General features: G+C 43.1%; 33 protein-coding genes, 1 tRNA gene and 1 rRNA gene. 4 read left to right on the top strand and 31 right to left on the bottom strand.

Going from position 1 to position 40,967, the window contains the following annotated elements; all coding sequences use genetic code 11:
* Positions 1-195: 195 nt before the first annotated feature.
* Positions 196-1,419, top strand: coding sequence for an MFS transporter (locus tag JEQ21_RS04495; RefSeq protein ID WP_199364213.1), 1,224 nt, complete (start codon positions 196-198; stop codon positions 1,417-1,419).
* Positions 1,420-1,631: 212 nt separating this feature from the next.
* Here JEQ21_RS04495 and JEQ21_RS04490 read toward each other — a convergent pair whose 3' ends face one another.
* The 9 genes from JEQ21_RS04490 to JEQ21_RS04450 all read right to left on the bottom strand — a co-directional run bounded on the left by JEQ21_RS04490 (position 1,632) and on the right by JEQ21_RS04450 (position 13,411).
* The gene (locus JEQ21_RS04490; RefSeq protein ID WP_199364211.1) at positions 1,632-2,774 is read right to left on the bottom strand and encodes a mannitol-1-phosphate 5-dehydrogenase; all 1,143 of its coding nucleotides are present in this window, start codon (positions 2,772-2,774) and stop codon (positions 1,632-1,634) included.
* Between the two features lie 13 nt (positions 2,775-2,787).
* Positions 2,788-3,225 (bottom strand): PTS sugar transporter subunit IIA, encoded by a 438-nt coding sequence (locus tag JEQ21_RS04485; protein WP_199364209.1) that lies wholly within the window; start codon positions 3,223-3,225, stop codon positions 2,788-2,790.
* Between the two features lie 2 nt (positions 3,226-3,227).
* Positions 3,228-5,180, bottom strand: a complete 1,953-nt coding sequence (locus JEQ21_RS04480; protein ID WP_199364207.1) for a BglG family transcription antiterminator — start codon at positions 5,178-5,180, stop codon at positions 3,228-3,230.
* Positions 5,181-5,205: 25 nt separating this feature from the next.
* Positions 5,206-6,966, bottom strand: a complete 1,761-nt coding sequence (locus JEQ21_RS04475; protein ID WP_199364204.1) for a PTS mannitol transporter subunit IICB — start codon at positions 6,964-6,966, stop codon at positions 5,206-5,208.
* A 254-nt stretch (positions 6,967-7,220) separates the two neighbouring features.
* Positions 7,221-8,396, bottom strand: coding sequence for an MFS transporter (locus tag JEQ21_RS04470; RefSeq protein ID WP_199364202.1), 1,176 nt, complete (start codon positions 8,394-8,396; stop codon positions 7,221-7,223).
* Positions 8,386-9,576, bottom strand: coding sequence for a biotin carboxylase (locus JEQ21_RS04465; RefSeq protein ID WP_199364200.1), 1,191 nt, complete (start codon positions 9,574-9,576; stop codon positions 8,386-8,388). The genes JEQ21_RS04470 and JEQ21_RS04465 overlap by 11 nt, the downstream gene beginning before the upstream one ends.
* Before the next feature lie 118 nt (positions 9,577-9,694).
* Positions 9,695-10,777, bottom strand: a complete 1,083-nt coding sequence (locus JEQ21_RS04460; RefSeq protein WP_199364198.1) for an ATP-grasp domain-containing protein — start codon at positions 10,775-10,777, stop codon at positions 9,695-9,697.
* On the bottom strand, positions 10,777-11,862 hold the full coding sequence (locus tag JEQ21_RS04455; RefSeq protein ID WP_199364196.1) for a hypothetical protein: 1,086 nt from the start codon (positions 11,860-11,862) through the stop codon (positions 10,777-10,779). Before JEQ21_RS04455 ends, JEQ21_RS04460 begins: the two co-directional genes overlap by 1 nt.
* A gap of 349 nt (positions 11,863-12,211) precedes the next feature.
* Complete coding sequence (locus JEQ21_RS04450; RefSeq protein WP_199364194.1) at positions 12,212-13,411, bottom strand: MFS transporter; 1,200 nt, start codon at positions 13,409-13,411, stop codon at positions 12,212-12,214.
* 251 nt (positions 13,412-13,662) lie between these two features.
* Between JEQ21_RS04450 and JEQ21_RS04445 the strand changes: the two genes are divergently transcribed.
* On the top strand, positions 13,663-14,244 hold the full coding sequence (locus tag JEQ21_RS04445) for a helix-turn-helix transcriptional regulator (protein WP_199364192.1): 582 nt from the start codon (positions 13,663-13,665) through the stop codon (positions 14,242-14,244).
* Between the two features lie 404 nt (positions 14,245-14,648).
* On the opposite strand, the gene fusA is transcribed toward JEQ21_RS04445, so the two are convergent.
* The 11 genes from fusA to rsmA form a co-directional block, all read right to left on the bottom strand.
* Positions 14,649-16,727, bottom strand: coding sequence for an elongation factor G (fusA, locus tag JEQ21_RS04440; protein ID WP_196966955.1), 2,079 nt, complete (start codon positions 16,725-16,727; stop codon positions 14,649-14,651).
* Between the two features lie 342 nt (positions 16,728-17,069).
* Positions 17,070-17,540: a 30S ribosomal protein S7 gene (rpsG, locus tag JEQ21_RS04435; protein WP_135038063.1), complete on the bottom strand. Its 471-nt coding sequence runs from the start codon at positions 17,538-17,540 to the stop codon at positions 17,070-17,072.
* Between the two features lie 18 nt (positions 17,541-17,558).
* Positions 17,559-17,972, bottom strand: a complete 414-nt coding sequence (rpsL, locus tag JEQ21_RS04430) for a 30S ribosomal protein S12 (protein WP_135038061.1) — start codon at positions 17,970-17,972, stop codon at positions 17,559-17,561.
* A 241-nt stretch (positions 17,973-18,213) separates the two neighbouring features.
* Positions 18,214-18,792, bottom strand: coding sequence for a hypothetical protein (locus JEQ21_RS04425; RefSeq protein ID WP_199364190.1), 579 nt, complete (start codon positions 18,790-18,792; stop codon positions 18,214-18,216).
* Positions 18,789-19,625, bottom strand: a complete 837-nt coding sequence (gene purR, locus JEQ21_RS04420) for a pur operon repressor (RefSeq protein WP_196092052.1) — start codon at positions 19,623-19,625, stop codon at positions 18,789-18,791. The genes JEQ21_RS04425 and purR overlap by 4 nt, the downstream gene beginning before the upstream one ends.
* A 251-nt stretch (positions 19,626-19,876) precedes the next feature.
* Positions 19,877-20,821 carry a 3'-5' exoribonuclease YhaM family protein gene (locus tag JEQ21_RS04415; protein WP_196092051.1) on the bottom strand — a complete coding sequence of 315 codons (945 nt, stop codon included), beginning with the start codon at positions 20,819-20,821 and terminating at the stop codon, positions 19,877-19,879.
* On the bottom strand, positions 20,811-22,061 hold the full coding sequence (locus JEQ21_RS04410) for a DNA recombination protein RmuC (RefSeq protein ID WP_199364188.1): 1,251 nt from the start codon (positions 22,059-22,061) through the stop codon (positions 20,811-20,813). The genes JEQ21_RS04415 and JEQ21_RS04410 overlap by 11 nt, the downstream gene beginning before the upstream one ends.
* 3 nt (positions 22,062-22,064) lie before the next feature.
* The gene (locus JEQ21_RS04405) at positions 22,065-22,700 is read right to left on the bottom strand and encodes a thiamine diphosphokinase (protein WP_199364186.1); all 636 of its coding nucleotides are present in this window, start codon (positions 22,698-22,700) and stop codon (positions 22,065-22,067) included.
* A complete protein-coding gene (rpe, locus tag JEQ21_RS04400; protein ID WP_199364184.1) occupies positions 22,693-23,358 on the bottom strand; it encodes a ribulose-phosphate 3-epimerase in 666 nt (221 codons plus the stop codon). Before rpe ends, JEQ21_RS04405 begins: the two co-directional genes overlap by 8 nt.
* On the bottom strand, positions 23,355-24,224 hold the full coding sequence (gene rsgA / locus JEQ21_RS04395) for a ribosome small subunit-dependent GTPase A (RefSeq protein WP_199364182.1): 870 nt from the start codon (positions 24,222-24,224) through the stop codon (positions 23,355-23,357). The genes rpe and rsgA overlap by 4 nt, the downstream gene beginning before the upstream one ends.
* A gap of 8 nt (positions 24,225-24,232) precedes the next feature.
* A complete protein-coding gene (gene rsmA, locus JEQ21_RS04390) occupies positions 24,233-25,105 on the bottom strand; it encodes a 16S rRNA (adenine(1518)-N(6)/adenine(1519)-N(6))-dimethyltransferase RsmA (protein ID WP_199364180.1) in 873 nt (290 codons plus the stop codon).
* A 306-nt stretch (positions 25,106-25,411) separates the two neighbouring features.
* On the opposite strand from rsmA, the gene JEQ21_RS04385 reads away from it, so the two are divergent.
* Together JEQ21_RS04385 and JEQ21_RS10260 are read left to right on the top strand one after the other, a co-directional pair.
* Positions 25,412-26,323, top strand: coding sequence for an IS982 family transposase (locus JEQ21_RS04385; RefSeq protein WP_199364178.1), 912 nt, complete (start codon positions 25,412-25,414; stop codon positions 26,321-26,323).
* A 143-nt stretch (positions 26,324-26,466) separates the two neighbouring features.
* Positions 26,467-26,607: a putative holin-like toxin gene (locus JEQ21_RS10260; RefSeq protein ID WP_442805114.1), complete on the top strand. Its 141-nt coding sequence runs from the start codon at positions 26,467-26,469 to the stop codon at positions 26,605-26,607.
* A 1,892-nt stretch (positions 26,608-28,499) separates the two neighbouring features.
* Here JEQ21_RS10260 and JEQ21_RS04380 read toward each other — a convergent pair.
* The 11 genes from JEQ21_RS04380 to rrf form a co-directional block, all read right to left on the bottom strand.
* A complete protein-coding gene (locus JEQ21_RS04380; RefSeq protein ID WP_196966949.1) occupies positions 28,500-28,739 on the bottom strand; it encodes a GlsB/YeaQ/YmgE family stress response membrane protein in 240 nt (79 codons plus the stop codon).
* 9 nt (positions 28,740-28,748) lie between these two features.
* Entirely contained in the window at positions 28,749-29,981 is a 1,233-nt protein-coding gene (locus JEQ21_RS04375; RefSeq protein WP_233340744.1) for an aminopeptidase, read from the bottom strand.
* Positions 29,982-30,001: 20 nt separating this feature from the next.
* Positions 30,002-34,381: a PolC-type DNA polymerase III gene (locus JEQ21_RS04370; protein WP_199364176.1), complete on the bottom strand. Its 4,380-nt coding sequence runs from the start codon at positions 34,379-34,381 to the stop codon at positions 30,002-30,004.
* Positions 34,382-35,016: 635 nt separating this feature from the next.
* Positions 35,017-35,466: a protein-export chaperone SecB gene (locus JEQ21_RS04365; RefSeq protein ID WP_199364174.1), complete on the bottom strand. Its 450-nt coding sequence runs from the start codon at positions 35,464-35,466 to the stop codon at positions 35,017-35,019.
* Complete coding sequence (locus tag JEQ21_RS04360) at positions 35,466-35,732, bottom strand: hypothetical protein (protein ID WP_199364172.1); 267 nt, start codon at positions 35,730-35,732, stop codon at positions 35,466-35,468. The genes JEQ21_RS04365 and JEQ21_RS04360 overlap by 1 nt, the downstream gene beginning before the upstream one ends.
* Positions 35,732-36,322: a hypothetical protein gene (locus tag JEQ21_RS04355; protein WP_199364170.1), complete on the bottom strand. Its 591-nt coding sequence runs from the start codon at positions 36,320-36,322 to the stop codon at positions 35,732-35,734. Before JEQ21_RS04355 ends, JEQ21_RS04360 begins: the two co-directional genes overlap by 1 nt.
* A gap of 163 nt (positions 36,323-36,485) precedes the next feature.
* The gene (srtB, locus tag JEQ21_RS04350) at positions 36,486-37,298 is read right to left on the bottom strand and encodes a class B sortase, LPKTxAVK-specific (RefSeq protein ID WP_196092043.1); all 813 of its coding nucleotides are present in this window, start codon (positions 37,296-37,298) and stop codon (positions 36,486-36,488) included.
* A 103-nt stretch (positions 37,299-37,401) separates the two neighbouring features.
* A complete protein-coding gene (locus JEQ21_RS04345) occupies positions 37,402-37,920 on the bottom strand; it encodes a hypothetical protein (RefSeq protein ID WP_199364168.1) in 519 nt (172 codons plus the stop codon).
* A gap of 305 nt (positions 37,921-38,225) precedes the next feature.
* Positions 38,226-40,271 (bottom strand): TcaA second domain-containing protein, encoded by a 2,046-nt coding sequence (locus tag JEQ21_RS04340; RefSeq protein WP_199364166.1) that lies wholly within the window; start codon positions 40,269-40,271, stop codon positions 38,226-38,228.
* Between the two features lie 184 nt (positions 40,272-40,455).
* Positions 40,456-40,529, bottom strand: a tRNA-Asn gene (locus JEQ21_RS04335).
* 9 nt (positions 40,530-40,538) lie between these two features.
* Positions 40,539-40,654 (bottom strand): 5S ribosomal RNA (rrf, locus tag JEQ21_RS04330).
* Between the last annotated feature and the right edge of the window lie 313 nt (positions 40,655-40,967).

Raw genomic sequence — 40,967 nt, 5'->3', positions numbered from 1 at the left:
GGTTGGAGGTAAAATGAAGGGCTGGGTAACAGACTTTGTAATGAAGACTGAGCAACAAGGAGGATAAGAAACAACCATGAGTCCTTTCCATAACTCTATTGTTCTGGGAAACATTGCAATAGTCAAGTATTTATACAATTATTGTTCAAACTGGGTTTTAATAACCCTCTAAACTTATATTACGAGGAGGTTCTTATGGAAAGTAAATCCATATCGAAAAAGACGGGTATTCTCATGTTCTACACCCTCTTACTTGCTTATATTACCTTTGCCGCCAGTTGGGTTGGTGGCTCGACCTTGGGTCCACAAATTGTGGCTAGCTTCTTCGGAGATAAAGGTGTTGACCCAACCATCTCTGAAATGGTGAACTATACCATTACCGTTGCTCGCGTTGTCGCAAACTTTTTAGCTGCGGCTGTTCTTGTCAAGTTTGGGATTAAGCGCGCTGCCCAAATTGCCATCGGACTACTCTGTTTTGCCTTAGTAGCCGTTTGGATGCCAAATTATTGGCTTTATATCTTAGCTCGCATGATCATGGCCTTAGGTGGCTCCATGATTATGGTCTACATGAACCCCATCGTGGTTCGCTTTGTAAGTCAAGAAAATAAGATTTTCTATTCCTCCTTGATAACAGCCAGCTATAACATCGGTGCCTTTATTATTGCAATTGCCTTTGTCTTCTGGGCAGACACCCTTCGCTTGGATTGGCGCCTAACCCTTTCAGCCGTTGCCTTTGTAGCCTTAGTCCTCTTTATTGTATGGCTGCTCAAGGCCCAAGACTTCGAAACAGGAAGCACACAAGCCCAAGATGCAGCTGCTAGCTACTCCTATAGCCAAGCTCTCAAAGATCCTTTTGTCTGGCGCTTTGCAGTTGGATTTGCTGCCTTTTTGATTCTTTATGTTATGTCCCTTAACTCAATCCCTGGACAGTTGGCTAAAGAATTCCCTGATTTCTTTACTTCCGGTTACATGATTTGTGCCATCTCCGGTGGGGGGATCGCAGGAACCCTGGTTCGTCTCAAGAGCCCTGTTAACCGACCGCGCAAGCCTTACTTAATCCAACTTGGCATCTTGGCTATCGCAACCATGGCCGCTGGAATTAGTAGTATCGCCCTCCTCCATTTACCTTTGGTTGGCTACCTCTTCTTCTTCGCAACCGGCTTCTTAATCTTTTACCAATATGCCGTCTACCTCAATATCCCACATGAACTCCCTAATATGAATCCGCAAAAAGCGACCCTCATGTTCGGAATCATCTGGGGAATTACCTACGGACTCTATACAATCTTAAACTACTTCTGGAGCTGGATTTATGGCCACCTCGGCTTCTGGCCTTCCGCCCTCTTTTACCTCGCAGTGCCTGTGATCTACCTCGCCATGATCCTCACACTCCCAGAAACTTACAAGAAAACAAAATAAGGCATAGGCCCCTATGGGGGACCTTTGTCTTTTTCTTATTATTTAAAAAAAAATTAAACAGATTCCTTCCACATCCCAGAATCATTCCTGAGAAAATGATACCTTTCTCAATAACGGAGTCAGCGAAGTCTGAGCCCACACCTCCCAATTTATACCACAAAAGACCCGTCACTCGTTTACTAGGTGACGGGTTACTTTGTATGCTCTACTCTTTATTTTTCCAACTGGGCTACAAGGGCCTCTAAAACTTCGCCTTCTTCTAAGCCTGTCACTTCTAGAACCACTTCTTTGACAGGTTTGTTAGCTAAGAGTTCTTGCAATTCAACGGATTGAGGATCGTTTACATCCTGATAAGCAAAGACTGCAGCAACGGTTTCCAGTAGGTGTTGGTAGGATAAGTTACACTCTGCCAATTCACGAATTGGACGAATAAAGCGCTCATCGTAACCCAATTTGCGGATAGGTGTTCGTGCTACACGCGCAATATCATCAACAATATAAGGATTTTCAAAACGACTGATGATGACCTTATGATACTCTTCCAATCCAGCCTCATCAAAGCCCCATTTGGCTACAAGCAGGCTGCGAATTTCAGCCAAAACGGCTTCAACTTGTTCTTTGACTGCTGGATTTTGCAAGGCTTCCAGAATGGTCTTAGCCCCAGCCTTAGCTCCAGTATAAGCTGAAGTCGCGTGCCCTGAGTTCACCGAGAAGAGTTTACGTTCAATGAAGGGTTCCAAGTCCTCTTCATAATGAACCTGCTCTAAACGCAGTTCTGGATTTTTCATTCCTTTGGTTTCAACAACCCACTCTTTAAAAGGCTCTACCACTACATAAAGAGGATCCTCATGACTTTGTGCTGGAACAATCCGGTCAACGGCTGCATTTGGGAAACCAACATGTTTAGCCACATAAGCCCGTCCTTCTTCAGATAGATAGCCATCCACTTCCTTAGCTAGGAAACTAGAGCCACCAATCATATTTTCACAAGCTAGAATATCCACATTTCGATGATTATTCTGTGCTAAGCGCTCCTCTAAACCACGCGCAATCACTTCTGCGATAAAAGGAAGGATATTAGGACCAATAGCAGTTGTCACCAAGTCCGCCTCCGCAATGGCTTGGATAACTTGGTCAGGGTTCTGACCGTTGTTAATCCCACGAACTCGTGAAACCTGAATCTTAGGCTGACCTTCTTGGGCAATCTCTATCGTGTAAGATTGTTTCTCATTAAGAGCATTGATGATTTCTTCATTGACATCTACAAAGGCGATTTCAAAATCATTATCAGTTAATACTTGACCAATAAAACCACGACCAATATTTCCTGCACCAAAATGAACTGCTTTTTTCATAGCTTTTCCCTCCCTAAGCTACACTTTCTAGAAGTTGCTTGATTTCTTCCACACTTTGAGCATCTGCCAATTTCACAACATTATCGACATCCGCACAGAAGATGGATATTTTTTGAATCATTTCCAAATGATCATCCCCAAGGCCTGCAATTCCAAATAGAATGGTCGCAATCTTAGGATCCTCTTCGGTTCCAAAATTCACACCTGCAGGAACCTGGACAATGGTAATGCCAGATGATAAGACTTCTTTCTTAGCCGCATCGGTTCCATGTGGAATAGCAATAAAGTTCCCCATATAAACGGAGAGATCTTGGTTCCGTTGAATCATTGCTTCGATGTAGGCTTCTTCGACATGACCTGCCTCTTGCAACTGGCGTCCACAAAAGCGAATAGCTTCTTCTTTATTGGCAAAAGTTTGCTTTAAATGAATGAGCTTATTTTGAAGTTCCATAATTATTCTCCGATTTTTTTCATTTTTTCTGCAAAGATTGTATTCAACAATTGATACAAAATTTCCTGATTACCTGTCCGGTAAATCTCTGTGTAGAGCTTATTTTCAATAATCGATTGACTGATAGCCGTCATTAAATCCCGTATTTCTTCCCGCTCACCTACTGGAGTCAGCATCAACAGAAGCCTCTGAACCGCCTCCTCTTCCTGATTCATAGATGGGGTATAGACAGCATTAGACAATTGAGCAATCACAAATTGACTGGTCTCAACCCGACTCGTTTGGGTGTGCAAGAGGGCTAGGTTGGTCTGTGGAATCGCCAAAGGACTTTGATAAAAGCGATCCAAGAGCTTTTGGCTGACATACTGCGCATCCAAAACCCCATCCAGCTGTCCCACAACTGTTTCCACCGCCCTTTCAAAAGAGGGTTGTGAAGACAATTCCAACAAGCGGAATTGATCTAAGAGATGGCGGCTGGCTTCCAAATAAGCCGGCAAATCATAGACCTTCTCCTCCTCAATCACCACTCTTTCCCGCACCGTGCGATTCTCCTGAACCTTCTGCAGCGTTTCCTGCAAGTCTAGCATTTCCTGAGTACTCGGAAAGGTCGATATCAACTGAAATTCTTGCTGCGCGAGGGGCTTAGTGGTCAAACAATAGTCATAAACATCCATTTCTAAGCCCTCTAATTTGCTGGAACTCCTCACCTCAATGCCTTCGACGAAGGGAGCGATAGTTTTAATTTTGGAAACCAAAACGCTAGCTGAGAGGGGCCGTTCATCCGTCACAAGCAATAAGCGGATCGGGAAAATTTCTGGACTACGCCGCAGGCTGGCGGCAAAGTGCAGAGTAACCAATTCATACTCATACTCATTGTGGATATAAGTTGGAAAGAGTTCCTGTATCAAGAGACTAACCAGTCGGTGTAAAAAGGGATTCCCCTGCCTGGTCAAAAAGGCCATATTCGCCGTTTTCCCCTCTGGAAACAAGACTGGGACTGCTAAACTCAGCCTTATATGATTAAACAAAAAGGAAAAAAGCAATTGATCCTTCATAAAATCACTTTTACTGAAACGCGAGACCGAATCAATCAATTGAGTGACACTGTAATAAAAACGACTGTCAAAACTCTCTCGAAAGAGTGGCACTTCCTGACGGCGGATAATCAATTCATCCACCATGGAAGCAAAGTAAATAATTTCCTGTAAATTGTAAAACTGCTTGGTCGCTGACGACAGCTGACGAAAGAGTTTCTGGGAAAACTCTAAAGCTTCCTTGGACAACTCAAACTGCTGCTCCAACTGCCCCTGATTATCTGCTAGAGAAAGAAGCAGAATCAGAAATTGCTTGAGCTTAGGATCTACCTCCCCAAGTACCGAAGCTAAGTTCTCAAAAGTAGTCCGACAAGCCGAAACAATAGCAGGGTCTAAAACAGAAAATTCAGGATAGTTATCCGACCAAAAATCTTGAACACTGATCGCATTGGCTAAAAGAATCGATAAGATCCTGCGTTTTTGAGACGAAGTTCCCAGCAAACTATAGCCCTTAGAGCGGGATAGGGAGAGTTGAAAATCTTTCAGTCTAGCTTCTATAGCAGCAATATCCTGAATCACAGTCACATTGGAGACCAAATAGGTCTCCTGCAGACTTTCATTGGTCAAAGCCTGATCTGCCAAGAGAAGATCATAGGTTATCAAAAGTTGACGGCAGCTAGGACTATAGGCTTCTTGACCACCTAAATCAATCAGTTGAGACAAATCTCCCTCAAGATAGTATTTTCTCCCATCCTTAACAAGTTCGATACCCTTAGTTTCCAAATAAGGAGTCAAATCAGATAAGGTTCGATAAACCGTTCGAGTTGAAACCTGTAAAATTTCTGTCATTTCCTTCAAGGAAAGCTTCCCTACTTGGAGGAAAGCTTTCAGAAGGTCTTCTTCACGTTTGCTTAGTATCATAGCTTTATTATACTAAACTTTTTACTTATTGATGGATGCGATCCACCATTTTGTCATATTCCGGAGTGGTTACCAAGCTATCCACCACCAAGAGTTGAGCTTCTGGAGCAGCTTGTTGAACTGCAGCCTGATTAGCAATTGTGCTGACCAATAAAATGTTTTTAGCGTTGTGCTCAGCCAAATCTACTAGAGGTACAGTCGCAACTGGGATACCGATGCCACGGTTTTTAAAGATGGCACTAAGCGTTGCCTGTCCCATGGTTGCAGATCCCTGAGCTTGGTCATAAGGGAAGACCACTTCATCCACATAGTTTAGGTCTACTTGCCCTTGTGCTTCTGGTCGTGGATCTGCTTCAAAAATGACTGCTGGCTTTCCAGCCAACTTGCTGACAATATCATCATATTTTGGAGAGGTTAGGAAGTTATCTACAGCAACATGGATGGCCCGTGGAGTTCGTTGAGCAGCACGATCGGCCAATTCCTCTTGAGTAACAATCAAGGTGTTCTCTGTGTCTTCCAAGGCTGAGATGGCCTTGTTGGAAACTGGAATATCCAAGCCAGCTTTTTTAACCTTGTCACGGAGGAGAGAAGCACCCATAGCGGAGCTACCCATTCCTGCATCACAGGCGAAAATGATTTGTTTTACTGTTGCGGAAGAAATTTCCTCAGCGATTGGAGCTAGCGGCTGCCCTTTTGATGCTGCTTTGGCAGCCTTGCTGGCAGCTTGTGCCTCTTCCAAACTTTCTCCTTCAGACTTATCGGCCTTCAAAATAAGGGATGCGACTAAGAAGGAAGCTAGAGCACCCGCAAAAACGCCGGCCAAGACAGCAAGGAGATTGGCAAGGTAACCATCTCCCTTAGGGACCATCCCCATGATGGCAATGATGGAACCTGGAGACGCTGCTGCACCAAGACCTGCATTCAAAAGTTGGAACGCAAAAGTACCTGACACACCTCCGGCAATCGCTGCCAAGAAGAGGGCGGGTTTCATCATCACATAAGGGAAATAAATTTCATGAATCCCACCAAAGAAGTGGATAATCATCGCACCCCAGGAAGAAGATTTGGCAGAACCCTTACCAAAGAAGGCATAGGCTAGGAGGATACCCAAACCTGGTCCAGGGTTGGCTTCAAGTAAGAAGAGAACGGATTTCCCTGTCTCAAGCACTTGCTCAGCCCCCAGCGGTGTAAAAATCCCATGGTTCAAAGCGTTGTTCAAGAAAAGAATCTTAGCAGGTTCAATGATGATATTGGCAAGAGGCAGGAGCTTCATCGCCACAATGGCTTCTACCCCATCTCCGATCATCGCCGTCATACTCTCAACAAAAGGCCCCACAATCTTGAAGGACAAGAGCATTAAGGCAAATCCAAGCAACCCAGCTGAAAAGTTGTTCACCAACATTTCAAAACCAGGACGAATCTTAGGCTGCACAGCTTGGTCAAATTTCTTAATCGCCCAAGCTCCAAAAGGTCCTACCACCATGGCACCAATGAACATCGGAACCGTAGTACCTGCAATGACCCCCATTGTAAGGATAGCACCAACTACCCCACCCCGTTGACCATAGACGTTAAAACCTCCAGTATATCCAATTAAAAGAGGCAAGAGATAGGTAATCATTGGGCCAACAATTGTCGCAAAAGACTCATTTGGCAACCAACCTGTCTCAATAAATAATGAGGTTAAGACACCCCAAGCAATAAAAGCACCAATGTTAGGCATAACCATATTGGACAAGGTTGTCCCTAACTTCTGTAGACGTACACGAAACGATTGCGATTCCATGACACGACCTCCCATCTTTGATTTCTAACCTTAGTATACAGACAAAAAACCAGACAGGGAACTCAAATCTTGTCACACTTTTTGTGACACAGCAAAAAATCGGCGAACTCACCGATTTCTCACAATTTTTGAAAAAAGCCAAATTCCTCTCAAACTGATAAGTGCTACAAAATCAGAATGGGAATTGCTTCATAAAATCACATTCATGTTTAAGGTGATATCTTTTTATTATGAAAGATCTGCTTCTTTTTTCCTCAACTCTTTGCCATCTTCGTAAACAGCCTTAGTACTCCAAAGCAAAGGATTAGCTGGGCAAATCCAATATACATAAATACGGACCAATTTTGCAAGTTAATCCATGAGGCAACCATACTACCTAGGGGAACGAAGAGTCCGACCATTGTGAAAATAATGCTAAAAACGCGTCCTAACATATTGGGTTGAATGCTTGTCTGAATATGTGACATAAAGAAAATATTAAAGATGGTTACACTTCCTGAAAAAATACCACACAGTACCAAAATCAATAATTGGGACCCTCCCGCAAATCCTAACCCAATCCAAGCTAGGGAACCTATAATCAAAAAATAAAAATACTGATTTGGTCCCAATTCCCTCTTACCGAACCAGGTCACAATCAGGGAGGCTAGAATGCTACCAACCGACTGTGCGATCAAAATATAGGCATAAATATTGTCAAATCCTGAAAAAATCGGTGTAAACGGTAGATAAAAGGTATAGATGGCATCTAGAAAATTAACCAGAGCCGCTGTGAGGAGCAGATAAAATATTTGTTTATCCTTATAGATGTAGACCAAACCATCCTTCAGTCCCTGTCCTAATTTTGATTTTGAACTTTCGGTCTTATGCAAGATTTCAAAACGATATTCACACCATGCAGAAACTAGAAATGAAAATGAGTTAATGAGCATGGCATATCGAAATCCAAGCTGGGAAACCACGACTAGAGCTAGAAGTGGCGATACCACACTCACTATTTCTGCTATCAACTTGGATAAGGAATTGTATTGAAATATAGCTGTTTTAGATAACAAATCTCGAATAACCGCCCGATAGGCAGGCGAATTGAAACTATATAAAATAGCTAACAGGGTATTTACAAGAATCAATGCCCATATGTTTTCTGGGTTATAAACCAGAAAGAGAACAAACGTTGCTAGTGCTGCAATCAAGTCTGTCACTAGGAGGATTCTTTTTCTATTGTAAAAATCTGCAACATGTCCGCCAAGGAGATTGAAGATTAATTGGGCTAAAGATTCACTGGACTGATACAGCATCATGAGAAAAGGAGCACTAACTGGATGGCGACTGATCAACAATCGGTTAGCATAGTCAAAAATGACATTTCCAAAATGATTTGTCTGCCCTCTCACCAATAAACGGAAAATATTTCGTTGTTCAGCTTTCATCCAGATATCCTCTTAACCACTGTAACAGTTCTTGCCATTCGTCTTCGTTTTTCAACAGTAAGCTCATTAAAAATCGTAGTTCACCAACAGATTTAGCAGCTCGATGTCTGTCAGGGTATTCTCTGAAATAAGTGAGTGAATAGGGAGGTTCCGGCTTCGTTTGCTCTCCACCATTTTGTAGAAATAAAATGGAGGCAGCAACAGTTGCCGGAATGGCCAACTTCGAAGTCGTATCCTCTATCGGAAGTCTTCCACCGGAGCTTGATTCTACTTTTTCTATACCTATTTCCATGTCAGCCCTTTGTGTCAATTCCATGTGTTCAGTTTCCAACTGAAGCTCCCAGTACCTTTTTAGGATATCTACATCAAAAGCAGTTTCAATGAGAAGTGGGATATTCCCACCGCCAAAGCGTTTACCGACTTCACAAAAAGCGAGCTCATCCGTTTTTGAGTTGTAAAAAAATTCAGCGTGAAAAGGGTGCACGCGCTCAGTCCCTAAAGCCTCTAAGACTTTTTGTGTCTCCCGTTGTAACCGCTGAATAAAATCTAAATCTGCATACCAAGAGTTTGTCCGAATAACCGTGCAATACTTTTCACGACTATCCAAGACAGTTCCAAGATATTCATGGCTGTAGAAGTAGCGAATAGTCCCATCAATGGCCAGTCCATCACAAGTAAACATATAATCATGTTCAAAAACTTCTTCAAGGAGTTGTTGACTTGTATCAAACCCTTCTGAGAGAGAAGTTAAACGAGATACCCCTTTTGCGGCTGACCCGTTTCGGGCTTTTACCATAAAATTAGATGGTAACGGTTCTTGTGGATTTAATAGTCGGGGCTGATTTACATGTCCCTCTACTTGTTGTCGCATGCGCTTTTTATCCTTGTACAGAAAACCTAAACGCCACCGCCCTTTTTCTTTTGACAGGAATGAATGAACCAACGCAACAATATCCATGAGATCTTCATCCAGGGTAAAAAGGTCTTCGATATCCGAACGGCTTTCAAAAAAATCTAAAAGAGTCCAAAGCTCGAAATCGTCTAATACAAAAATTTGTTCTGGGGGAAAGCCACGATCGACATAGGCCGATCGAAGTGCAGGAGGACACACAATTGCAAGATTTTCAGAATATGGAACCTGTACAGTAATAGGAGAATAGCGGTAAACAAAATACTTCATGAGAACCTCCTAAAAATAATGAGTTTCTTGGAGACACCAAGCTTCAGCTTCTAATAGCTGGCGACGAACTGTTTCAAAGTCCTTTCCAACGAAGGACAGTCCCAGTACTGCATCTGCACTATGCTGGGCCAGATTGGATTTTTCTACCGATTTTCGTATATACAATCGTGTCATAAATTCCAAACTCCTCTAATTTTTCAGGTGTTAAATCGGGAATTCGTTGTAGTACACCTGACTTTTTAGCAGTTAATAGCCATCCTACTGCCGGAAAATACTCTGGTAATTTAGGAAGTTCATGCTTACCTACCGCAGTCAGTAACAAAGCAAAAGGATCCTGCCCAAACTTCCTTTCCAGATTTTGTCGAATCCTTGCACCTCCCATTCGACAGGCAATCTCCAAGAAAATAATCTCTTCACCAGTATAAAAAACTTCCAAGTGAAATAAATAAGTACCTTTGGGATCGAGTGACCTAGCCAAATGAATAGCATAGTCTCGCAAGGGAGCATAGTCACGATGGTTCTGCTCCAATGAAACAGCTGCAGCCGAAATCCCTTCCTTTATAAGTAATGGATTATAAAGATAGCGAGAAGGCTCACAATAGATGACTTGACCAGAAGCAAGGAGACCATCAATATGGTAAATATCTCCTTCAATATACTCTTGTAGGAGCAAAGATGGAAGGTCTAAGCCTTCAAGTCTTTCTACTCCCTCACTTATCTCTAAAGGAAATGTGTCTACTGAACCTGCGCCAGCTAAAGGCTTAACAATTATTTTTCCATGAGTTCTCAAAAACTCTTCTGCTTCCTGAAATGACTGAACCCTAGTACTATTAGGAACCCTGAAACCTAACTCCCGTACGCGTTCGGTCATCACATTTTTGTTTCGAAAAACCTTGGCCAATGCAGCACTCTGACCGGGAATTCCATAATTCTCCCTCAAGCGAGCTGCCACTTCAACATCAAATTCATCTAAGGCAAGCAAGGCATCCAAATGCTCCTTTTCTAGCCAGTTTCCACAAACCATCTCAATATTTTCTTGATAGTTCTCAACCATAACCAAAGTTACATTGGCAGGTTTCTCCTTCTCAAAAGTCTCTCGTTTAGCCCTATCAATAAATAGAGCATAATCATCTCCTGATTGTAAACAATCATAAATTGTTGTATACCCCAAGCTAAAGGGGTGCAATAATCCAATTCTCATTAGCGATAACTTTCTAGCGGATTCGCATATTGATTCCGCGACCAATCCCGATAATAGGCAAAATTCTCTTTCGGTTGTTCCAACTCCAGTTCAGGATCTATCCATTTTTGAAAAAGTTTGAGAGGAAGTCCCCAAGTATTTAGGGCATATTCTGCCGAAATAACTTTCTTACTTCTCCGAATTCTCATTAAGGCATTTTCTACTGTCAATTGATACTGCTGATACATCGGATGCAAAAATGGACTTAATTCAGGAAAAACGTCTATGAACAACTCAAAGCTCAATCCAGCTAAATCCATCTCAACAAATAACTCCCGCGCCAATTTCTTCACCACATAGGCCTGTTTCTTATGCCCCGCATCTCCGACCGCAGATAGAAGTTCTGTTAACGCCTCGCTCTGACTCAATATAAAGTGTGTTAAGCTATGACTATTAGTCTCCTGAAACATTCGTTTATAGCGAGACTTCCACACACGAGTTTCATAGATGGAAGCAACACCCTCTTGAATCATTTCCATCCGACGTGGAAAGAAGACACTGTCCAATTTAACCAAGGACTTTCCATGGTAATCCACTAAAACATAGTTCATAATCGTCACCAAGCCTTCGTGATATCGGATACAAAACTTTACATAATAATGCGTTCCTTCAATTGGCAGATTGCAATACAAACGGTCCTTAGGAATCGATATAAGACCAACATCTAACTGCTGCAGTTCCTTTTGAACAGCCTCAATATCGGGAGCAATAACAAAAATGTCCTCATTTGAAACCTGTAGTTCCAAAATTTCGTCCACAAATTTCTGCATAATTTGCACATACCTAACAGGCTCAAACGAAAATAATCCAATTAAGTTTTGATAAGGTGCTGCTAATGGATTGACTAAATTTGAAGGATAGGTTGTACGAAAGCAGGCTTGCTCCTTCATAAAAATACCTGACTCATTAGTCGTAAAACTCCCAACCTCGTCTTGAATAGGTGAGAAGGTAAATAGATACTCATCGCTGCGAACAAGTGGAGAAGAAGATAATTGTTGAGCTTGATAGACTTTTTGAAATAAGTCACGAAAGATAGCATTTCCCATTGATGCTCCCCTTTTCATTTACACTGTTGATTGAAAACAACTCTCCCTGACCTTTTGACATGATCTCTTCCCCCATCTCTTTAACAATGTGTTTTGAAACTTCAGAAATTAGTGTAATAGACGGGTGGCGACCATCAATTTGAAATGGTGAGCGTATTTTCTCTACATAAAATTTGAATCATTCATATTCTGGAAAGTAATATTCCTTTCCAATAGGAGAACATAAAGCATCGAAAATTGAATCATTGCACTAGGATTCATTTCCAAAGAGGCTGGTCTCAAGTACCACCCCCTTAATTTTAGTTAGTGAAAACTTTCTGATAAATAATACTGTAAACAACCAGTTGGATCATTTCGATACAAAATTAGATATTTTTGAAAAAAGCCAAATGCCTACAAGGATGGTTGCTCCATTGATGACTAGCCCAAGCATTTGGATGTTGTCATATATGCTAGGGATTAACAGGCTGAGAATGGCAAAGAAGGTATAGAGTGTCACAATAGCCGAATTCACCAACGATAGCTCATCATGATTGTAACTTGCATAAATCAATTTATTAAACATATTCCCTGAGATCCCAATAATCACAAATCCCAGGAAGAGAAAGAAGAGTTTGAAGTGAGGAATTGGTATCAAAAATACCAAAACAAAGGACAGACCTGACAAAATATAATCTAAAGGAAAAAAGACTCGAGGATCCATCTTGATAGAAGGTGCAAGGATTGCCCCCAGAAGATCTGCTCCACGTTGTAGCCCTAAAACCAAACCCAGATAGGCTACCGAATAACCTTGAGAAATCAGGTAAATCGGTGTAAGAGTCAGCAACAAATCCGTTCCACCACTCAAGACAGCTTCTGTCAAAACAATATAGAAAGAATCCTTAGATTCTGATAAAGCCTTAAATGACGCAGCTCGATCGATTTTCACTCCCTCACCATCTTCCTCCATCTCATGCCCCCTAGAATCTGGAATACGCAGGCGGAATAGGAAATAAAGGGCCGCGATAAAGAAGGGCAAACTTAGCTGCATCAAGACCAAGTAAGAAATGAATCCTAAAAGTACAGATGCAACAAAGTTACTGGCAATATCCAAGACATTTCCTGCCAAATATTGGATATCTACTGACTTGTTAAGCAATTCATCATTATTATCCAGGACAGAGGGAATGACCTTCATCTGCAGGTTATTCAAACAGACAGTCACAAAGCTAAAAAGGAAATTCAAACTCACCATCCATGGAAGTGGCCAAGCCTGTAGCAAACAAAGTAGAATTCCAGCCATAATGGCCAACTGAACCAACTGCAAACTCAATATTGCTAGGCGATTCCTTCGAATAGCTTGTAAATAGGGGCCATAAGCAGCTGCAAACAAACGTGGTAACATCCCAACTAGAGTAAAGAGGGATAGACTCGCAGCATCCACCTGATAAACCTGAACTAAACCAAGCGATAACGCAATCAGATAAAAAGAATCCGCAATATTCCTGCTCGCTGAACTTAAGATGAGTCGATAAAAATTAGGGGTTAAATTAACCCGTTTCTTCTTCATGTAAAGTCACCACCTTCCAGTCTAAACAGTCTAATTGCATATAAAATGGCAGTTTTTTTCATCCAAGTAAAACACCAAATATCTTCAGCAAAATAGCCTGACCGAAATATATGAAATTAAGTGTATCAAACACCAAGATTTCTGTCATGAGTCATTTGTGCAAAATTCTGAATTGTTTTACAAATAAACTTTTTATTTCCTAATCCTTGTGATACACTATTATAAATATAGTACGTTAGGAGGAGCATATTATGACCATACTCTTCATAGGCCGTCGCGAGTTCTTAGCCCAAGCTCTCTCTCACATCTACAAAGACCTAACATTTGATCTATACTTAAACGATTGGACTGAGAGTTATTTAGATATCATTGCCCAGAGACATCCTAGAATGGTTATCCTTGAGATAACTCGACCTGAACGACGGGCATTTTCTGCTTGCCAGGTAATTCGTCAACATTTTCCTGAACAAGCAGTGCTACTTTTTTCAACTCATTATCGCGAATACTATTTCTTAAAAAGTCAAGAATGTGCAGCAAACGGGTATCTCCACCAAGATCTCAGCATGAAAGAAATAACAAACGGCATTTCAGATATTCTCTCTGGGTTTCCATCCTTCCCTTATTCTACTGTCAATTTGCAAACAAACTTGACGCCTCGAGAAATAGACATCTTGTATCAATTACGTCAAAATCATACCCAAACTGAAATTGCAGCCTTACTAAACATCAGCCGTCGAACAGTAAACAATCACCTCACCCATATTCAAGACAAGTTAGAAACAAATTCTAGCTTAGCCTCCGTCTTACGGGCCATTGAATTAGGAATTTTATAGTCCACAAGTGAATGCAAGGCTCACATTGAAAGCTCTGCTCTATTTATCTTGCGTCACCTTCATATATTCAAGGATTTTTAGTACTAACAACTCAGAAGTCCAGACCCCGTCCATGCATTTCAGGACGTTTTCACGACATTTTAGAACATTCCTGTTACAAATCCCCAATCATCTGATAAACTGTCTTTGAAAACCAAGTAGCCTATCAAAGTGATTTCTATTTCCTCGGTTGTGACCATTACGCTAGTTTTCTAAACATCTTGACCGCAACCACAACCAAACCTTTACTGAACTTCCACGATCCTACTTTGAAGGTAGCTTGGTTTTCCGCCGAGAGTTTCCTCTCGGTTTTTTTGCAGCAAAAAAGAGGAAGTCTTTATCTTCCTCTTTCTTTATTTTAGTGATTATTCACCTTTTGCTTTCGCAACGATTTCTTCTTGTACAGACTTAGGTACATCTTCGTAGTGGTCGAATACCATCATGAAGGTACCACGTCCTTGTGATGCTGAACGAAGAACAGTTGCATAACCGAACATTTCAGCAAGTGGTACATAAGCGCGAACGATTTGGCTGTTACCGTGTGCTTCCATACCGTCAACACGTCCACGACGAGCTGTAACGTGACCCATAACATCACCAAGGTTTTCTTCTGGAACAGTGATGGTTACAAGCATCATTGGCTCAAGGATTGCAGGTTGAGCAGTCTTAGCAGCTTCTTTCAAGGCAAGAGATGCCGCGATCTTGAAGGCTGTTTCAGATGAGTCAACATCGTGGTAGGAACCATCGTAAAGTTTAGCTTTCACGTCAACAAGTGGGTATCCTGCAAGAACACCGTTAGCCATTGACTCAACCAAACCTTTTTCTACGGCTGGTACGAATTCACGAGGAACCACACCACCGACGATTGCGTTTTCGAATTCGAAACCTTTTCCTTCTTCGTTAGGTGTAAATTCAATCCAAACATCACCGAATTGTCCTTTACCACCAGATTGACGTTTGAAGAATCCACGTGCTTGAGTAGCAGCACGGAAGGTTTCACGGTAAGATACTTGAGGAGCACCTACGTTCGCTTCAACCTTGAATTCACGTTTCATACGGTCAACAAGGACATCCAAGTGCAACTCACCCATACCAGAGATAACTGTTTCACCAGTTTCAACGTTTGTTTCAACGCGGAATGTTGGATCTTCTTCAGCCAATTTTTGAAGGGCAATACCCATCTTATCTTGGTCTGCTTTAGATTTTGGCTCAACCATCAATTGGATAACTGGTTCTGGAACGTTGATAGACTCAAGGATAACTTTAGCTTTCTCATCTGTCAATGAGTCACCAGTTGTAGTGTCTTTCAAACCAACAGCGGCAGCGATATCACCAGCGTAAACTGTTTCAATTTCTTGACGGCTGTTTGCGTGCATTTGAAGGATACGTCCGATACGCTCACGTTTACCTTTTGAGGTATTCATAACATAAGAACCTGAGTTCAAGACACCTGAATATACACGGAAGAAAGTCAAACGACCAACGAATGGGTCTGTCATAATCTTGAAGGCAAGAGCTGCAAATGGCTCTTCATCAGATGCAGGACGAGTTTCTTCTTCTTCAGTATCTGGGTTGATACCTTTGATAGCTGGGATATCAAGTGGGCTTGGAAGGTAGTCAAGGACTGCATCCAACATCAATTGAACCCCTTTGTTCTTGAAGGCAGAACCACAAAGAACTGGGTAGAATTCTACGTTGATGGTAGCTTTACGGATAGCTGCTTTCAACTCTTCGTTTGTGATTTCTTCCCCTTCAAGGTATTTCATCATCAAGTCTTCGTCAGTTTCTGCAACTGCTTCGACCAATTTTTCACGGTATTCTTCTGCTTGCTCAAGGTATTCAGCTGGGATGTCCTCTTCAAGGATATCTGTACCAAGGTCGTTGGTATAGATTTCAGCTTTCATCTTGATCAAGTCAATGATTCCGCGGAAGTCATCTTCAGCACCGATTGGCAATTGAATTGGGTGTGCGTTTGCTTGCAAACGGTCATGTAGAGTGCTTACTGAGTAAAGGAAGTCCGCACCGATTTTATCCATCTTGTTGGCAAATACGATACGTGGAACACCATATTCAGTAGCTTGGCGCCATACAGTTTCAGTTTGTGGCTCAACACCAGATTGGGAATCCAAAACGGTTACCGCACCATCCAAAACGCGAAGGGAACGTTGTACCTCGATTGTGAAGTCCACGTGTCCTGGGGTATCGATGATGTTAACGCGTGTGTCTTTCCATTGAGCAGTTGTCGCAGCGGATGTGATTGTGATTCCGCGCTCTTGTTCTTGCTCCATCCAGTCCATTTGGGAAGCCCCTTCGTGGGTTTCACCGATTTTGTGGATTTTACCAGTGTAGTAAAGGATCCGCTCAGTAGTTGTAGTTTTACCAGCATCAACGTGAGCCATGATACCGATATTACGAGTTTTTTCTAATGAAAATTCGCGAGCCATTTGTCTCTCCTATAATTTATTTTTTTAATATTATACCATATTCCAAGAAAAGCAGATAGGTAAGACCCACCCGCTTCTCCTGAATTATGCTGGTACATCCTCGTACCTTCTAATTGAACCCGAGTGGCCTGCTTGCAACGAAAAAAGATAACTCTCATTGAATGCAAAGCATTCTGCTTCGATTTCCTATTTTTCGTAGGCAGGCTCACTCTTGGTATCTTAATCTTAGTTGAATTTTAGCTACAAATGTCTGCCAAAAAGATAAAATCTCCTAGCAACCGAAATTGCTGCGTCCATTTTCCTATTTTGGCTAGCATTTGTTTAACGCTAAAATATCCTATCTTACCAGCGGAAGTGTGCGAAGGCACGGTTAGCTTCAGCCATACGGTGAGTATCTTCGCGTTTCTTAACAGCTCCACCAGTGTTGTTTGCTGCGTCCATGATTTCTTTTGCAAGACGGTCTTGCATTGTGTGCTCACCACGGTCACGCGCGATTTGTACCAACCAACGTAGACCTAGAGTTGTACGACGCTCTGGGCGAACTTCAACTGGGACTTGGTAGTTAGAACCACCAACACGGCGTGCACGTACTTCAAGTACAGGCATGATGTTTTCCAATGCTTGCTCGAAGACTTCAAGTGCATCATTACCAGTTGCTTCTTTGATTTGATCGAAGGCACCATAAACGATAGATGCCGCTGTACCACGTTTACCGTCCATCATAACACGGTTGATCAAACGTGTTACCAATTTAGAATTGTAAAGTGGATCTGCTAATACTTCGCGCTTAGGCGCTTGGTTTTTACGACTCATTCTCTCTTATCCCCCTTCTTATCCTTTAGGACGTTTAGTACCGTATTTAGAACGACCTTGTTTACGATCGTTAACACCGGCTGTATCCAAAGCACCACGGACGATATGGTAACGTACCCCTGGAAGGTCCTTTACACGTCCACCACGGATAAGCACCACGCTGTGTTCTTGCAAGTTGTGTCCGATACCTGGGATGTAAGCAGTCACCTCAATCAAGTTGCTCAAACGTACACGAGCAAATTTACGAAGAGCTGAGTTCGGTTTCTTAGGTGTCATGGTACCAACACGAGTCGCAACACCACGTTTTTGTGGTGAGTTTTCACGAGTTGGAACACGTTTCAAGCTGTTGTAACCAACGTTCAAAGCTGGTGATTTAGATTTTTCTACTTTTGATTTACGCGGTTTGCGAACCAATTGGTTAATTGTAGGCATCTACATTCTCCTGTAATTTTTTATTTTTGGATATCAGGCACCGGTGACAGCCCTGAGACGGTGTACTTTTGCAACATTTGTCAGCACGTCTCTGTACACTTTTGAGAGACCAAAAGTAAAAAGTACCGTCAACTATAGTAGCAAATCCTTCCGCTTCTGTCAATTGTTTTTTTGATAAAAATAGAAAGAAAAAGCGCAAAAAAACTAGCTCCTCTGACATCAAAAGAGCTAGTCTTGTTCCCTATTCTATAACAGTGCTTTCACCTGTCACCGTACTCTCCGTTGCCGGAACCACCGGTTGCGGTGTCTCATAGGTTGGAACAGAGTAAGCTGGCTGCGGTTGCTCCACATAGGTGGTTACCTGGCTAGCCGCTGGCGCTGCCGGCGCAACTGGCGCGGCGGAAGAAGGCGCTGGGGCTGCCTCTTGTGAACTTGAGGAAGAACTCAAGGTTTGAAGATCCAAGCCCAAGGCAGTCGCGACAGCTTGCAACCGATTGTTCAAGTCATTTTTCCGATCTCCGTCTGGAAGAGCATCAACCTTTTCCTTAGCCGCACGTAGGTTTCCCTCATTCTGCTCTTCTTCAACTTTTTTTACAAGATCTTCTGCCTCTTCAAAGGCTTCTTCTTCTGGCGATTTGCTGCTAGAAGAAGAGGAAGAGGAAGAGGAAGAAGGTGCTGTGATTCTTGTTTGGGATTGTTGACCTCGCTGCATGCTGCGTGCAACTGCTAAGCCCATCATCAAGACCAGCATCAAGAGGGCCAAAATAAATATGCGCACCCAAATGGAGCTCTGGTCAAACCGATCTAAAAACTGCTTCACTCTGTAACCTCATTCGTACTTTCTGTAAAAATATTTCCAAGTTCAACATCTACCTGCATCGCATCCACGTCAATCTTGGTCACCCGTAAGAGGGAGCGGTAATCAAAAGCTTCACGCTTCTCTTGGGCATTGTCAGCAAAAACGGCAACACCTGCCAAGCTGGAATCAAACTCATCCAAAAGGCTAATCATCCCACGAATGGTTCCGCCGCCTTTGAGGAAGTCATCCACAATCAGCACCCGGCTGCCAGCCGGCAAGCTCCGCTTGGAAAGAAACATCTTTTCAATCCGTGAGCTAGAACCAGACGCATAATTGACGCTGACCGTCGAACCTTCCGTAATTTTCAAGTCCCGCCGGACAATGACAAAGGGTACGTTCAGGACGTTGGCTACCGCATTGGCCAAGGGAACCCCTTTGGTCGCTACGGTCATCACTGCATCAATGGGCTCATCTTGAAAGGCCTTGGCGATAATACGACCAATGCTCTTCAACAATATTGGGTTGCTCAATAGATCGGACAGGTAAATATAACCTCCCGGTAAAATCCGATCACTGGCTGATAATTGCTCCCGCAACTCTTCTCCAATCTGGAGACTCTCTTCTTTAGAAATGGAAGGCTTGAAAATGACACCCCCGCCAGCACCTGTGATGGTCTCGATATGACCAACTTCCATTTCTTCAAAGGCCCGCTTAATGATCACAATATCTTCAGAAATAGAAGATTTAGCCGTTTGATACTTGGACGCAAATGTATTAAGACCAGTCAACTCATACGGATGGTTAATCAAATAGTTGGAGATCACAACCATCCGCTCACTTCTTCTTAATTTCATTTCTTCAACCTATTTTTTCTTGTTTTTTACAATTATATCACATAACATGTAAAAACGTTCGGCTTTTTTTCATTTCCTCTGGTCTTTCAGGAGGCTCAGAAGAAGAATAAATTGAAAACTTCGCTCATTTTCCTCTAGCAACCTTCGGAATTCACGCATTTCCCAAGAATGAACCGAAATCCAAGAACAATCTTTGACAGGTATCACCATCCGTCCCACCACTGCTCTGCCTAAACCCCACTTCGTCTGGGCTAGTCTTCCAATAGCGGTTTATAAAAGTTTCGGTTGTCCAAAGCAAAAATACGAGCAGTCATTTCACCAGGACCTACCTTGTCTAAAGCGCTTGTCATCATCATCATGCTGGCGTCCATGTTATCAATCATATGGATAACTTCAGCTTCCATGACCTGTGGTCGGACCGGGCTACCGTATTCCAACAAGCCATGGTGGCTGAGGACCACATGGCGAAGAAGAACAACATCTTCCTTTTCATCGTCGATACCTAACTCCACCAAGACCTTGGTGATTTCTTCATCAATCAAGGCAATATGGCCAATCAAATTCCCGCGTACAGTGTACTCAGTATGGTCTGGGCCTGTCAACTCAAGCACCTTGGCTAAGTCATGTAGGAGAATGCCCGAAATCAGTAAACTCAAATTTAGTTGAGGGTAGATCTGAACAATAGACTGGGCCAGCCGCAGCATGGTTACTGTGTGAAAAGCTAACCCTGTTTCAAAAGCATGGTGATTGGTCTTAGCTGCTGGATAGGTATAGAAGGCTTGGTCATACTTTTGAAAAAGAGCCCGAACCACGCGTTGCCAGACTGGATTTTCAATTTGGAAGATGCATTCCGAAACATACTCCCGTAATTGGACCGGGTCTACCGGTGGTTCTTCCTTGTAGAGAGCCGGATCTGTTGGTTCACCAGCCCTAGCTAGACGGATCGAAAGCTGATTAACTTGTGGAGTATTGTTGTAAACTTCCCGCCGTCCACGCATAAAAATCACGCGTCCAGCTTGAAAATCTTCCACATTTTTCTCTTGAGCATCCCAAAGCTTGCCTTCAATCTCCCCTGTATTATCTTGAAAAGTGAAAGCCAAGTAATTTTTTCCAGCCCGAGTCTGTCTTAAATCTGCCTTTTTAATGAGATAAAATCCTTCAAAGAATTCATCTTTTTTCATTTGATTAATTTTCATGTTTTCCCTCCTCTGTCCATGAGAGCAATTTGGCAAGGTCTAGTTCTTCTTCTAACTCAATCTGCCGCAAGCTGCGCTCAATGGCTCTGCTGCGGACTCCTATCAATTGGTCTAGACTGCCGCTTGCGGTGCGCAGTTGTTCTTGGGTTTTGTCCAAGACCCGGCCAAAGTTTTGAAATTCCTTTTTGACCGCAGCCAGGACTTGGCTGATATCCTCTGCGTTGCGCTGTAGGTGAAGGGTCTTGAATCCAACAGCTAGCGAATTGAGCAGGGCTGCCAAGGTCGATGGTCCAGCCAGAACCACCTGTTCTTCCTTGCGCAACTGATCCAGAAAGAGTGGATCTCGAACCAGCTCTGCATAAAGGGCCTCCGTTGGTAGAAAGAGGATCCCAAAGTCTGTGGTTCGCGGTGGCGCAATGTATTTTGTTTTGATGTCACGCGCAAATCCCTTGACCGCCCGCAACAAGTCCTTACGTGCCTGGGCCACCGCCTCCTTGTCACCTTGGTCAAAAGCCTCTTCCAGACGGTAAAAGGATTCCAGAGGGAATTTGGCATCAATAGGTAAGTAGACCTCCTTCCCGGACGGTCCTGGAAACTTAATCGCGTATTCCACCCGATTTCGTGATTCTGGTACTAAGGCAAACTCCCGCTCATATTGATGCGGCGCCAACATATCTTCTAAGATTTGACCCAGCTGGATCTCCCCTAGAATTCCCCGACTCTTACTGCCAGAGAGGACCTTGTTAAGGTTGCCCACATCTTGAGCCACAGTCCGCATCTCACCCAAGCCTTTATTCACACTCTCCAACTGCTGGGAGACGGTTTCAAAAGAAGTGCGCAAGCGACTTTGCAGAGTCGTTTCCAATTTCTCTTCCACGGTTTGCCGCATAGCCTCTAAGCAGGCTTCATTAGACTCCTGCAAGCGACGCATTCCTTGCTCCGTCTGCTCCCTATTTTGAGCCAGACTGGTCCGAACCTCCGCTCGCAAGTCCTGCATTTCTTCCTGGATGTTGGCTTGCTGACTAACCAGACGGTCGGTCAGCTGCAATTCCAACTTACCTTCACGTACCTGGGCATCCTTGGCCAACTCCGTAAAACGAAAATCTAATTGGTCCGACAAGCGGTCAATGTGGTTATCCCATTCCCGCTTTTCCTCCTCACGCCCCCGCTGCAGCGCTTGATAAAGCTGGTAGCCCAAGAAAATATTCACAATTCCTAATAGTATCAGCACCAGCTCCATGGTTCACCTCCTGTCCCGTGAATAGATGATAATAGCATAGCCCTTTTCCACCCGCAGACGAATCGGACGGTCTAAGAACTCATTTGATCCATAAATTTTTTTATAAAAATAATTAGAGGCATTAAGCAGATACCGAGCTCCCTCTATCTCAAAAGGGCTATCCGGTTCCACCATGAAGGAAACATAGGTGAATCCAACTAGGGGCGCCACGGTCTGCCAGCCAGGACCGCGGTATAGGACCCGATTCTGGTCGTCCACCAGCTGAACCCGATCTAGGAGAGGAGCGAATTCTGCCTGACTCGGCCAAAACAAATTGGCCAAACTATGGTCCAAGCGGCCTCCCAAGGCCCCATAAACCGTTACTTCTCCCTGCGGAAAATGTTCCAGCACCACCCGAAGGGCTACTTCTAAATCGGTATCATTCTTCTCTGCTGCCAACTCCACTACATGCTGGGCATGCTCAACAATGCGGTTCCGCTCTTCAATCGTCACCGAATCAAAATCACCAACAGCCCAATCAAGTGATAATCCTGCTTCCAATACGGTTAAACAACCCCGGTCAACCCCAATGGTCACCTGGTTCTCAAGTGGCAAAGAGAGCCCTGGAGGCCCTCCTGCGACAATTACAATCTTAGTCATTTACACGTAACGTCTGGCGGAGCTTGTCCATCCCCTCTTCCAGACCCCCGTTAAATAAGTAACTACCCGCTACAAAGACATTGGCTCCTGCCTCTGCCGCTAGTCCAATCGTCTTGTCATCAATACCACCATCCACTTCAATGTCAAAGTCTAGGCCTTTAGCCTCACGCAAGGCTGCCAACTGGCTAATCTTCTCCAAAGTCTCCGGCAGAAAGGCTTGACCTCCAAAACCAGGATTAACCGTCATGACCAAGACTTGATCGACCAAGCCCAGCACATGTTCGATGGCTGAAACCGGTGTTCCAGGATTCATAACCACACTGGCCTTCATCCCCAATTTCCGGATTCGTTGCAAGGCACCATGAATATGGGGAGTTGCCTCCACATGAATGCTGATGATATCCGCTCCCGCACGCGCAAACTCCTCCAGATGACTCTCCGGGTTGCTTACCATCAGGTGGCAATCAAAAACGAGTTGGCTGTGCCGACGAAGGCTAGCCACCACTCCGGCTCCGAAACTGATGTTGGGAACAAAGTGCCCGTCCATAATGTCAATATGGACATACTGTGCGCCTGTCGCCTCAATCCGCTTCATCTCTGTTTCAAAATTGGCATAATCCGCACTTAGAATCGATGGGGCAATATAAAACTTTCTCATTTTTTTCCTCCCTTTTTGTAGGTCTCACGGCGCTGCTCCACTTCACTCAGGAGCTGCAAGTAATTGTCAAAGCGGAAGGTCGCAATCGCACCTTCCTCTACAGCCGGCTTGACAGCACAAGACGGTTCGTGGCGATGGGTACAGGTCCGGAATTTACAGTCATGGCTGAACCTTCGAATTTCCGGAAAGGCATTGTTTAAATCTTCTGGCTGACTAATTTCATAGTCAAGAGAAGAGAAACCTGGAGTATCCGCAATCTTACCTCCAAAGAGATCATAAAGGGTTACGGCCCGCGTCGTATGGCGACCCCGACCAAGACTGGAGGAAATCTCTCCTGTCTCCAAATCCAGACCCGGAGCCAAACGATTCAGCAAGGTCGATTTCCCTACCCCAGTCTGACCCATAAAGACCGTCAGCTTATCATGAAGCAAGGGCTCTAACTCCTCTGGCCAACTGACCATGGGATACCCAATACCAGTATAGACCTCTCGGATAGAATCCAGTTCCGCTGAATCCTCCAACAAATCTGTCTTTGTCAAGTAAATAATAGGGGAAATCCCCTTGTGCTCCAGTAAAACTAGAAACCGATCTAACAGATTCAAATTCAAATCCGGCTCCCGAACAGAAACCAGAACAACCGCCTGATCGATATTGACAATCGGTGGCCGAACCAGCTCATTTTTACGCTCTGAAATCGCTAAAATATACCCCTCAGATTGCTCTTCTGCAGAAAATTCTACCCAATCCCCTACATAGGGAGTCTGCCCTTTTTTCCGAAAATTTCCCCGAGCTCGGGTTTGATAGACCTGACCTTCCGCTTCTACATAGTAGAAACCAGCCAAGGCCTTAATAATGCGTCCTTGCAAATTCTTTCTTATCCTTTCTGCTCTTCAAGCGCTCTCGCTAGGCTAGCAAACTCTTCCAAGCCTAGGGTTTCACCCCTCACGCTTGGCGCAATCCCAGCCGCTTCCAAAGAACGGTTAAGCCAGTCTTTGGTTTCTGGATCCTTGCCGAAATAAGCCTGCAGGTTATTCCAGAGTGTCTTCCGACGATGGTGGAAACTGGCCTTGACCAATTTAAAGTAAAAATCCTCATCTGAAACTTCTACGACCGGTTGAGGGAGACGTGTCATTTTTAAAATTGCACTATCGACGTTCGGCGCAGGAACAAAAACTGTCCGCGGAACAATGAAAGCCACTTTGGCCTCCATATAGTACTGGACAGCGACCGACAGGGAGCCATAATCCTTGGTCCCCGGCTGCGCCGAAATGCGATCCGCCACTTCCTTTTGCATCATGACAATAAATTCCGCAAAGGGAATGCCACTTTCTAAGAGATGCATGAGAATCGGCGTCGTGATGTAATAAGGTAAATTAGCAACAACCTTAATAGGCAGGTCTGGATTGCGGAAACGGCTTAACTGCTCCGCCAAATCTACCTTGAGAATGTCGGCCTGCACCACCTGAACATTGTCAAAGTCTGCCAAGGTTTCACCCAAAATCGGAATCAAACGCTCATCAATCTCAAAAGCCATCACCTCAGCCGCTTGTTCAGCCAAAAATTCGGTTAAAGCCCCAATCCCTGGCCCGATTTCAATGACATTCACTTCCTTACTCAACTCAGCCGTATCCACAATTTTCTGCAAAATATTGGTATCCGTCAAAAAGTTCTGCCCAAATGATTTCTTAAAGGTAAAACCATGACGCTCCAAAACAGCACGCGTCACACTATAATCTGCTATCCTCATATCTATATCCCATCTCAATCTTTTACTACTATTATACCCTATTCTCCAATCCAAACCAAACAGAGCCAATAAATAATCGGCAGGATACTATACTAATTAAAACAGCCCATTTCATTAAGGACGAACCAAAAACGACTATCAATCCTTGTTAGGTTTGACAGCCATTTGTTAATCGTACTACCTCTCTCAGTTCCAAAAATTAATATAACAGTAAATTCAAGTTACCCGTTGTGCTAGTTAATTCTGGAAATAATAAAAAACTTTGCGTATCATAAACTCAAAACCACCACGAATTGAGGACATGATATGCAAAGCCAAGTACATTATCTCGCGAATCCATCACAAACACAAGTAGTTTTCAACAAAATTTTGGTTAAAGTGACAGATCTATACGAGAAATATGTTCCAGAATCGGTTCGTTTTCGTAAGAATGTCCATTTGCAACTTCAACCAGATGTTATCTTGATTTCTAGCTACATTTGGGCTTTACAACAAGGTTGTAGATCAGCTAATGCTATTTATCGCGCAATTCGTACTAACTTGTTTCCTGAATGTTTTCCTGAACGATCTAGATTTTGCCGGATATGCCAAAATCTTTCTCAAGTGATTCAGATGATGCGCTATTATTTTGTAGATTCTCTCGTCAACAGCAGTGAATTCGGTATTATTGACAGTTTTCCCTGTGCTTTGTGTAAACCAATTAGAAATTGTCGAGCAAAACTTCTTGAGTCGACAGCTAATATAGGCTTTAACGCTACAAAACAAGAACATTACTATGGTATTAAATTTTCCGTAGTAGTTGGAGATAACGGTTTTCCAATCAATTATGTAGTCACACCAGCATCAATCCATGATAGTCAAATAGCTTATGAACTACTCACTACCAGCCCATTCTCGATTGTTTATGGCGACAAGGGATATGTAACTAGATCATTGAAAGATGACTTATTAAGGTGTGGAATCAGATTAATAACTCAATTAAGAGAGAATATGAGTGATTACTCTAAACTGGAAAATCATAAGATTGGACGACTGCGTAAACCTATTGAAACGGTATTTTCGAGTTTAGAGCAGTTTGGGATTGAGGATTTAAGATGCAGGAATCTCTATGCTTTAAAATTTAAAGTAGAGGCCATCCTATTAACTTATTCCATATTACTTCATCAAAGCCAGATCGAAAATGGTTTCAGTCTAAAATATTCACTTGCTTACCCTTAAATCAACTAGCACAACGGGTTCAAGTTATATAAATCTAAGAAAATAATTCTAAAACCGATAAATCTTAGACAGGTTATCCACAAAGGAGTATACTAGAGAGGTAGAAAGTTACAAAGCGGGACGGAAATCTGATTTTGGAGGTAATGCCTATGCACAACCACCTAGAAAGGACTACCGTCATGGCAGTGGAAGCAGCTCTAGAGCTCATGCTTCTTTTCGGGATGCTAATTCTCGAACTTTTGTCACTTATTTTGGCGTTTATTAACAACAAAAATAAAAAATGACAGCCAGCCGCTATGAACTTGATTGATTGATTAGCGGCTAACTGTCGACTATCATTCGTCCCGTCTTTAAAACGGTCTACTTGAGGTTGAGCGGGAACTCAACCTCTTTCATAACAAGTATAGCAGATGGTTTGGACAAAGGCAAAAAATTATCGGTTTGAATTCTCAAATTCATTTTTCACCTACAAGTATCTACAGCAGTTTCGCTAAGGAACTGCTTTTTTATGTATAGCAATTGAAATCCTTAGCCTCTATCTCGACTACCACAACCAAAACAAAAAGAAATAACCGTCTGACTTTAGCGAGGTTGACGGTTATTTCTTAACTTTTCATGCTGAGCTACCGTTCTATACGGTTCTGCCGAGGGATAGGAGTGTGACCAAAATTGGTCATTTTGAAAAAATGCAATTTTGTCGTCACACCCCCGGTCTAAAGGCATATTAAATGCCTTTAGAGTTTATAGATTAAATGAACGCAGTTCATATCAATGTTGATTAGAATTGTTCAGAGCTATCAAAGCGATGGAACAATTCAATCAACCACTGCGATAAAGAATTAGATTGTAATATAGAAAGAAAATTACAATAAAATTCACAAATATATTCCCTTTTTCTATCCTCAGTTTACCACCTTCCGTCGAAGAAGTAAAGGGAAAACTTGGAGTTGTATAATTGGTAGGCACTAAAACATTGAAAGAATTCTCCGATATTAAACAAATAACAAACACAGGTTAGGACTCCGGATTTACATGCTTAAATAAAAATCACAAAAATTTATTTTTTCTTCCGTTCAGAACGAATTGGCTACAATTCAGAACATTTAGGTTAAAAACACCACTTACCGTGCTATACTGGACCAGCAGAAAAGTATCTCTAACGAGGCGTGTTCGGATAACGCGCAGACGGTAGCTCCATATCTATAGAAAGGGGTGTTGCCTATGAGCACATTTTATAATGTGCGAACGTTAAACGTTCTTCTATCCATGTACTCAACGAGCCAATTCCTGGCTCGCGTTGTACGAACGTTAAACGTTCTTCTATCCATGTACTCAACGAGCCAATTCCTGGCTCGCGTTGTACGAACGTTAAACGTTCTTCTATCCATATACTCAACGAGCCAATTCCTGGCTCGTTGAGCTATATAAATGAGTATATCTTTTGGACTGGTTTTACCTAGTCGGATTGACTATCGAATTTCTTTCCCTGTTGATTGAAATCCTCAGTCTCTATCTCGACTACCGCAACCAAAACAAAAAGAAATAACCGTCGTACTTTTAGCCTAGTTGACGGTTATTTCTTAATCAAAAACTGAGCTACCGTTCTATACGGTTCTGCTGAGGGGTGAGCGACAACTCATCCCTTTTTCTAGTTTTAGTTTACCACCTTCCGTCGAAGAAGTAAAGGAAAACCTATGAATAACTTATCGCATAGTCGTTCCCCTTTTGGTAGGAGACTGATACAAAATTCTCAACTTTCCTATTTGGATAGTAAAACCAATTTGACGCAGTGGTTGATTCGGTCAAACAACTAAAAGACTGTTTGAGGTAACAGATAGGATTTGCGAAGCAAATAACAATTGTTCACCTTTATTGAAAGAACACTTTATGTTCTTTTATCCAGAAACTCAAAGAGTCAATTCCTGACTCTTTGACCTCCGAAAACAACCTAATCAACATTGACATGAACTGAGTTCATTTCATATACAACCTCTAAAGGCATTCAACATGCCTTTAGACCGGATGTGGGTACAAACAGTCTGGGAAGAGACTGTTTGAACCCGAGCCTAACAATAAAAGAGCGAGGTCGGTTTGGCGAGAAACCGTTTCAGCTTACAACATGAAATAAAGACTTGTAATGAACTAAATTTTAATAAATTTAGTTCTGTCCCACTCTCTATCCCCTAAAATCATTCCGTCTGACGAAAAGAACGAGTAGGATACAAGATCCGAGGATGGCTGGGACAAAGGGAACTCCCCAAAGTTGAGGGCCCCAGTTGCCAAATAAGGTTTGTCCTAACCAGGAGCCCAACCAGCCAACAAGGATATTGCCAATACAGCCCATGCGGTCTTCACGATTGGTTAAAGCTGTAGCTACTAGGCCTGTCAAAAAACCTGTAAGAAGGGAAACGATCATAAAAACCTCCTAAATAGCCCATTCACCCTGACGGAAGATTGGGACACGGCTACCGTCTGCTCGAATACCATCAATGTCCATTTGACCTGAACCAATCATAAAGTCCACGTGGACGTCAGACTGATTCAAACCTGCTGCTTGTCGTTCTTCCACAGTCATCTCTGTTCCACCCTCAACGCTAAAGGCATAGGCAGAACCGATAGCCAAGTGGTTTGAAGCATTCTCATCAAAAAGAGTATTGTAGAAAATAATGCCTGATTGAGAAATGGGACTTTGATGTGGAACCAAGGCCACTTCTCCTAATGAACGAGCCCCACGATTTTCAAAGACGAGTTTTTCCAGTGTCTCTTGACCGCGACTAGCTTCTACTTTAGTGATTTGCCCATCTTGGAAGTGAACCTTGATGCCTTCAATAATGGTGCCATTGTAGCTAAGAGGCTTAGTGCTGGTTACATAGCCGTCTGCTCGGCGATAGTCTGGAGCAGAGAATACTTCTTCAGTCGGCATATTGGCCAAGAAATAATCCCCTGCTTCATTCCGACTACCAGCACTTTCCCAGTGATGGTTTTCAGGCATACCCAGAATTAAATCTGTACCTGGAGCTTGGTAATGGAGGGCTGTAAACTGTTCAGCATTAAGAATGGCTGCTTTCGATTCCAGTTTTTCTTCATGGTCAATCCAGGCTTGGATTGGATCTTCTTCATAAACTCGACAAGTTTTAAAAATTTGATCCCAAAGGGCTTCTACTGCGGCTTCTGAACTCAAGTCTGGAAATACTTTCTCCGCCCAAGCTTGACCAGCAGCTGCCGCTACCAACCAAGACACTTTGTTGGATTGGGTTGCTTCCCGCATGGGAGCCAAAGCTTGGTTGGCTGCTCGAACCGACATCGCCATCCGGTCCTCAGGAACACCTGCTAAACCATCTGGATCGATGGAGCGAAGTGCTAAACGACTCACGCGGTGTTCAATTTGATAGTTCATGCGGGCGATAATATAATCTGGAATCTCTGTCAAAAACGTCTCATCCGCATAGAGCAGCTCTTCTTTCTGGATGGCCTGATCGCTCCATTGAACCACGACATGACCTGCACCTTGGGCATAGGCTTCCGCGACAAGCATACGTGTAAAGACTGCCTGTTCCACTTCCGCATTGATTAAAAGAATTTGTCCTTCTTGCACATTTAGCCCACGTTTGATTAAGAGATGAGCATACTTTTTCAAAAGATTTTCAAAATTTTCCATTCATATTTCCTTTCTTGAGCCTAAAACAAATCATCAAAAAGGCTCAATTGGTTGTCTTCAGGCATATTTCCTAAAATGCCCATTTCATTCATTTTATCGACGAGGGTAGATGAGAGGCCGCCGCGTTTGCGAAGTTCCGTCTTACTGAGGAACTCCCCTTCTTCACGCGCTGCCACCAATTGTTTGGCAACGTTCTCTCCCAAACCTTCCAAGGCAACAAAGGGCGGGATGAGCGTATCCCCATCAATCAGAAACTCCGTCGCTTGGCTTCGGTAAAGATCCAGTTTGCCAAAGACAAATCCACGCTCCAACATCTCATTGACCAATTCTAAGGTTGTGTATAAGTCGTTTTCGACATTGGTAGCTTGGTTATTTTTCCGTTTTTCACGGATGTCCTCCATCCGAGCCTTAACAGCCTCTAGTCCACCGGACATGGTTTTCAACTCGAAAGCCTTGGCTCGGATAGAGAAATAGGCACAGTAATAATAGATGGGATGGTGAACCTTAAAGTAGGCTACCCGGAGGGCCATCATCACGTAGGCCGCCGCATGGGCTTTGGGGAACATGTATTTGATTTTTCCACAGGACTCAATATACCATTCTGGTACATTGTTCTCCTTCATAGCCTCAATGTAGCCATTGCGTTCTTCTTCGGAAATTTTCAACCAAAGTCCCTTCCGCACGCGCTCCATAATGGTAAAGGCCATCTTGGGTTCCAAACCCTTATGCATGAGGTAAACCATGATGTCATCCCGACAACCAATAACTGTTGACAAATCCGCAATTCCTTGACGAATCAAGTCCTGAGCATTCCCCAACCAAACATCGGTTCCATGAGATAGACCAGATAGCTGTAGTAACTCGGCAAAAGTTGTCGGATGGGTCTCATCCACCATTCCCCGAACAAAGTTAGTCCCAAATTCTGGAATTCCTAGCATTCCCGTAGAGGTCCCAATCTGATCCTCCGTTACCCCTAGAATCTCGGTTCCCGAGAAGAGGGCCATCACTCCCGGATCATCCGCCGGAATGTCCTGCGGATTAATTCCGGACAAGTCTTGCAATTTCCGAATCATGGTCGGATCATCGTGTCCCAGAATATCCAACTTTAAGACGTTTTCATCGATATCGTGGAAGTTAAAGTGGGTCGTCTGCCACTCCGCCGTCACATCATCCGCCGGATACTGCACTGGCGTGAAGTCATAGACATCCATATAATTGGGAATGACAACAATCCCGCCCGGATGCTGACCCGTTGTCCGCTTAACCCCTGAAGCACCAAGTGCCAAGCGTTCAACTTCGGCCTCCGAATACATCTTTTGATAGTCGCGTTCATAGCCTTTGACAAAACCAAAAGCGGTCTTATCTGCCACCGTACCAACCGTTCCAGCCCGAAAGGCATATTCCGCTCCAAAGATATCTCGGACATCCAAGTGGGCACTGGGTTGGTCGTCTCCAGAGAAGTTCAAATCAATATCGGGAACCTTATCCCCATCAAATCCCAAGAAGGTTTCAAAGGGAATGTCCTGCCCATCCTTTTTCAAAGGATGACCGCACTTCGGACAATCCTTATTAGGGAGGTCAAATCCAGAACCTACTGAACCATCCGTGATAAATTCACTATACTGGCAATCTGGACAATAATAATGAGGGGACAAGGGATTAACCTCAGTGATTCCAATCATAGTCGCAACAAAGGAAGACCCAACGGAACCACGGGAACCGACCAAGTAGCCCCGCTCATTCGACCGTTGCACCAACATTTGCGAGCTCAAGTAGATCACGGCAAAGCCATTTCCCAAGATTGACTTGAGCTCTTTTTCAATCCGCAAATCGACGATGTCCGGGAGCGGATTCCCATACATTTCAAAGGCCTTCTCATACGTCAAGCGGGCAACTTCTTCCTCTGCCCCTTCAATATAAGGCGTATAAAGATCATCCTTAACAACTTCCACCGCTTCAAATTGACGGCTGAAATTCTGAGTATTGGTCACCACAATCTCATACGCCAACTCCTGACCTAGGAAAGCAAAGTCATCCAACATCTCATTGGTCGTCCTAAAATGAGCTTGGGGCAATGGAGCTGGCTCCGCCTTCTCACCGTAGCCAATCGGACGGTTAATCATGGCTCCTTGGCCTAAACTACGAACAATGATTTCACGGTAAATGGCATCCTCTGGCTCCAAGTAATGGACGTTCCCCGTCGCTAGAACAGGCTTGCCAGCGAGACGACCGACCTCAATCAATTGCCGAATTAGGTCTTGAATCTCCGCTTCACTCTGAACCTGCTCCTGAGCCAACAGCGGAGCGTATAGGGCAGGAGGCATGACCTCAATAAAGTCATATTGGGCAGCCACTTCTACCGCCTTCTCAAGCCCCTTGCTGAGAAGGGTGTCAAAGACCTCCCCTTCCTGACAGGCCGACCCCATCAGCAAGCCTTCCCGATACTGTTCCAAGACAGACTTAGGAATCCGCGGAACACCCGAAAAATACTGAGTATTGGAAAGAGAAACCAATTGAAAGAGATTTTTCAAACCCGTCTGGTTTTGAACATATAAAGTTGCATGCTTAACCCGCGCCTTCTGGTAGGAAGAGGGATTAATCACCTGTTTGTTAAGCTGGTCAAGATTGGTAACCCCAAACTTTTCTGCTACATCCCTGATAAAGATAAAGAGCAGGCGACCGGTTGCTTCCGCATCGTAATTGGCCATGTGGTGATGCTCCAACGCAACCTGGAAGCGTTTGGTCAAGGGACCCAAACCATGCCGTTTGTACTCTGGATACAGATTTCGCGCAAACTCCAGAGTATCAATCACCGGCTGGCTAATCAGAGGCAGACCGTGCCGCTCATAGTTAACATTCATGAAGCCCACGTCAAATGTCGCATTGTGGGCTACCAACACTGCATCCCCACAGAATTCTTGAAACTCCTTTAAAACCTGCTCCAGGGGTTTAGCCCCCCGCACATGGTCATTGGTTATCCCAGTCAAATTCGTGGTGAAGGCCGACAAGGGATGGCCAGGATTGATAAATTCATCAAACTCGGCAATCACATTCCCCTTGTGCATCTTAGACGCCGCCACCTGAATGAGATCATTGTAGACAGCCGACAAACCCGTAGTCTCCACGTCAAAGACCACATACGTCGCCTCCGACAACTCAAGATTCTGCTCATTGTAAACAATCGGTACCCGATCCTCAACTAGATTGGCCTCCATTCCATAAATCAGACGCAAACCAGCCTTCTTAGCCGCCTTATAGCCATGCGGGAAACTCTGCACGTTTCCATGGTCTGTAATAGCCAAGGCCTCATGCCCCCAACGACTGGCTGTTGCCACCAATTCCTCCACCTCGGGCAGAGCATCCATGGTCGACATATTGGTGTGCGCGTGGAATTCCACCCGCTTTTCGCCGTCTGGCATCAAATCTTTCCGAGGATGGTGGCTAATTTCCTTAACCTGCTGCACATTCATGGTTAGAGTCTGCGTGTATTGATTCAACTCCACATTCCCCCGGACCCTAAGCCAAGAGTTTTTGCGGATCATCTCAAATTTTTTAGCTTCCTCTTCATTTTTTGCCCATTTTTGCAAAGCAAAACTCGACGTATAATCCGTCATCTTGAAGGAAATCAAGACTCGACCCGTCCGCATCACCCGATGCTCCAAGGCAAAGACATAACCCTCAAAGGTTAGTCCCCGTTCCTCCCCTTGCACATCGATCATAGGTGTAATCTTAGACTTGTCCAAAGCCACAGTCGATGTCGACCGTTGCGAATAATCCGGAACCGGTGCAGGCGTCGGAGTTTCCTTAGGAAGAGACTCTTCCAGAGACGCCAAGGACTCCTGAGCCGCCAAAAGCGCTTGTGCCCGCTCCTCTTCAAAGAAAGTCCGCTCCACCTCAGATAAGGCTTCCTCCACCTGAAGCTGGCAGGTCAACTGACCCAGACCAAAGTCCTCCAAAGCCTCCTCCAAACACGGAAGATACTTCTGGGTAAAATGGTCCATATCCAGATTAGCTCCCCCCTTAAGGTAGAGAGTCCCCTCATCTAAAACCACTTCTAAATCCTGAAAGAGAGACTTGAACCCCTGACTGGAACACGGCCCCTCTTCAAAAGCCTCTCGATAATAAGCCGCAACCAAACCCGGCTCTAAAACTATCTTACGCGCCCGAATCCGGAAACGTGCCTGATTACCGGTTTTGGAAAACTCCTCAGATAATTGCTGCTTGAGAACCCGATAAGCCTCAATCGGCAACACCCGATCAAAGACAAAGGTAAACTCCCAAACCCGACTCTTCTCATGTAGGATCACCGAATCCAGCTCCGCTCCCTGAAACAAGGAAGAACGCAAGAACTCCCCCGGCAAAGCAATCTGATTCATTAAAAGCTGAAATGTATTTTCCATGCATCCTCCTGTATCCCTCTATTTTAACACAGAGAAGGGACGAGGACAAAATTCAACCCAAACCAAAAAAGAGTGCCTCCCGAGTTTATCACTTTGTACCGTAGGCAACACGACCCAATCACTTGAAAAGACTGGATTTTTTGGAACTCTTTTAACTTTTTCAATTGTGTTGTATGCGTCTATTTGTTGAAATAAAATTGAATTCTAGCTTTAATCTGAGCAGAATAGACTGAACAATTATAGTAAAGAAAGCATGATTCGAGCCCTGAATAACGTCAAGGCAATCCTTTTACAAGATGATTAGTACAGATTTTAAGATAATTCGGATATACAGAAGTTAAATAAGCTGCTTGGAATTAAAGAGATTTAAGATTTTGTAAAAGATAACGACCTAAAAAATTACGAAAAGCATGCATACACTACACGAAAACAATTGAAAAAAACATCCGAATTCCTTGTCCCCCAAGGGTTTAGCTATCTTTTGTCATTTTTAAAGTGATAAACTCGGGATTTTAACACAGAGAAGGGACGAGGACAAAATTCAACCCAAACCAAAAAAGAGTGCCTCGGTTAAACCGATAGCACTCCCTTGTTTGTCGACACAATCCATTTTTATAGCGCAACTTCCTATATTTTCAGTCATCAAATCCAATAAAAGTAATTAGATCATTTTTCTGAAGTATTTCAGAAAAATTCATAACTGGTAATGTATACACCGGAAACTGATTTCCTAGATTAGTCAATGTAGAAACATAAGTCCGAACATAGGGATAGAGAATCGCCAAAGCATTCTTCCCTAAAACGTCTTTTAAATCAGCATTTGTTTCAAAATCCTCGGACTGATAACTATAGATTCCTCTTACAGAAACGTTACAGGTGAACGGAATCTGTTTTCTTGTATCTTCTTCCAATTTACCTAAACCAATATTAATAATAACATAGGCCTTTTCTTGAGTTTTTTCAACACCAATTTCAGCTGAAAACTCCACAGGCATACTCAAATTTTCCCCTATATTTTCAAATGCATCATTTACCCTGTAAAAAGACTCATCAACTACATAATTTTCGAAAGTTATAATCGCCACTATGCAACCTGCCTTTCAGACGATTGATAATTAGTAACTGTAGACAGTTCACTTAAGTATTCTTGTGGCTTTTTAAGTTTAGATTCCTGCTGAATTTTTGGGTCAAAAGATTCTATTATATATTGACTATTTTTGAATGATTGAATTTCGATCGGACTCTTTGCTTGAGTCTTAAGTATCTCAATCATTTCATCAATGGCTTCTTTGGGAAACCATGAATCAATATCGAGAATTGAATCGTCTAGAATGATATTCTTATATGTCATTATTTGACCTCCTTAGTAGCTTCCCAATTGATTGCATCTACATTCCTCAAGCAAAGCTCTCGACCATTTGGAACATTAGATAAAGCCTGTTTCTCACTATAAAAAGGTGTAAAGGTATCTTTAATAATCCCATCTACTTGTTGTCCACTCAGAGCATGCTGGACAAGAAATTCAATGAATATACCGTCTAAATTCGCACGTTTTAACGATTTATTCTGTTGAAAGGTCGTCAAACTCTGTTCTATTCTCTGATAAAGCTTACTACGAAGTTCTACAATTCGTCTTAAGTTTTCAGGATTGTTAAGATCTAAAATATTGAGAACAGTCTCATCAAAGTGAAACTGGATAAGGGATATTTTATTTCCCTGATTTCTCCATCGATGTGCATACTTCTTTGCACATTCTTTACCATCAAACCCTAATAGTTCATCATCTAAAAAAAGATACAAACCTTGACCTAAATCATTTGGTAAACGTTGTCCAGAAGGTATTACTACATCAGACTTAATGGTAAAGGGGGTTATTTTTATTTCTTTTGCTTGAAGAATCATTTGTGCATTTTGAGGAGTAGTTCCATGATATCCCTTCAACAGCATCTCCTTTTATCCTCAATTTCCTGCGGTACACAACGTATGCTAAAACCAATTATAATCCTAAACACCTGTCTTGTCAAAGACTAACCTCAAAAAGAGTGCCTCGGTTGGCATCTATGAGTATATGAAAAAGACCAGACTGAATCTGGTCTTCATGAGATTAGCGAGTAGCTTGATAAGTCAATTGATCGCCATGCTCCTTAAGAAAGTCTTCCATCTCATCGTCAGGAATTTGGCGAAGATAGAGGTTGGCACGAATCGTTTCATCCTCTTCACGGCAGGTAGACAAGACCAAATAACGATCTTCAGCTTTAATCTCTACATCTGTTTTTTTAATCTGAGCTTCATTGTAAACATTGTTTAATTGCTCCACAAAATCTTGATCAGAATCAAACTCTGTGCGATAAAAGGCCGTTGTTTCAGGAACAATTATCATGGCTACAGCCTCATAATAGAACTTCCGTTCAGGGGTTTCCACAACCACATAGGGATGCGCATCAAAAAATTCTTTGTTGCTGTAATGGTTCACATCGTTAAACATCCGACTATCTGGAACTTTACTACCACGGGCATGACCAAACAACCAAGTTAGACGGTCGCTAAAGTCCTTCTTGTTATCCATATCCATAAAGACGGTCCCCATGTAAGGTTCGTGTCCACCATCAAACGTCTTATCTAAATAAGTTTCGTTATCGTTAGTTTGGACAACAGGTTCATCTAACATGGTTCCCGGTGCATAAACATAACCAATTGTATCAGGATTAGTGGCCACCAAAGGATCAAAACGCTCTTTTAGAGAAGCCTTCTCCTCATCAGACGGCTGATAGGTGGATGCCTGTTTGGCCTGTGATTGAGAAGTCGATTGATTTTGCTCGCTTGATGATGTGCTACAACCCACCAAAGCTAAGAAAAATCCCGCTAACAAAAGGAACCCCGTCACAATCGACCGAAATTGTTTCTTTCCAGTTTTCATATTCTACCTCAAATTATACAAGAAAAGCGAGAGTTCAAAAGTGGAATCATAGACCCTCTTTCCTCTCGCTTTTACTAGACTTAATCTAATTAATTAGACTGCCTTATTTCACAGCAGCTGTGTTAGGAAGTTTTTTAGCTCCGTCTTTTTTAGCTGCATCTTTTTTAGCTGCTTCAACTGCAGATTTTACAGCAGCATCAGTTGATTTAGATTCTTTTGTTTCTTTAGAATCTTCTTTTTTAGACTCTTCAGCGTTTGCTGGACCAGCTTCTTTTGAAAGTGGGACTTTGATATCAGGACGAACTTCACCGTTTACGATAGTATATTGATCAGGTGTCAATTCAACTTTATCATAACCATTTTCACGTTGGATAACCCAATAGTATTTACCGTTTTCAACAACTACACGGCCTTCACCAATTGCTGGACCTGAAGTTTCAACATCAGTAGCTTCAACATTTTGAGCACTGTCTGGCATTGGAAGTGTTTCTTTAAATGGAATCGCTTCGATTTGTTTACCAGTATTATTAACTTCTGGAACAATTGTTTCGTTTGCCAAAACAGGTGCAGCTACAGCGAACAAAGCTGCAAGAGTAACTGTTGAATATAGTAGTTTTTTCATAGTAACATCTCCTTTTTCTTTTGCAGGTAAACTTACTCAAGTCACCTTACATTTATATTATAAGCATACAGATTTTAGAAGTCAAGTAATTTCTTAAAAAAAACTAAAATTTTCGAACTTTTTACGAAGAACAATCTAAACTAGATTAACTTCAAAGGTTCGGAATCTCAATAGTCTTCAAAAACGAAACCAGAGGTTGAAATCCCTTGGCGTTACTGGATTTCCGACTTATCTGTAACAAAATTGATTATATAAACTTGCTTCTCGAAAGTCAAGTATTTTAAGTTGATTTTAAGAAAATCTTCCTATTTTTTGATCAATTCTTCGAATAAATGGGTGAGAGGTTTATCTGAAACGACTTCAACTTGATAGTTGGGACCTTGCAAGTTCTGACTGCGAAGGATTTGCACACTGCCATCTTCTTTTTTGATAAAGAAGTAACGGAAGGTGCTATCCCCCTCATTGGCTCTGTAATCAAAAATATCTAGAATTTGATCCTGGTCAGACAAGGTCTGGCCATCCTCAAAAACTAAATCCACCTTCTTGGAATCAGTGGCTTCAAGAGTACTTGGGGTGACCCAGGTATAGTTTCCTGAATCCAGGCTATCTAGATAGCTCTGCAGGGCTTGGTGTTTCTGATTGCTCCATTGAACTTCTTGATTTGAGCCCTGGTTGCTGCTTGTTGTGCTGGTTTCAGTCTCACTCGCTTGACTACTTGAACTAATGTAAGAGGATGAAGAAGTATCCCTCTCCTCCTGGTTACTTGCTGTGCTCGGACTTGCAGAACTGCTACTTGTAGAGCTTGTGCTTTGCTCGACTGAACTTTCAGCAGTCACAGCACTGCTTGAACTTGCTTCGCCACTTGAGGCGCTAGTTCCTTCTTTTGATTGTCGTTGGTAACGTTGACTAGCTGTGATTTGACTAAAGTCACTAACCGGGCCTCGGTCCTGAACCCAACGAAGGGTCTCTAAGCGTCCATCTTTCAAGCGGAGTCCGATTGCGACATCTTGACCTCCATCAATCATCCAGGATTCGGGGCTAATAACATTCCATACTTGATCCCCTTCAAGAATTTGATAGACACCTTGGCCTTGGTCTTGCAGTTGGCTAATCTGGAAGCGAGCAGTACGTCCATTTAGCTGAATCTGACCACTTCCATCTGCATTGAGTTCAAGGAAGCCATCCTCAGTCTGCCAGCGCCCGATTAGGTTGGTTGGAATTGAGTCTAAAACCACACCTTCTTTTACACTGCTTGAGGTGCTTGTCTGTGTTTCTTCTTCCCCACTACTACTTGAAGAAGTGCTGCTAGTGGTGCTTGAACTAGAGGAGTTAGAAGTGCTTGAAGATTTCCGAGCTTCCGCTTCTTTGCTTTGGGAGGCAGATGCCTGTGCTGCCCTTTCTCGACTTTGGGACGCAGATACACTGGCTGCTGCTGCAGCCTTAGCTTCTTCCGAAGCCTGAACTTGTGCTTCCTTCATGGCTGATTTGACGCTAGCTCCCAAATCCAAGGCAACCTCAACCTGATCACTGGTTGCCGATACTTCAACCGTTTTGGATTCAGTAGTAAATTCTTTCCCCATATAATAAAAGGAAGCATGAATCTCCAGTTTTTGCTCCTCCAGCAACAGCAACTTTTTACTCAATCCATCCGCAACCTTTTTACCATTCACCATGAGTTTGACCTGGAAATAATCGCTTGACTGGCCCGGTAGTGTGGCAACCAGCTCTTTTTCCACAGCCGTCAAATCCATCTCCAGTTGGTTGCTTTTTGCTTTATCAAAAGGCAAAAGAAGGTTTGTATCCAGCCGACCAAACTCTGTTGAGGCTAAAAGGGCTAGGGGTTGATTGGTGAGTTTAACACGTCCTAAATCAGTGGCTTGGTTTTTAGGCACGGTCTGGCCGTCTATCGTTAGGGCCTCGAGATTAGAGGTCACCTGTACTGCAACAGGGTAAGAGGACACGCGGTAAGTATCAAAAAAGAAAAGTGTCTTACTATCCTCAACCAAACCCAAAATCTTGTTTCCCCCAGCATCTTGGTAAACCTTGGCTCCAGCCTTTTGATCCTTCAGTTGCTCTAAAATGTCTTCCACTTTTAAACCATTATCCTCAAGGTAGCCCACAAAGCCCTGAGCGTCCTTGCTCGTCCACTTACTACTTGGCGTGGACAGGAGCTTGGCTACCTTCTCATAATCCTCCGCCTGAACAGCTTGCGAGAAGCTACGAATGGCCGCATCCGGTCCTGTAGCTTGAACAACATAGGCTCCCGTGCCCAAAGCCAATCCTACTATAGCCAGGCCAGTCAATTGAGCCTGTTTTTTTCGATTCCATCTAGAGTTACTTCCTTGCGTCATATGCTCACCTCGATTCTCAATTTCGAAACCAATTCGTTACTACTACTATTATAAAGGGAGGAAAAACAAGAGTCAAAAAAAGACCTCTTGCGAAGTCAAACAAATATGAAAATGAAACCTATCTTTAAAGCTTTTAAATTCGATGAAAAAATCGGACAAAAAAAGACCCCATAAGGGGTCAGAACTCCGCCAGTAGGACTCGAACCTACGACATCATGATTAACAGTCATGCGCTACTACCAACTGAGCTATGGCGGATAAAGAAAAGCTAAGCGACTACCATATCTCACAGGGGGCAACCCCCAACTACTTCCGGCGTTCTAGGGCTTAACTGCTGTGTTCGGCATGGGAACAGGTGTATCTCCTAGGCTATCGTCACTTAACTAAATTTTTCATTTTTTTGGCCCTGGCTGTGTCGTCTGCGATTCGATAATCCTTAGATTTATCTCATCTTGACTCCTTGCCATCTTCCAAAAAAATATTAAAATTTTCTTCTCTACAGGTTCGTGTAGAGTGAGTGTTAAGAACACTCAAAATTGAATAGCTATTCAAAGTGTAATCGAAATATTCCTCAACTCGCATCTGAGTTCGTCATTCTTAACGTTTCCGTTACTTAGTTTGACTTCGGATAAGTCTTCGAGCTATTAGTATTAGTCCGCTACATTGCTCACACAACTTCCACTCCTAACCTATCTA

The organism is Streptococcus sp. 121, from assembly GCF_016458205.1.
Classification (GTDB): Bacteria; Bacillota; Bacilli; order Lactobacillales; family Streptococcaceae; genus Streptococcus.
The sequence above is the reverse complement of the archived record's forward strand: the minus strand, read 5'-3'. Positions and strand labels throughout refer to the sequence as shown.

Coding starts and splice junctions, on each gene's coding strand:
- JEQ21_RS04485 (WP_199364209.1), bottom strand. CDS start 3,225: ATGGAACTTCAAAATAAGCTCATTCATTTAAAGCAAACTTTTGCCAAT.
- JEQ21_RS04470 (WP_199364202.1), bottom strand. CDS start 8,396: ATGAAAGCTGAACAACGAAATATTTTCCGTTTATTGGTGAGAGGGCAG.
- JEQ21_RS04445 (WP_199364192.1), top strand. CDS start 13,663: ATGACCATACTCTTCATAGGCCGTCGCGAGTTCTTAGCCCAAGCTCTC.
- JEQ21_RS04495 (WP_199364213.1), top strand. CDS start 196: ATGGAAAGTAAATCCATATCGAAAAAGACGGGTATTCTCATGTTCTAC.
- JEQ21_RS04385 (WP_199364178.1), top strand. CDS start 25,412: ATGCAAAGCCAAGTACATTATCTCGCGAATCCATCACAAACACAAGTA.
- JEQ21_RS04375 (WP_233340744.1), bottom strand. CDS start 29,981: ATGGAAAATTTTGAAAATCTTTTGAAAAAGTATGCTCATCTCTTAATC.
- JEQ21_RS04475 (WP_199364204.1), bottom strand. CDS start 6,966: ATGGAATCGCAATCGTTTCGTGTACGTCTACAGAAGTTAGGGACAACC.
- JEQ21_RS04345 (WP_199364168.1), bottom strand. CDS start 37,920: ATGAAAAAACTACTATATTCAACAGTTACTCTTGCAGCTTTGTTCGCT.
- srtB (WP_196092043.1), bottom strand. CDS start 37,298: ATGAAAACTGGAAAGAAACAATTTCGGTCGATTGTGACGGGGTTCCTT.
- rpsG (WP_135038063.1), bottom strand. CDS start 17,540: ATGAGTCGTAAAAACCAAGCGCCTAAGCGCGAAGTATTAGCAGATCCA.
- purR (WP_196092052.1), bottom strand. CDS start 19,625: ATGAAATTAAGAAGAAGTGAGCGGATGGTTGTGATCTCCAACTATTTG.
- JEQ21_RS04460 (WP_199364198.1), bottom strand. CDS start 10,777: ATGAGAATTGGATTATTGCACCCCTTTAGCTTGGGGTATACAACAATT.
- JEQ21_RS04370 (WP_199364176.1), bottom strand. CDS start 34,381: ATGGAAAATACATTTCAGCTTTTAATGAATCAGATTGCTTTGCCGGGG.
- rsmA (WP_199364180.1), bottom strand. CDS start 25,105: ATGAGGATAGCAGATTATAGTGTGACGCGTGCTGTTTTGGAGCGTCAT.
- JEQ21_RS04405 (WP_199364186.1), bottom strand. CDS start 22,700: ATGACTAAGATTGTAATTGTCGCAGGAGGGCCTCCAGGGCTCTCTTTG.
- rpe (WP_199364184.1), bottom strand. CDS start 23,358: ATGAGAAAGTTTTATATTGCCCCATCGATTCTAAGTGCGGATTATGCC.
- fusA (WP_196966955.1), bottom strand. CDS start 16,727: ATGGCTCGCGAATTTTCATTAGAAAAAACTCGTAATATCGGTATCATG.
- JEQ21_RS04490 (WP_199364211.1), bottom strand. CDS start 2,774: ATGAAAAAAGCAGTTCATTTTGGTGCAGGAAATATTGGTCGTGGTTTT.
- JEQ21_RS04450 (WP_199364194.1), bottom strand. CDS start 13,411: ATGAAGAAGAAACGGGTTAATTTAACCCCTAATTTTTATCGACTCATC.
- JEQ21_RS04455 (WP_199364196.1), bottom strand. CDS start 11,862: ATGGGAAATGCTATCTTTCGTGACTTATTTCAAAAAGTCTATCAAGCT.
- JEQ21_RS04410 (WP_199364188.1), bottom strand. CDS start 22,061: ATGGAGCTGGTGCTGATACTATTAGGAATTGTGAATATTTTCTTGGGC.
- JEQ21_RS04360 (WP_199364172.1), bottom strand. CDS start 35,732: ATGACATATAAGAATATCATTCTAGACGATTCAATTCTCGATATTGAT.
- JEQ21_RS04340 (WP_199364166.1), bottom strand. CDS start 40,271: ATGACGCAAGGAAGTAACTCTAGATGGAATCGAAAAAAACAGGCTCAA.
- JEQ21_RS04480 (WP_199364207.1), bottom strand. CDS start 5,180: ATGATACTAAGCAAACGTGAAGAAGACCTTCTGAAAGCTTTCCTCCAA.
- JEQ21_RS04380 (WP_196966949.1), bottom strand. CDS start 28,739: ATGATCGTTTCCCTTCTTACAGGTTTTTTGACAGGCCTAGTAGCTACA.
- JEQ21_RS04415 (WP_196092051.1), bottom strand. CDS start 20,821: ATGAAAATTAATCAAATGAAAAAAGATGAATTCTTTGAAGGATTTTAT.
- rpsL (WP_135038061.1), bottom strand. CDS start 17,972: ATGCCTACAATTAACCAATTGGTTCGCAAACCGCGTAAATCAAAAGTA.
- JEQ21_RS10260 (WP_442805114.1), top strand. CDS start 26,467: ATGCCTATGCACAACCACCTAGAAAGGACTACCGTCATGGCAGTGGAA.
- JEQ21_RS04465 (WP_199364200.1), bottom strand. CDS start 9,576: ATGAAGTATTTTGTTTACCGCTATTCTCCTATTACTGTACAGGTTCCA.